The following is a 57671-nucleotide window of genomic DNA, read 5'->3' on the forward strand; positions in this document are numbered from 1 at the left end:
CCCCCCCCCCCCCCCCCCCCCCCCCCCCCCCCCCCCCCCCCCCCCCCCCCCCGCCGTGGCCGGCGTGCCGCATTCGGTGGAGAAGTCACCGCTCGGGGGTGGGAGGATGGGGGGATGCTGATCCTCGCGGCGACTCCCATCGGGCGGGCGGACGACGCGTCGCCGAGGCTCGTGGCTGCGCTCGGGTCGGCCGACGTCGTGGCGGCGGAGGACACCCGACGTCTGCGCAGGCTCGCGGCCGACCTCGGTGCGACGGTCGGGGGGCGGATCGTCTCCTACTTCGAGGGCAACGAGCGCGAGCGCACCCCCGAGCTGGTGGAGCACCTCCAGGACGGGCTCGACGTGCTGCTGGTGACCGACGCCGGCATGCCGAGCGTCTCCGACCCGGGCTACCGGCTCGTGGTCGCGGCGCTCGAGGCCGACGTCGACGTGCACGCCATCCCCGGCCCCTCGGCGGTGCTCACGGCCCTGGCGGTCAGCGGGCTGCCGGTCGACCGGTTCTGCTTCGAGGGGTTCCCGCCGCGCAAGGCGGGGGAGCGCGACCGCGCCTTCGCCGCCCTCGCCACCGAGCCCCGCACCATGGTGTTCTTCGAGTCGCCGCACCGCACCCGTGCCACGCTCGCCGGCCTCGCCGCGGCCCTCGGCGACGACCGGCCCGCCGCCGTGTGCCGCGAGCTGACCAAGACCTACGAGGAGGTCGCGCGCGGCACGCTCGCGGAGCTGGTGGCCTGGGTCGACGAGCAGGAGCACGGCGTCCGCGGCGAGGTCACGCTCGTGGTGGCCGGGCACGTCGCCGTCGCCGCCGACCTCGACGACGACGCCCTCCGGTCCCTGGTCGCCGCAGCCGAGTCCACCGGGCTCAGCCGCAAGGACGCCGTCGCCCGGGTGGTCGCCGACACCGGCGTGCGCAAGCGCGTGGTCTACGACGCCGCCCACGCGCGCTGACCGGCGACCTGCCGACCCGCGCACGAGCGACGCCCCGGACCCCCGCCTGCTCGACGCAGCGCCGACCGTCCGGGCCGTGGTCACTAGGATCGGGGCGTGTCCTACTACGTCACCACGCCGATCTACTACGTCAACGACGCGCCGCACATCGGCCACGGCTACACGACGGTCATCGGCGACATCCTCACCCGCTGGCACCGTCAGCGCGGCGAGGACGTCTGGTACCTGACGGGCACCGACGAGCACGGCCTGAAGGTGCTCCGCAAGGCCGAGCAGAACGGCGTCACCCCGCAGGAGTGGACCGACCGGCTGGTCGAGACGGAGTGGAAGCCGCTGCTCGAGACCCTCGACATCGCCAACGACGACTTCATCCGCACCAGCGAGGCGCGCCACGAGGCCGGCTCGCAGGCGTTCTGGCAGGACCTCTACGACCGCGGCGAGGTCTACAAGGGCGAGTTCACCGGCTGGTACTCCGTGGGGTCGGAGGAGTTCGTGGCCGAGGACGACGTGGTCGACGGCGAGGGTGACGACGAGGGCCACAAGGTCTCCGCGCTCGACGGTTCCCGGGTGGAGCACCTGACCGAGGAGAACTACTTCTTCCCGCTCAGCGCGTACGCCGACCGCCTGCTCGAGCTCTACGAGAGCAACCCCGACTTCATCCAGCCCGAGTCGGCGCGCAACGAGGTCGTCTCGTTCGTGCGCCGCGGTCTCAAGGACCTCTCCATCAGCCGGTCCACGTTCGACTGGGGCATCAAGGTCCCGTGGGACCACTCGCACGTCATGTACGTGTGGATCGAGGCCCTCCTCAACTACGTGACGGCGGCGGGCTACGGCGTCGACGACGAGCGCTTCGGCGAGCTCTGGCCGGCCGACGTGCACCTCGTCGGCAAGGACATCGCCCGGTTCCACGCCGTCATCTGGCCGGCCATGCTCATGGCGGCCGGCCGCCCGGTGCCGCACCGCGTGTTCGCGCACGGCTGGCTGCTGGTCGGCGGGCAGAAGATGAGCAAGAGCAAGGCCAACGGCATCCGTCCCGACGAGCTGGTCGACGTGTTCGGGTCCGACGCCTACCGCTACTACTTCGCGCGCGCGCTCACGTTCGGTGCCGACGGGTCGATCTCGTGGGAGGACATGCGGGCGCGGTACCACGCCGAGCTGGCGAACGGCTTCGGCAACCTGGCATCGCGGGTGGCCGCCATGATCGGCAAGTACTTCGACGGCGCGCTGCCCGCCGCTGGGCCGCAGGGCCCGGCCGAGGAGGCCGTCGTCGCGCTGGTCGAGGAGTCCGTGCTCGAGGCCGACCGTGCGATCGACCGGATCGCCCCGCAGGACGCCCTCGCCCAGGTGTGGCGGATCGTCGAGGCGCTCAACGGCTACCTCACCGAGCAGGCGCCGTGGCAGGTGGCCAAGACCGCGGCCGCTGGCGGGGATGCCGGGCCGGGTGCGGCAGAGGCAGCACAGGGGCGTCTGGCCACGATCCTGGTCACCGCGGCCGAGGGCCTTCGTGTCCTGGCCGTGCTCCTCAACCCCGTCATGCCGAAGGCGTCGGCATCGCTGTGGGAGTCCCTGGGTGCCGAGCCGGCGCTGGGGGCGCTGGCCGACCAGCGCATCTCCGCGGCGGCGGCCTGGGGCCGGCTGCCCGAGGGCTCGGTGATCACCAAGGTCCCGAGCCTGTTCCCGCGCATCGAGGACGCCGAGTGACCGACGCCGGCTCGGCCCACTGGCCCTGGCCGGACGCACCCGAGCCGTTGCCGTCGCCGGTGGTCGACAACCACTGCCACCTCGACCACCGGATCAAGGGTGGCCTGGTCATCGACGTCGACGACGCCCTCGACCGCGCCGCCGCGGTCAACGTGAACCGCATCGTGCAGGTCGGCTGTGACCTCGAGGGGTCCCGGTGGGCGGTCGAGACGGCCCGGGCCCACCCGGCTGTCGTCGCCGCCGTGGCCCTGCACCCCAACGAGGCGCCGCTGCTCGACGCCGACGGCACGCTCGACGCGGCCCTGGCCGAGATCGACGCGCTCGCGCAGGACCCGCAGGTGCGGGCGGTGGGGGAGACCGGGCTCGACTACTTCCGCACCGGGCCCGACGGTCGCGACGCGCAGCACCGCTCGTTCCGTGCGCACGTGGCCATGGCGAAGCGCCACGACCGCACGCTCGTCATCCACGACCGCGACGCCCACGACGACGTGCTCGCGCTCCTGGACGACGAGGGCGTGCCCGAGCGCACGGTCATGCACTGCTTCTCCGGTGACGCCGACGTCGCCCGTCGGTGCCTCGACCGCGGTGCGTACCTGTCCTTCTCCGGCACGGTCACGTTCAAGAACGCCGAGCCGCTGCGCGAGGCGCTCGCGATCACCCCGACGGATCGGATCCTCGTCGAGACCGATGCGCCGTTCCTCACACCGATGCCGTACCGCGGGCGCCCGAATGCCTCGTTCCTCGTCCCGCTGACGGTGCGTTTCATGGCTGAGTTCCTGGGCCGATCCGTCGACGACCTCTGCCGGGCCATCGACGAGAACACCGACCGCGCGTTCGGCGGATCCTGGCAGCAGCACGGCTCCACTGTTTGACGGCACGAGCCTCCTGTCGCAGGGTGGTCAGGCTGCCCATCTCCAGCCGTCCCTGTCCCCGACCAGAGGAAAGCAGTGCGTCACCCCTTCTCGAAGTCCCCCCAGAACCCCTCGACCGGCTCCTCGGCCACCCCCGCGCCGACCCCCTCCCGCAGCCGCCACCGCCAGACGAAGAAGCGTGTCGTCATCGCGCTCAACCTGGCCGTGCTGCTCGTCATCGGTGCGGGCGTCGCCGCCTACGGCACGCTCGGCAAGACCGTCACGCTCGACGTCGACGGCCGCAAGGACACCGTCCGCACGTTCGGCGCGTCCGTCGGGTCGCTGCTCAAGAGCCAGGACGTCAAGACCAGGAACGCCGCCGTCGACGCCGAGCCCACGGCGCCCGTCTCCGACGGCGACACGATCAAGGTCCGGTACGCCAAGGACGTCACCCTGGCCGTCGACGGCACGGTCGAGCGCGAGACGGTGCACGCCGCGACCGTCGGTGAGGTGCTCGACGAACTCGACGTCGAGCCCGACGCCGACGCCGAGCTGAGCGACGCTCCGGACACGCGTCTCGACGACACCGGCGACCAGGTCGTCGTGTCCAACCCCAAGAAGCTGACGGTCTCCGTGGACGGTGACGACCGCTCGGTCACCAGCGCGGCTCCGACGGCCGAGGGCGTGCTCGAGGAAGCCGGGGTCCGGCTCGACGAGGACGACGAGGTCACCGCCGGCGACGCGATCGGTCGAGCCGCCCTGGTGAAGCCGGGCGACGACGTCGAGGTCGTGCGCATCGAGATGGTCGACACCACCGAGAAGCTCGAGCGCGACCTGAAGGTCGAGTACCGCGACGACGACTCCCTCGAGAAGGGCACCGAGAAGGTCCTGGAGGAGGGGAGCCCCAGCGAGGTCGAGCAGCAGGTCCTGCTCACGAAGGCCGACGGCGAGGTCCGCCACCGCCTGGTGCTCACGTCGAGGACGCTCGAGAAGGGTGCGCCGCGCGTCGTGGCGCGCGGTACCGCCGAGGCCCCGTCCGTCGAGGACGGCAGCGTGTGGGACCGCATCGCGAAGTGCGAGTCCGGCGGCAACTGGAGCATCAACACCGGCAACGGCTACTACGGCGGCCTGCAGTTCTCGGCGGCCACCTGGCGCAGCGTCGGCGGGCCCGGCCTGCCGCACGAGCACAGCCGCGAGGTGCAGATCAAGTACGCCAAGATCCTGCAGCAGCGGTCCGGCTGGGGCCAGTGGTCCTGCGCCGCGAAGGTCGGTGTCGGCTGAGCGGCCCGGCGCTCCCGCCGCCGCGCCCGCCCTCGCTGCTGGGCGCGACCGAGGTCCGTCGCATCGCTGAGGCGATCGGCCTGCGCCCCACGAAGCAACGTGGCCAAAACTTCGTGGTCGATGCCAACACCGTCCGGCGCATCGTCCGCACCTCCGGGGTCGGCCCCGACGACGTCGTCGTCGAGGTCGGCCCCGGCCTGGGTTCGTTGACGCTCGAGCTGCTGGGCGTGGCCAGACAGGTCGTGGCCGTCGAGATCGACCCGGTCCTCGCCGGACGACTGCCGGTCACCGTGGCCGACCACGCGCCCGACCACGCCGATCGGCTCCACCTCGTGCAGGCCGACGCCATGCGCGTGGAGGACCTGCCAGGTCCGGCGCCCACGGCGCTGGTGGCCAACCTCCCGTACAACGTGTCGGTGCCGGTGCTGCTGCACCTGCTCGAGCGCTTCGACTCGATCGAGTCCGTGCTGGTGATGGTGCAGGCCGAGGTGGCGCACCGACTCGCCGCCGGCCCCGGGTCGCGCACGTACGGGGTGCCGAGCGTCAAGGCGTCCTGGTACTGCGACGTCGCCCTGGCCGGCACCATTGGACGCCAGGTGTTCTGGCCCGTCCCGAACGTCGACTCCGCGCTCGTGTCGCTGCGCCGCAGGCCCACCCCCGGCGACGAGACCCTCCGCCGCGCGACCTTCCGGGTCGTCGACGCCGCGTTCGCGCAGCGCCGCAAGACGCTCCGCGCGGCTCTCTCGGGCCTGTTCGGCTCGGGCGCTGCGGCGGAGGAGGCGCTGCGGTCGGCGGGGGTCGACCCGCAGGCGCGCGGCGAGCAGCTGGACGTCGCGGACTTCGCCCGCATCGCGACCGTCCTGGGCTGAGCCGGACCAGGCCCGGCCCAGGACGGCGCTGCCCCGTCCTCGGCCCGTCTGTAGGTTGGTGCGGTGACTACCGTCAGCGTGCGTGTGCCCGCCAAGATCAACCTGTGTCTCGGCGTCGGACCCGTGCGCGAGGACGGCTTCCACCCGCTCGCCACCGTGTACCAGGCCGTCGACCTGCACGACGAGCTGCGCGCCACCGTGGTCGACTCCGACGAGATCACCGTGACCACGACGGTCGACGTGGAGGACGCCGAGGCCGAGGCCGCGCTGGTGCCCGAGGGGTGGGACAACATCGCGGTCCGTGCGGCTGCCGCGCTGCGTGAGCACGCCGGCATCGAGGCCGGCATCGACCTGGCCATCCGCAAGGTCATCCCGGTGGCCGGCGGCATGGCGGGCGGCTCGGCCGATGCGGCGGCGGCGCTGGTGGCCTGCAACGACGCGTGGGGGCTGGGCTACTCCCGGCACGACCTCGAGCCGGTCGCAGCGTCGCTCGGCAGCGACGTCCCGTTCCTGCTGCACGGTGGCAACGCGATCGGCGGCGGTCGAGGCGAGACGGTCAGCCCTGTCCTCGCCCGAGGGTCGTACCACTGGGTCTTCGCCGTCGCGGCCGAAGGCCTGTCGACGGCGGCCGTCTACGCCGAGTTCGACCGGCTCAACGAGGGTCGCGACGTGCCGGAGCCCGAGGTGCCCGACGCCCTCCTGGCGGCGCTCCGCTCGGGCGATGCCCAGGCGCTCGGCGCGGCCCTGTCCAACGACCTGACCGAGGCGTCGCTGTCGCTGCGACCGGAGCTCGAGGCCACGCTCGACGTCGGGCGCCAGGCCGAGGCTCTCGGGGCGATCATCTCCGGGTCCGGACCCACCTGCCTGTTCCTCGCCACCGACGAGCAGCACAGCCTCGACATCGCGATCGCCCTCGCCGGTGCCGGTGGCTGCGCCGACGTCGTGCAGTCCACCGGCCCGGTCCCGGGCGTCCGCTTCATCGGATGAGCGGCAGCGCTCGCGGCGGAGGCACGACCCGCCCCCTCATCGGCGGCGAGGGTCTTCAGCTGTCGTTCCCGACGAAGGACGTGCTCGACGACGTGACCCTGGGCCTCGCCGAGGGTCAGCGCGTGGGTGTCGTCGGGCGCAACGGCGACGGGAAGTCGACCCTCATGCGGGTCCTCGCGCGACGGCTCGAGCCCGACGAGGGTCGCATCACCTGGCGCCGCGACCTGCGGGTCGGCTTCGTGGACCAGGCCGACGTGCTCGACCCAGCCGTGGTCGTGTCCGACGCGGTGGTGGGCGACACGGCCGAGCACGAGTGGGCCGGTGACGCGAAGGTCCGCGACGTCGTGAACGGCCTGCTGTCCGACGTCCCGTGGGACGCCCGGGTGGGGGACCTGAGCGGCGGTCAGCGTCGACGCGTCTCGCTCGCGGCGGTGCTGGTGGGCGACCACGACGTCCTGTTCCTCGACGAGCCCACCAACCACCTCGACGTGGAGGGCGTGACCTGGCTCGCGGCGCACCTCAACGCCCGCTTCGCCTCGGGGCAGGGTGCGTTCGTGGTGGTCACCCACGACCGGTGGTTCCTGGACGAGGCGTGCACCGACACGTGGGAGGTGCACGACGCGATCGTCGAGCCGTTCGAGGGCGGCTACGCGGCGTACGTGCTGCAACGGGTCGAGCGCGACCGGCAGGCGGCGGCCTCGGAGTCGCGACGCCAGAACCTGCTGCGCAAGGAGCTGGCGTGGCTGAGGCGCGGCGCGCCGGCGCGGACGTCGAAGCCGAAGTTCCGCATCGACGCGGCGAACGAGCTGATCGAGCGCGAGCCGCCGGTGCGTGACGAGGTGGCGCTCAAGCGCGTGGCCACCGCACGTCTGGGCAAGGACGTCGTCGACCTGCTCGACGTGTCCGTGGCCTATCCCTCGACAGGGTCGGGGCGCGCGGCGCACGAGGTCCTGCAGCGGGTCGAGTGGCGGATCGCCCCGGGCGAGCGGGTCGGCATCCTGGGGGCGAACGGTGCGGGCAAGAGCACCCTGCTCGGCCTGGTCGCCGGGACGGTGCAGCCCTCGAGCGGGCACGTGAAGCGCGGCAAGACCGTGCAGGTGGCCACGTTGTCGCAGTCGCTGTCCGAGCTCGAGACGATCGCCGACGACCGGGTCCGCGACGTCGTCGCCGGACGTCGCGCCAGCTACCAGGCCGAGGGCGGCGAGGTCTCCCCGTCGCAGATGCTGGAGCGACTCGGGTTCTCCAGCGCCCAGCTGTCGAACCGGGTCAAGGACCTCTCCGGTGGCCAGCGGCGACGGCTCCAGCTGCTGCTGGTGCTGCTCGACGAGCCGAACGTGCTGATCCTCGACGAGCCGACGAACGACATGGACACCGACATGCTGGCCGCGATCGAGGACCTCCTCGACACGTGGCCCGGGACCCTGCTCGTGGTCAGCCACGACCGCTACCTCCTGGAGCGCGTGACGGACCAGCAGTACGCCGTGCTCGACGGTCGACTGCGTCACCTTCCGGGAGGGGTCGACGAGTACCTGCGGCTGCGTCGGCGGGAGGCGGCCGAGACGTCCGGCAGTCCCGACGCCGTCGCCACGGCCACGTCCGGCGGGCCGTCAGGCACTGTCGCCGAGTCCCCGGCCGGCTCCGCCCCGAGCCGTTCGGCCGGGTCGGCGCAGGACCGCCAGGACCGCAAGGAGGTCGCCCGCCTGGAGCGCCAGATCGAGCGGCTCAGCGGACGCGAGGCCGACCTGGAGCGTCAGATGGCGGAGGCAGCGGCCGAGCCCGACCGGCTGCTCGTCCTGTCGAGCGAGCACGCCGAGGTGGTGGCCGAGCGCGACCGGCTCGAGGAGCGGTGGCTGGAGCTCGCGGACTGACGGGCCGCGACCCGAGGCCGTCGGTCTCGTGAGGGCGGCGTCGACCGGGCGAGGATGCTCAGACGTGGCGCGCGAGCGTGCGCAGCGACGCGGCGAGCGCCTCGGCGTCGCGGGGCGGGAGGCTCGACAGCAGGGACCGCTCCTGCTCCAGCAGCTCGTCGAGCGCGGCGTCGACGGCGCTGCGCCCTGCGGCCGTGAGCGTCACCTGGACGCCTCGGCGGTCGGCCGGGTCCGCCTCGCGCGAGACGAGTCCGCGCTCCGTGAGCCGATCGACCCGGTTGGTCATCGTGCCGCTGGTCACGAGGGTCTCGGTGACCAGGCGACCCGGGGAGAGCTGGTACGGCGGACCGGAGCGGCGCAGCGCCGAGAGCACGTCGAACTCCCACGGCTCGAGCGAGTGGGCCGCGAAGGCGGCGCGACGGGCGCGATCCAGGTGGCGCGCGAGCCGGGTCACGCGGCTCAGCACCTGCATCGGCGTGGTGTCGAGGTCGGGGCGTTCGCGCTGCCAGGCCGCGACGATGTCGTCGACCTCGTCACGCGCGTCGGCAGCCATGCCGCCATCGTACTGCGTCAAGAATCTTGATGTCGAGATTGTTCTGGTCGCGGACTACCTCTACCGTTTCGACCATGGACGTCGTCGACCTGGTGGGCAAGGGCCCGGCCACCCTCGTGCCGCTGCTGCGTGAGGGGTCGGTCTCCTCGCGGGAGCTGACCATCGCCACGCTCGATGCGATCGAGCGGGAGGACGCCCGGGTGAACGCCGTGGTCGAGCTGCTCGCCGACGAGGCGTTCGACGCCTCGACCGAGGCCGACGCCCGCATCGCGCGGGGCGAGCGCGGACCGCTGCTCGGCGTCCCGGTGGCGATCAAGAACGACCTCGACGTGGCCGGGCGGGTCACGGCCCTCGGCAGTCGCGCGGTGTCACGGGTGGCGACCCAGGACAGCGAGCTCGTGCAGGCCCTGCTGGCGGCCGGGGCGGTGCCGGTGGCCACCACCACGCTTCCCGAGCTCGCGATCTACGGCTTCACCGAGTCCGCAGCGCGCGGCATCACCCGCAACCCGCACCACCTCGACCGCTCCAGCGGCGGCTCGTCGGGTGGGTCGGCCGCGCTGGTCGCGTCCGGGGCGATCGGCGTGGCCACGGCGTCGGACGGCGCCGGCTCGATCCGCATCCCGGCGGCCAGCTGCGGGCTCGTGGGCTTCAAGACCACGCACGGCTACCTGCCGGGGGCCGGTGGCTGGCACGGCCTGTCCACCCAGGGGTGCGTCACGCCGACGGTGCGTGACACGGCGGTCTACCTCGACGCTGTCGGCCTCGGCCGCGCCGGTGCACTGGCGCACGCCGCGTCCACGACACCGCGCACCCTGCGCATCGGGGTGAGCACCAGCACCGCGGCGGCCACCCGGGCCGAGCCCCTGCACCGCGACGTGAAGGCGGCCCTCGACCACGTGGCCGGTCTGCTCAGCGACGCGGGGCACGAGGTCGTCCAGGTCACGGTGCCGTACGGACTCGACGCCAAGGCGCTGACCGTCCGCTACCTCGCCGGGATCGCCGACGCTGCGCGCGGTGTCGACGACCAGACCCTGCTGGAGCCGCGCACGCAGCAGATCGCTCGTCTCGGCCGACCGTTCGGTCCCGCGTCGGTGGCCTGGGCGCAGCGCGCCGGCCTGCGGTTCGGGGCGACGGTCCATGACCGGCTCGGCGTCGACCTGCTGCTCACCCCCGTGATGAGCGGCCCCGCGCTGCCGGTGGGGCGCTTCGCCGGCAAGGGTGGCCTGCGCACCGTGCTCGGCATGAACGCCTTCTACCCCTACACGGCCCAGTGGAACCACGCGGGCGTGCCGGCGGTGTCGCTGCCCGTGGGGCGATCGCGCAAGAAGGACCTGCCGCTCGCGGTGCAGCTCGTGGCCCGTCGCGACCAGGACCCGCTGCTGATGTCCGTGGCCTCGCAGGTCGAGTCGTTGCTGAGGGCCGAGTGATGCGCTGGGACCCGACGCAGTACCTGCGCTTCGCCGACGACCGCGGACGCCCGTTCGTCGACCTCGTCGCCCGGATCCGGGGCGACGCCGCGACGGTGGTCGACCTCGGCTGCGGCGCCGGCAACCTCACGTCGGTGCTGCGGGGTCGGTGGCCGGACGCGCAGGTCCTCGGCGTGGACGCGTCACCGGAGATGATCGAGCGGGCGAAGGCGGCCAACGACGATCCCGGTGCGCGGTACGAGCTGTCCGACGTCGAGACGTGGGCGCCCGCCGCGCCGGTCGACGTCATCACCTCCAACGCGATGTTCCAGTGGGTGCCGGAGCAGGAGTCGGTCCTGAGGCGACTGGCCGACGCCGTGCTCCCGGGCGGTTCCATCGCGGTGCAGGTGCCGAACAACGCCGACGCCCCGAGCCACGCGCTCATGCGTGAGGTCGCCGACCGACCTCGGTACGCCGAGCACACGGGCGGCGTGCTGGGGGTCCGTGGAACCGCGCCCGAGGTCTACCTCGAGCTCTTCGCCGACCTCGGCTGGGACTGCGACGCGTGGGAGACCACGTACCTGCACGTCCTCCCGGGCGAGGACCCGGTGTTCGAGTGGGTCAAGGGCACGGGCGCCCGCCCGGTGCTCGCGGCGCTGCCGGACGGGCTCCGCGAGGAGTTCGTGGAGGAGTACAAGGCCGAGCTGCGCACGGCTTACCCGTCCCGCCCCTTCGGCACGGTGCTCCCGTTCCGGCGCACGTTCGCCGTCGCCACCCGCCCGCTCGGGTAGCCTGGTCCCGCCGTCGCGGCCCACGTCGCGACGTTCCCCGGTTGGTCTGCCGGCAGGGCCCGCCTGACTTTGAATCAGGACAAGCGACGCAGGTTCGACTCCTGCCCGGGGAGCCGACGCCGATCGCTCGAGCGGTCCGTCCGCCGGTTGAGGCGCGGGAGGCAGTCTTGCGTCGACCGCGCGGTTCGCTTCGCGTGGGGGCTCCAAGTGACCATGGCCCCGTCAGACCTGTGGCCGTAGTGTCGACAGCAGGTCGGCACGCGCCGACGGGGGACCCCGACCAGGCGTGGGGACCTCGGGAGCTGCGAAGCGGATCGTAGGACCTGCGGTCCTGCACGTGAGGTGACTCGTGTGGGGCCGCAGTCTTGGGCCGTGACCGCCGTCAGGGCGCTGCGTAGTGCTGGTAGTCCGGCTCTGGGAAGTCGGCTCCCCGCTCCCAGCCGATCCCCGTGAAGGCACGGTCGACGACGTCGCCCTCGACGATGACGCCGGGAGCTGCCTCGGTCCCGGGGGAGCGGTTGACGCCGACGAACGCCTGGGCCGCTGGCGGTCGTGCGGTCCCGCCGACCACGTAGGGGTTCTGCACCGGGTTGATGTCGACCGCGCGCCCGTAGGCGTGGGCCGACCACGTGTCGGTGCCCGCGACGGTGCGGCAGTTGTAGCCGGAGCTGTTGTTGGCGGCCATCGACCGGTCGTCGTCACCGTCGAACTCGTCGATGAGGCGCATCGACTGCAGCGGGAACCGTTCGCGGTAGAGGGTGCCGAAGACGCGCACCACGTCGGCGGCGACATCGGCGTGCACTACGATCTCGCCCTGGTGCGCCATGCCGTCGAAGCCGACGTACGGGAGGGTGACCAGGCGCAGGTCCGTGAGCGGCACCGGGCACACGTCGGGGTTGTGGCTGGTCATCCGTTGCCGGGTGCCTGCGTCGATCCCGTCCACGGACGCCTCGAAGGCCGGGAGGTCGGGTGGCGTCGGTGCTCCCGCCTGGCCGGGTGGTGCCGCGAGCCCGGTCGTCTCCCGCAGAGCGCGCCACGACATCACCGCGGAGTCGGCGGCCTCGCCGGACAGCGGGGTCGGGCCGCCACCCTCCGGCGGGATCAGGCCGGGGCGCCACTGGTCGTCGGTGACCTGGCCGTCGGTCAGCGTGAGCTGCAGGACGCCGGACTCGGCCGTGTCGCCGTGGTACCAGTGGAAGTTGCCCAGCCCGTACGCGACGTACGTCGAGTCGAGCGTGCCCGCTCCCATGGGGATGTGCGTGTGGGCGCCCACGACCACGTCGGCCCCGGCGTCGGCGAGCGCGCCGGCCAGCTCCTGCTGCGCCGCGGTCGGCTCGGCGAGGCCCTCGGCGCCCCAGTGCAGGTAGACCACGACCACGTCGTCGCGCTCGACGGAGGTGCGGACGGAGGAGAGCAGGCGCGTGGTCCCGGCGCCCCGGGCGGTCGCGAGTCCGGGCCCGCTGCCCGGTTCCGCCGTCCAGACGGCCGCCTCGCTCTCCAGCGGGGAGGCGTCCGCGGCGTGCACGGCCACCGACGTCCCGCGGATGGTCCGGCGGTGAGGTGCGTAGGCGGCCTCGTCGTCGAGGCCGATCCCCACCAGCGCGACGGGGCCGTCCTCGGCGGCTGCCACGCTGTCGCGGACGCCGCGCACACCGAAGTCGGCGCCGTGGTTGTTGGCCATGGACGCCACGTCCACGCCCGACCGCTCGAGGACGTCGAGCGCCGACGCCGGTGCACGGAACCAGTAGCGCGCATCAGGGGACTCGAGCTCCTTGGCGGCCGGCTCGCCCCGGGTGGTCAGCGCCGACTCGAGGTTGACGATCGCGAGGTCGGCAGCCGCGAGCAGCTGCGACATCTCGCCGAGCGTCGCGTCGTCGTCACCCGGCACGTCCGAGAGGTCGCCCTCGAAGTGGACGTCACCGGCGAAGGCGAGCGTGATGGCGCGCGACGGGTCCGCGACCTCGGGGTCGAAGGACCAGGAGTGCGCCGAGCAGCCTCCGAGCAGCGCGACGACCCCCGCGAGCACGGGTCCCGTCCGCCGGCGGCGCTGGTCCATGCGTCGATGCTCCATGACCGGGCCAAGCGAGCCGGGCGGTCAGTCCTCGTCGAGCGTGCCGACGGGGTCGAAGGTGAACGAGCCGAGGTGACGCTGCACCCCGCGGAAGGTCTCGGCGATCTCCGGGTCCTGCAGGGCCTTCTCGAGCGAACGGAGGGCGTCCTGCGTCCGGGCGTCGGTGGTCTCCTCGACGGGATCGGTCATCCCTCATCGTCCCCCGGACCGACGCCGTCCGCAGACCGAGTCGATCGATCGGGCGCGTCGGCGGTGTCCTGCAGGTCTCCTGGCCGACGGCGTCGGGGGGTGCTGCCGGGTCCGCATGCTCCGTACACTGTCGGGCGTGCCTGACTCCACCACGCCGACCGTGACCGCGATCGTCCTCGCTGCCGGCGCCGGGACGCGCATGAGGTCCCGCTCCGCCAAGGTGCTGCACTCCCTGGGCGGGCGCAGCATGGTCGCCCACGCGCTCACGGCGGTCCGCGAGGTCGGCGCCTCGCAGGTCGTCGCCGTCGTGGGCCACGACCGCGAGCAGGTCTCCGCCGCCGTCACCGAGCTGGACGCCGGCGTCGTGCAGGCCGTGCAGGAGCAGCAGAACGGCACGGGGCACGCCGTCCGCGTCGCGCTCGACGCCCTTGACGAGGTGCCCGAGGGGACCGTGCTCATCACCTACGGCGACGTCCCGCTCCTCACGGCCCAGACGCTGTCGGAGCTGCTGCTCGACCACACCCACGCGGGCCGCGCTGTCACGATCCTCACCGCCGAGCTGGACGACCCGAGCGGCTACGGCCGCATCCTGCGCGACGAGCAGGGCGCCGTGGTCGCGATCCGCGAGCACAAGGACGCGACGGACGACGAGCGGGCCGTGCGCGAGGTCAACAGCGGCATCCTCGCCGTCGAGGCCGCCTTCCTGGACCACGCCACGCGCAAGCTCGACACCGACAACGCGCAGGGCGAGCTGTACCTCACCGACATCGTCGGCACGGCCGTGCGCGAGGGCCGCCCGGTCGGGGCCCACGTCCTCGAGGACGTGTGGCAGACGGAGGGCGTGAACGACCGGGCCCAGCTGGCCCGTCTCGGCAAGGAGCTCAACCGGCGCACGACCGACCACTGGATGCGTCAGGGCGTCACGATCGTCGACCCCGACACCACGTGGATCGACTCCGACGTCAGCCTCGGCATCGACGTCACCCTGCTGCCCGGTACCCAGCTGCTCGGCGCGACGAGCATCGGTGCCGGCGCAACGGTCGGACCCGACACCACGCTGCGCAACGTCGAGGTCGGCGACGACGCCACCGTCGTGCGGACGCACGGCTCCGACGCCGTCGTGGGTGCCGGCGCGAGCGTGGGCCCGTTCGCCTACCTGCGTCCCGGTGCGGTGCTGGGCGACCAGGGCAAGATCGGCACCTTCGTGGAGGTCAAGAACTCGACCCTCGGCGAGGGCGCCAAGGTGCCGCACCTCAGCTACGTCGGTGACGCCGACGTCGGCGAGGGCACCAACATCGGCGCCGGCACGATCGTCGCCAACTACGACGGGATGAACAAGCACCGCACGGTGGTGGGCAAGCACGCCCGCACCGGGTCGGACAACGTGTTCGTCGCGCCCGTGACGATCGGCGACGGTGCCTTCACCGGGGCCGGGACGATCGTGCGGGAGGACGTCCCGCCGGGGGCGCTTGCGGTGAGTGCCGGGACACAGAGGACCATGGACGGGTGGGTGCAGCGCAAGCGGCCGGGCACCCCGTCCGCTGCCGCCGCCGACGCCGCCGAGGAGCCCGCTGGTGAGTGACCTGCTCAAGAAGACGCCGACGAAGAAGATCATGCTCTTCTCGGGCCGTGCGCACCCCGTGCTCGCCGAGGAGGTCGCGAACCTGCTCGAGGTCCCGCTCGTGCCGACCACGGCGTACGACTTCGCGAACGGTGAGATCTACGTCCGCTTCGACGAGTCGGTCCGTGGCAGCGACGCGTTCGTCATCCAGAGTCACGCAGCCCCGATCAACGAGGCGATCATGGAGCAGCTCATCATGATCGACGCGCTGAAGCGTGCGTCCGCGAAGCGCATCACGGTGATCCTGCCGTTCTACGGCTACGCCCGCCAGGACAAGAAGCACCTCGGTCGCGAGCCGATCTCGGCCCGGCTCATGGCCGACCTGTTCACGGCCGCCGGCGCCGACCGGCTCATGACGGTCGACCTGCACACGGCGCAGATCCAGGGCTACTTCGACGGTCCCGTCGACCACCTGCTGGCCATGCCGATCCTCACGCGCTACGTCAAGCGCAAGTACGGCAAGCAGCCGCTCGCGGTCGTCTCGCCCGACGCCGGTCGCATCAAGGTCGCCGAGTCGTGGGCCAACGCCCTGGGCGGCGCCCCGCTCGCGTTCATCCACAAGACCCGCGACCCGCGCAAGCCGAACGAGTCGAAGGCCAACCGCGTCGTCGGCGAGGTCGAGGGACGCTGCTGCATCCTGGTCGACGACCTCATCGACACCGGCGGCACGATCGTGCAGGCCGCCGAGGCGCTCAAGGCCGACGGCGCCGCCGACGTGGTCATCGCCGCCACGCACCCGGTGTTCTCCGGCCCGGCGGTCGACCGGCTCAAGAACTCGGTGGCCACCGAGGTGGTCGTCACCAACACGCTGCCACTGAACGACGACCAGCGCTTCGACAAGCTGACGGTGCTGTCGATCGCCCCGCTGCTGGCCCAGGCCACCGCCGCCGTCTTCGAGGACGGCTCGGTCACCAGCCTGTTCAGCTGAACCGACGCGGTCAGCTGGCTCCCGCTGCGACGGTTGCCGTCGGGCTCGGGGTCGGGGTGGCCGTCGGCGTCGCGCTGGGGGTGGACGTCGCGCTCGGCGTGGGCGTAGGTGTAGGTGTGGGCGTGGGCGTGGGCGTGGGCGTGGGCGTGGGCGTCGCGCTGGGCGTGGGTGTCGCGGACGGCCACGGGAACACGGGCGAGCGCACCAGCATGAACGGTTGGCCGTCCTCGACCGCGAGCGACTGGCGGCACGTGCTGTCGGGCAGCAGGGGCTGGTTGGCCGCGATGGTCATGCCCTGCAGGACGTTCAGCCCGTTGAGCCGCACCGGCTCCCACTTCTTCTCGACCTCGTCCTCGATCACGATGGTGACGTCGCAGGTGGCGGTCGGGAGCGTCCCGCCGACCGTAAACCGACCCGCGGCGTCGGTCTCGACCTTGCCGTGCTGCACGCCGTGCCCGTCGTAGGCCGAGACCTTCACGCCCTTGGCGGGCATGCCGGTCTTGGCGTCGAGCACGAGCCCGCTCAGGCTCCCGCCCTTCTGGCTGAGCTTGACCGACGTGTTCACCACACGCTTGGAGCGCACCGATCCCCGCAGGTTCACCGTGCGACCGAGGTAGCCGTCGGTGCCGGGCACCTGGACCCGGTAGGCGCCCGGGTGGAGGCCGCGGACGCTGAAGCGTCCACGCGTCACCTTGACGACCCAGAACTGGCCGGTGGTCCGGTGCACGAGCGTCACCCACGGGCTCGTGGCGATCAGGGCGTTGTCTCCGCGATAGACGCGCCCGACCATGGCGCCGGCGCGTGTCCGAAGGGAGATGTTGACCGACTTCACGACCCCGTAGTTGGCGGCGCCGGCAGCCCGGCCCGGCCCCGTCCAGCGCAGGGCGCGGTCGTACGTGAACAGGGTGAAGCGGGCGTTCGGCAGACCGCCGATGGCGTACTGTCCACGGCTGTTGGCCTTGACCTCGTACGTCCGGCCGTTGACGCCGGCGGGCACGTTCTCGACGGCGAGGACCCGTGCCCCGCCTGCCACCTTCCCGCCGCCGCGGACGGTTCCGGTGAAGGCGCCGCCGCGACGCATCGTCACGTCGCGCTGGGTGCCCTCGCCGGCCTCGACGTGCACACGGACGTCGACGTCCACGTGCGCCTTGACGTCGTAGCGTGGCCGGGTGTCGGTGAACTGGAGGATGTAGTCGCCGGGGGGCAGGTCGAGGGAGTACGCGGTCCCCTTGGCGCGGACCTCGCGGAGGTAGCCCCAGCCCGACGTGAAGATCCGCACCTTGATGCCGGACAGGTAGCGGGTGCTCGTGCCGACGCGTTCCTTGATGTCGCCGGCGACCCACCCGGTCGGCTCAGCGGCGACCACGGGGGACGTGAGTCCCAGCAGCAGGCCGGCGACCGCCAGGACGATGGCGGCGCGCGCGCCACGACGACGTGCGTCCGTGTTCATGACTCCCTCTCCGGTGGCGCGTCACAGCGCCTGACTCCCGTTCGGGAGTCTAGGTCCGGGAAAGTGGGATCGACCCCGACCTTGCACGATCTGAAGGTAATCTTGAGCGAAGCCTGAGGGAGGAGTGCGAGTGCAGAGCCGGCGTACGCGACGCCTGGAGATCGTCGGTACGGCCGTCGCCGCCGTCGTCGCCCTCGTCGTCGCCCTGAACCTGCTGGGCGTGCCCGTCCGGCCACCCTTCTGGCCGGGGGGACCCCAGGGGTCCAACCCCTTCGAGTCCTCCGCCGTGCACGTCGACCGGCAGTCGCAGGCGGCGCGCGCGGCTGCCGCCGCCGCAGGGGACGACGCCAGGATCCTGGACCGGCTCGCCTCCACGCCGACTGCTGTCTGGCTGACCCCCGAGGCGACGCCGGTCGACACCGTCGAGGACCACGTGCGGCGCATCGCCGTCCAGGCCCGCGACGAGGACTCGGTCGCGCTCTTCGTCCTCTACGGCATCGCCGACCGCGACTGCAGCGGTCAGGAGTCGGCCGGTGGCCTCCCGCCCGACCAGTACCGCGACTGGGTGCGGGCGGCGGCCGACGGCGCCGACGGCATCGGGACCTCCGCCGTCGTGGTCGAGCCGGACGCGCTGGCCGACGCGGGGGAGTGTGCCGATCCCGACGAACGGATCGCGCTGCTGGGGGACGCCGTCGACGCCTTCGTCGACGCGGACGTCACGACCTATCTCGACGCCGGCCACTCGGGGTGGATCGCCCCGGAGGAGATGGCCGGTCGTCTCCAGCAGGCTGGAGTGGAGGACGCCCGCGGCTTCTCCACCAACGTCTCCTTCTACGCCGACGACGCGTCGGAACGTGCGTACGCCGACGCGGTGGTCGACGCGCTCGGTGGTGGGCACTACGTGATCGACACCGGACGCAACGGGAACGGGTCCGACGGGCAGTGGTGCAATCCTCCCGGCCGGGCCCTCGGGCGCGAGCCCTCGGTCGGCGACGGTCACCTGGACGCCTCGCTCTGGATCAAGCCGCCCGGTGAGAGCGACGGCGCGTGCGGCGGGGGCCCCGCGGCCGGCACGTGGTGGACCGCGCGGGCCCTCGAGCTCGCCCGCGCTGCGGGCTGGTGAAGGTGACCCGCAGCGCATTCCTGTGGTTTCAGGGGCGAAGGACGCCGTCGTTGCTACGCTCGACCCATGGGAGAGAGTTCTGCACGCCTTGCGGTCGTCATCGAGGATGACGCCGACGTCCGGCACCTCCTGCGCACGATCCTCGTCCGGAGTGGCTTCGAGGTCATCCTGACCAAGGACGGCGCCGAGGGCGTCGAGGCGGTTCGCGCCCACGACCCCGAGCTCACCACCCTCGACGTCAACATGCCCGGCATGGACGGGTTCGCGGCCGCCAAGCTGATCCGCGAGTTCAGCTCCACCTACATCATCATGCTCACCGGCCTGGACGACGAGATCGATGTCGTCCAGGGTCTCGACTCCGGCGCCGACGACTACCTCGTGAAGCCGTTCCGGCCCCGTGAGCTCCGCGCCCGGATCGAGTCCGTGATGCGTCGCCCCCGTCAGCACGCGACGACGACGGCTGCGGCCGGTGCGTCCGACCGGACCCGTCCGGAGCCGCCCGCGCCGGTGCAGCCCCAGCAGGGGGCCCAGCCCGCGGGGTCCGACGTCGAGCAGGACCTGCCCCAGCGCGAGGTCGCGCCGTCGGCGGCCGCTGCCCACCAGGCAGCCTCCCAGCACCCTGCGGCACAGCACGCTGCGGTCCAGCAGCACCCTGCGGCCCAGCACGCGGAGGCGCAGGCCCACCCTCCTCACGCGTCCGCCCACCCGGTGCACTCCGCCCCGGCATCACCGCCGTCCGACGGCGGCTGGTCCTCCGCGGGTCGCGTGGGCGTCGCCCACGCCCCCTCCGTGAGCGCGGGTGTCGCTGCGGCCTCCGCCACCGGTCCGGACGCCTGGCTCCGTTCCAACGGTCTCGCCGTGAACGTGGACACGCGCACGGTCGTGGTCGACGGTCGCAACGTCGACCTCACCCGGACCGAGTTCGACCTCGTCGCCTCGCTGCTGTCGACCGGACGCCGGGTCCGGAGCAAGGCCGACCTCGTCCTCACGCTGCGCGGCCAGAACTACGTCACGACCTACTTCGTGAACGAGGCCGACAAGCGCGCCGTCGAGGTGCACATGGCCAACATCCGTCGCAAGCTCGGCGACTCCAGCACCACCCCACGCTGGATCGAGACCGTGCGCGGCGTCGGCTACCGCATGGCCGAGGACGGCTGAGTCGCACCGAGGGCGCGAGCTCCGAAGGAGCCCGCGCCCGCACCGCTCGGGGTGCTGCCGTCAGTTGGCGTTGATCGGGATCTTCTGGGCCTCGGTCGGCTTCTTCGAGGCGAAGATCGCGATGGGGACCTCCTGAGTCACCAGCTCCGGCTCGTACTCGTCGCTGCCGCGTGACTTCTGGATCCAGACCGTCGCGCTGAAGGTGAGCGTGACGCCCTGGGTGTCGGCGGCCAGCGGGCCGATCTTCTGGTTGCGCAGCTCGAACGCACCCTTGGGCGAGGTGATGAGCATGCCGTACTTGGTGGAGACCGGCTGCGGGTCGAAGGTGATCTTCTTCGCCTCCTCGTCGAGCTCGTAGGGGTTCTCGACGGTCCCGGAGGGCGTGGTGGTCACCGACGTCACCTCGATGCGGTCGAGGTAGACCTTGCGCTTCTTGCTGAACTTGTCGCGGAGCTTGCGGGAGAGGTCGTAGGACTGGAGCGTGAAGGAGAAGTACTTGTCGCCGCCGGGGTACCACTCGTTGGTGCGCGGCGTCGACTTGGTCGGCCAGATCGTGTAGACGAAGTCCATCGAGCCGACCTTGACGTGCGACTGGAACGTCCCGTCGCGGGTGAACTGCGAGTCGAACGCCGCGGTGGCGGAGGCGGTCGGAGTCGGCGTGCTGGCCTGCGGCGCATCCTCCTTCAGGACGCCGCACGAGGAGAGCACGAGGGCGAGGACGACGGAGGTCACCACGGCGGCGAGGGGCCGGCGGGCGGTGCGGTGCTGGGCGCTGGTCACGGGAGGGTTCCTTCGGGGACGCTGGGGTGCGAGGTGGTGGTCGGTGAGGCGCTCACACCGTGTAGCCACGGTAGTTGCGCAGGATCTTGATGCCCATCCAGAAGGTCTGGGACACGGTGATGACGCCGAGGATCGGCCAGCCGACGGAGAGCACGTCGGACTTCAGCCCGATCGGCAGCTGCATCCACGCGGCGGCTGCGGCCGCGAACACGAGCAGCGCGATGGCGAAGGGGTACAGGTAGCTGTTGCCCGAGCCACGCTCGGCCTTCGCCTGGGCGGCCCAGTTGTCGGTCTGCTTGCGGCTCGCGAACTTCGTCCACGCGCGCACGAAGTGTCCGATCCGGATCCACATGTAGATCTCGGCGGGGAACAGGAGCACGGCGAACAGGATGTCCCGACGGTGCCCGTAGTGCATGGAGCGCGCGACCCGGTAGTTGAGCAGGATCGCGACGGCCGGCGGGATGAGCCACCACGGGCTGAACACGAAGGCATCGATCGACAGGCTGGCGAGGAGGAGGGAGAAGAACATGCCGCGCGTGATGATGTTGAGCACCATCGAGAGGTGCTCGAACCAGCGAAGCCGAAGGTTCGGGTGGAAGGGCTGGCCCTTGGTGTCGCCGCGCTGCCCCGGCCACATCAGCTCGATCGCGCCGAAGTTCCACTTCACCTGCTGCGCGTCGAGGGCGCGCAGGGTGTTCATGCCGCCCACGTGGGCGCGGGCGGTGGCGCTGATCTTCGTCAGGTAGCCGGCGCTCTTGATCTGCAGCGACAGCAGGGAGTCCTCGACCTCGCTGTCCTTGACCCACGGTGCGCGCTGGTGGGTCAGCGTCATGACGTCGCGCAGGGCCTGCGTGGAGAAGATGGAGAACTGGCCACCGAGGACGGCCATGTTCCGGCCGCGCAGCAGGTTCTGCATGTTGAAGGCTGCGAACTGGGCCCGCTGGCCGGCGGTGAGGAACCGGGACATCGCGGTGGGCAGGGCGCTGTCGTCGATGCTGTAGATCGCGGAGATGCCGCCGATGCGGTCGTCGCTCATGATCTCGTCGACGAGGTCCTTGATCGCGGTCGGCTCGGGCGTGGTGTCGCCGTCGACGCCGATGATGTAGTCGCAGCCCTCCGCCAGGAAGAAGCCGTAGTTGAGCGCGCCGACCTTCTTGTCGGGGTTCTCGCCGATGTCGTGCACGAAGATCTCGACCAGCTGGGTGCCCTCCGGTCGGTCCAGCACGTGCTGCCCGGCGTAGTGGCTGGCGATCTCGACGGTCTCGTCGGTCGTGTTGTTCACGACGACGTGGATCACGTCCGGCAGGCGGGTCTGCACGAGCAGGGAGTCCAGGACGGACGCGATCGTCTCGGCCTCGTTGTAGGAGGGGACGACGCAGGCCACGGTGGCACGGGGCTTGATGCTTCCGGCCACCTCCTCGACGGCGGCGCCGAGCGCGCGGTGCAGCGCCTCGGGGGAGGCGTCGAAGGCGAGCGGGTGGCGGTCCATGGGTCCGCTGGGGTCGTACGACACTGAGGGCTCCTGCAGGGATCGGTCGGTCCGACCAGCCTGGTGCCTCACGCTCAGGTTTCGCCCCGGTGCGTGATCAAGGTCTGCTCAAGATTGCCTCAAGCGCGGCGGGCGGTCTCCGCTGCCGTCATCAGCGCGCCCAGGTCGGCGCGTGACGTGAAGGTGTCGGCCGTGCCGAGCAGCACCGGGACCGGGACGTCGTGGGTCTGGCCCGGCTCCGCGGACCGGGTGTAGAGGGCGTGCTCGACGGCGGCGGCGATCTCCGCCGCGCGCTCGGGCGAGTCCGCCGGGGCGAGGACGGCGAACCGGCCGCCGCCCAGGTAGCCCAGCACCGACCAGGCGGGCACGTGACGACGCAGGGTGTCGGCGAGGGTGGAGAGGGCGAGGTCGCCGCCGCGTCGACCGAAGGCCTCGTTCAGCTGCACGAGGTCGGTGACCTCGGCCACCAGGAGCGCGGCTTGTCCGCCGCGCAGCTCCAGGCGCCCGAGTCGGTCGGCAGCGGCCTCCATGAACTGCTCCCGGGAGTGCACGCCGAACACGCGTCCCGTGCCGTGGTCCTCGGACCACCATGCTCCGTCCCGCTCGGCGCGCATGGACACCAGCAGCTGCAGGCCGACGGTGGTCGCGACGACCAGGAACGTCGCGGGGACCACGGTGGAGCCGCTGTCGCTGCGGTGGACGAGGGAGTGGATCGTCGCGGCGGCGGCGAAGAGGCCGAGGACGACCTGCAGGAGGCTGACGTTGACGTTCAGGCGCATGGGACCGCGGTGCAGCTCCACGATCGTGGCGATCGCGAAGCCCGACGCGGCGAGGTAGCCCGACGGGATGACGGCCGACCCGACGGCGGAGAGGGTGAACCAAGCGACAAGCACGGCGGCGGCGACCAGGAGGGGGGCCGCCGGCAGAGGCGTGGCGCCGCGGAACCAGCGCACTCCCGACCACATCAGACCCAGGGTCATCACGGAACACGCGGCGCCCGCGGCCTCGACGTCCACCGTCTGCACGAACGTCTGCTCGATGAGCGGCGCGAGACCTGCACCGAGGGCCGCCATGAGGCTTCCGCACCAGAGTCGGTTGGCCGGGTCGTTGTGCCGCAGGGCGGTCGTCAGGGCGAACGGCACCGCGACCGCGAGGAAGACGGTGAGGGTCCCGGCGAGGAACAGCTCCGACGAGGTCATCAGGCCACGTCCTGCTCCGCCGACGAGGCGTCGGCGGAGGTGGGCAGCCACACCGAGACCGTGGTGCCCTGCTCTGGTCGGCTCCGGATGTCGATGACGCCACCGTGCGCCTCGACGATCTGCTGAGCGATGCTCAGCCCGAGGCCGGTGCCCTGCACCCCGGAGTCACGTGCGCCGCGCGTGCGGTAGAAGCGGGTGAAGAGAGCCTGCAGCTCCTCCTCGGTCATGCCGTGGCCGGTGTCCGCGACGACGATCTCCACCCCGGGGACCGAGGCGGACCCGCGAGGCGAGCCGGCGCCGTCGTCGCCCTCAGTCGGTCGTGCGCGCGTCGCCTCGCGGACCGACACGTCGATGGTGCCGTCGTACCGGTTGTACTTGACGGCGTTGGTGAGCAGGTTGTCAACGACCTGGCGCAGACGCAGCGGATCGGCAGCGATCTCGACCTCGGTCGCGGCGTCGATGCGGACCGTGACCAGACGTTCGGTGGCCACGGGACGGACGCCCTCGACCGCTTGGCGGACCACCGCGCTGGGGATGCAGGACTCGCGCACGATCCTGAGGGGGACGCCCGGGGTGCGGCTGCGGGCGGTCAGGAAGTCTCGCGAGAGCGCCAGCATGCGCTCGGTGTTCTCGAGCGCGACCTCCATCAGCTCACGTGCCTCGTCGCCGAGGTCCGGCTCGGCGAGTGCGAGCTCCAGGTAGCCGAGGGCTGACGTGAGGGGCGTCCTGATCTCGTGGGACACGGCCGCGACAGCGTCGTCGCGTGCCTGCTCGTCCGCCAGCTCGCGGCTCACGTCGCGGGCTACCACGACGTACCGCTCCGACCGATGGCTGGCCACGCGGCGCACGCTCACGTGGAGCGGGACCTGCGTCGGGCCGGGATGACCGAGGCGCACCAGGGCCCGCTCGACCTCCTCGCCCGCCCGGGACAGCGTGAGCGGGTGGGACCGCGAGGGCAGGGGGGTGGTTCCGTCCGGGAGGTAGAACGGCCCGTCGCGCACGACCGACGCGGCGTCGATCGCCCCGATGCGACGGGCCAGGTCCTCGGCGGCCCGATTGGCCGACGTGGTGCCGTCGGCGTTGAACGTCACCACCACGAAGTCGACGACGTCGAGCACCTCCGCGAGCACCCGCTCCTGGGTGCGTGCTGAGTCCAGCGCCGACCCCACGAGACGGGTCTGGGCCTCCAGGAGGCGTCGTTGCGCGGCGTTCCGCCGGGTCCAGCGGCTTCCCGCCCACGACGACATGCACAGGAGCAGGCCGAGGTTGAGCACCGTCGCCACGCCGGCCCGCCAGGGCTGGTCGCCGTTCAGGTCCTTGACGGCCTGGGCCGTGAGCAGGCCGACGAGGCTCGCCGTGAGCACGATGACGCGCGGGGGCGTCGGGAGCTGGACCGCGACCCAGGCCACCGGCAGGACCGCGAGGACGAAGAAGCCCGACCCCGGTGCGGCGAAGAAGAGCAGGCTGCAGACCACGACGTCCAGCAGGCAGATGAGGGTCGCCGCGACGACCGTGGCGCCGCGGCGCTCGATCCCGAGCGAGCCGAGCAGGGCCGACAGGATGGCCGTGAGCCCGGCCAGGACGACGCCGACGGTGAACACGGCGGGATGGGCCGGCAACGAGGTGGCGATCGCGGCGACGACCGGGAAGGCGAGCGCCGTGAGGAACAGGAACTGCGCGGCGAAGACCTCGCTGGGCGCGACCTGGGGCTGTGCGTCGTGCAGCGGGGACTCGTGGAGTGGGGCGTCGTCGGCCGACGCGACCCGTCCCGGACGTCCCGGGATGATCGGCATCGGCATGGGGAAACCCTAGCAATTCCAGGCCGGGCACGAGGGCGCTTCGGGTGAGGTCGACCTGGTGCGGACGGTGGCCGATTTCACCGGCAAGGAACGGCTGCGGTAGGCTGCGGCAGTTGCCTCGGCGAGGGTCGGCCCGTCCGACCGTGATCGACAGGGCGCTCCACGGAGTGTCGTGTTCGAGCGCCTGTCGCGACGTCCCGACCGTTCACACGGTCGCCCCAACACGTCTTCCCGCACCACCACCCCCAGGAGCTTCCCGTGGCCGAGATCAAGATCCCCGCAGAGACCCGTACCGAGTTCGGCAAGGGCGCTGCCCGTCGCATCCGTCGTGCCGACCAGGTGCCCGCCGTGCTGTACGGGCACGGCAGCGACCCGGTGCACGTCACCCTGCCGGGCCACGCGCTCATGCTCGCGCTGAAGAACAGCAACGCGCTGCTCTCCATCGCGCTCGGCTCGACCACCCACCTCGCGATCCCCAAGCAGGTCCAGCGCGACCCGCTCAAGGGCTTCATCGAGCACGCCGACCTGCTCATCGTCAAGAAGGGCGAGAAGGTCACCGTCGACGTGCCCGTGCACCTCGAGGGCGAGGCAGCGCCCGGCACCCTCGTGGTGCTCGAGAACTCCAGCGTCTCCCTCGAGGCGGAGGCCACGGCCATCCCGGAGTCGCTCGAGGTGTCCGTCGAGGGCCTCGAGGTCGGCGCCCAGGTGCTCGCCTCCGACCTCACGCTGCCCGAGGGCTCGACCCTCGTCGTCGACGACGACCTGCTCATCGTCAACGTGACCGCTGCGCCCACCGCCGAGGAGGTCGAGGCCGAGCTGGAGGAGGCCGAGGCCGAGGCCGGCATCGAGCGTGACGAGTCCGACGACGAGGCCGCCGAGGCCGCCGAGGGTGACGACGCCGAGGCGCCTGCCGAGGACGCCGACTCCGAGTCGTGACCTGGCTGGTCGTGGGGCTCGGGAACCCGGGCCCCACGTACGCCGCCACCCGGCACAACGTGGGCTACCTCGTGGCCGACGTGCTCGCCGACCGCATGGGCGGTCGGTTCAAGGCCCACACCTCGGGCCGCGCCGAGGTCGTCGAGGGGCGCATCGCCGGTGAGCGCGCCGTGCTCGGCCGCGCGCGCTCGTACATGAACGAGAGCGGCGGACCGGTCAAGACCCTGGCGTCGTACTTCGACGTCGAGCCCGAGCACCTCGTGGTGGTCCACGACGAGCTCGACATCGACTTCGGTGCACTGCGTCTGAAGCTCGGCGGCGGCGACAACGGCCACAACGGGCTGAAGTCGATCCGCCAGTCGATCGGCACCGGTGACTTCCACCGGGTCCGCGTGGGCATCGGTCGTCCGCCCGGTCGCCAGAGCGTGCACGACTTCGTGCTGAAGCCGTACTCGTCCACCGAGCGCAAGGAGCTGCCCGTGCTGCTGGAGGAGGCGGCCGACGCCGTCGAGAGCCTCCTCACGCGAGGACTATCCGAGACCCAGAGCGCGTTCAACCGGTAGATGGACCTCCACGCTCTTCTCTCGCCCCACCTGGCCGGGTCGCTCGCCGACGTCGTGTCGCAGCGCCCGCGCACCGTCACGCTGCAGGGGCCGGCCGCGTTGCGGCCCTTCGTGGCCCGTGCCGCGGCCGACGCCTCCACCGTCCTCGCCGTCACCCCCACGGCCCGCGAGGCCGACGAGCTCGCCGCCGACCTCTCGGTGCTGCTCGGCGACGACGCCGTGGTGGTGTACCCGGCGTGGGAGACGCTCCCGCACGAACGGCTGTCGCCGCGCTCCGACACCGTGGGCCGGCGCCTCGCCGTCCTGCGGCGGCTGGCCCACCCCGGCGCCGGCGCGCCGCCCGTACGGGTGGTGGTGGCCCCGGTGCGGTCGATCCTCCAGCCGCAGGTGGCCGGCCTGGCCGACCTCACCCCGGTCGAGCTCGTGGTCGGTCAGCAGGCCCCGCTCGACGACGTGGTGCGTGACCTGGCCGCTGCCGCCTACGTGCGGGTCGACCTCGTGGAGCGTCGCGGCGAGTTCGCGGTGCGCGGCGGCATCGTCGACGTCTTCCCGCCCACGGAGAACCACCCGCTGCGCATCGACTTCTGGGGCGACGAGGTCGAGGAGATCCGGTGGTTCTCCGTCGCCGACCAGCGCACCACCGACGCGGTGGAGCGCCTCTGGGCGCCGCCGTGCCGTGAGCTGCTGCTGACCGACCAGGTCCGTGCCCGCGCCGCGGCGCTCGCCACCGAGCACCCCGCGCTGGCCGAGCTGTTCGGCAAGGTGGCCGAGGGGCACGCGGTCGAGGGCATGGAGTCGCTCTCTCCCGTCCTCGTCGACGAGCTCGAGCTGCTCGTGGAGGTCCTGCCCGCCGATGCCGTGGTCGTCGTCAACGACCCCGAGAAGGTGCGGGCCCGCGCCGCCGACCTGAACGCCACGAACGAGGAGTTCCTGCAGGCGTCGTGGGCGGCTGCGGCCACCGGTGCCGAGGCGCCCATCGACCTCGGCGCAGCAGCGTTCAAGGGGCTCGAGGAGGTCCGTGCGGTCGCGTTGGCCAGGGGCCAGGCGTGGTGGAACCTGTCGCCGTTCGGCCTCGACGACGACGAGACCGTCGTGGTGCCCGCCGAGGCCGCGCCGCTGTACCGCGGCGACACCGAGCAAGCCGTCGCCGACGTCCGCGGCTGGTTGGCCGACGGCCGGTTCGTCGTGGTGGCCGCCCCGGCCGCCGGGCAGGCCCAGCGCACGGTCGAGTGGCTGGCCGAGCACGACGTGCCTGCCACTCTCGTCGACGGGGACGCCCCGGCGCCGGAGACGGGGAGCGGTGTCGTGGCGGTGCTCGTGGCCGACGTGGACCACGGCCTCGTCGCCGAGAAGGCCGTGCTGCTCACGCACGACGACCTCGTGGCCCAGCGGGCCGCCGAGCGTCCCGACCGCTCGAGCATGCCCGTGCGCCGCCGCAAGCAGGTCGACCCGCTCGAGCTCAAGGCGGGCGACCACGTCGTGCACGAGCAGCACGGCGTTGGTCGGTACGTCGAGCTCGTCAACCGCACCATCCAGGGCGCGGCCCGCGAGTACCTCGTGATCGAGTACGCCCCCAGCAAGCGCGGCCAGCCCGGTGACCGGTTGTTCGTGCCCATGGACCAGCTGGACCTGGTCAGCCGCTACGTCGGCGGCGAGAGCCCCAGCCTGGACAAGCTGGGCGGCGCGGACTGGACGGCGCGCAAGAACAAGGCGCGCAAGGCCGTCCGACAGATCGCCGGCGAGCTGATCAAGCTCTACGCCGCACGGCAGTCCACGAAGGGGCACGCCTTCGGCCCCGACACGCCGTGGCAGGCCGAGCTCGAGGACGCGTTCGCGTTCGTCGAGACGCCCGACCAGCTCATCACGATCGACGAGGTCAAGCGCGACATGGAGCGACAGGTCCCGATGGACCGGCTCGTCTGCGGCGACGTCGGCTACGGCAAGACCGAGATCGCAGTGCGCGCGGCGTTCAAGGCCATCCAGGACGGCAAGCAGGTGATCCTGCTGGTGCCGACCACCCTGCTCGTGCAGCAGCACTACGCCACCTTCGCCGAGCGCTTCGGACAGTTCCCGGTCACGATCAAGCCCCTGTCGCGGTTCCAGACCGAGAAGGAGTCGCAGGCCACGCTCGACGGCCTGGCCGACGGCAGCGTCGACCTCGTGGTCGGCACCCACCGTCTGCTTCAGCCCGGTGTCCGCATCAAGGACCTCGGACTCGTCATCGTCGACGAGGAGCAGCGCTTCGGCGTCGAGCACAAGGAGGCCCTCAAGCACCTGCGGGCGGCCGTCGACGTGCTGGCCATGTCGGCCACCCCGATCCCGCGCACCCTCGAGATGGCCGTCACGGGGATCCGCGAGATGTCGACCATCGCCACGCCTCCGGAGGAGCGCCACCCGGTGCTGTCCTTCGTCGGCGCCTACGACGACAAGCAGGTCGCCGCGGCGATCAGGCGCGAGCTCCTGCGCGAGGGCCAGGCGTTCTTCATCCACAACCGGGTGCAGTCGATCGACACGGTCGTCCGGCGGCTCGGTGAGCTCGTGCCGGAGGCACGCATCGCGGCCGCGCACGGCCAGATGGGCGAGCACCAGCTCGAGAAGGTGATGGTCGACTTCTGGGAGAAGCGCTACGACGTGCTCGTCTGCACGACCATCGTGGAGTCGGGACTCGACGTCTCCAACGCCAACACCATGATCATCGAGCGGTCCGACACCCTCGGCCTGTCGCAGCTGCACCAGCTCCGTGGCCGCGTGGGCCGAGGTCGCGAGCGCGCCTACGCCTACTTCCTGTACCCGCCCGACAAGCCGCTCACCGAGACCGCGCACGACCGACTGGCCACCATCGCCCAGCACTCCGAGCTCGGCGGCGGCATGCAGGTGGCCATGAAGGACCTCGAGATCCGCGGTGCCGGCAACCTGCTCGGCGGGGAGCAGTCCGGGCACATCGCCGACGTCGGGTTCGACCTGTACGTCCGGCTCGTCGGCGAGGCGGTCGCGGAGATCCGCGGCGAGGGCGAGTCCGGGCCGCAGGGTGCGCGCGAGGTCAAGCTCGAGCTCCCGGTCGAGGCGCACCTGCCGCACGACTACGTGCCGAGCGAGCGGCTGCGCCTGGAGATGTACAAGCGTCTGGCCGACGTCCGTTCCCTCGACGACGTCGCCGAGCTGCGTGCCGAGCTGGTGGACCGCTACGGCGAGCCGCCGGAGGTCGCCGAGGTGCTGCTCGACGTCGCGCGGCTGCGGGTCGCGGTGCGCGCCGCCGGCCTCACCGAGGTCACCTCCGCCGGGTCGCAGATCCGCTTCGGTGGGCTCTCGCTCCCGGAGTCGGCGCAGATGCGGCTGCGACGGGTGTACCCGAAGAGCATCTACAAGCCGGCCACCGACGTGGCACTCGTCCCGGCGCCACGCACGGCCGCCGTGGGCGGTCGTCCGCTGCGGGGGCGCGAGCTCCTCGAGTGGGTCGACACCGTGGTGCAGACCCTCGTCGCCTGAGCAGCGCCGCCCCCGGCGGGGCAGGGCGCCGCACGGTGCGAGAATGGCGCCGTGACTCATGTGGTGATCATCGGCGGGGGACCAGGCGGCTACGAGGCCGCGCTCGTGGCGGCGCGTCTGGGGGCCCAGGTCACCGTCGTCGAACGCGACGGCCTGGGTGGCTCGACCGTCCTCACGGACTGCGTGCCCAGCAAGACGCTCATCGCGACGTCGGACCTGCTGACCGAGGTCGAGTCCTCGGCCGAGCTGGGGGTCGAGGTCCCGCGTGACGTCCGCGCCGACCTCGCCGCGGTGAACGACCGGGTCATGAGGCTGGCGCTCGCCCAGTCCGCCGACATCGCCGGACGCCTCGAGCGCGAGGGCATCGAGTTCGTCAAGGGATCCGCCCGGCTGGTCTCCGCCGGTTCCGTCGAGGTCGACGGTCGCACCATCCAGGCCGACGCCGTGCTGGTCGCCACCGGAGCGCACCCTCGGGTCAGCCCCGACGCGCTCCCCGACGGCGAGCGGATCCTCACGTGGGAGCAGGTCTACGCGCTGCGCGAGATCCCGGACCACATGATCGTCGTGGGGTCGGGCGTCACCGGTGCGGAGTTCGCGAGTGCCTACAACGGTCTCGACGCCCGCGTCACCCTCGTCTCGAGCCGCGACCGGGTGCTGCCCGGTGAGGACGAGGACGCCGCCGAGCTCATCGAGGACGTCTTCACCGAGCGCGGCATGACGGTCATGGGCCAGTCCCGCATGGCCTCCGTGCGGCGCGACGGCGACCAGGTCGTGGTCACGCTCACCGACGGGCGCGAGGTGGTCGGGTCGCACTGCCTGCTCGCCCTCGGCTCCATCCCGAACACCGCGGACCTCGGGCTGGAGGAGGCCGGCGTCGCGCTCGACGAGAACGGCTTCGTGCGCGTGGACCGTGTCTCGCGCACGAGCGTGCCCGGCATCTACGCGGCCGGCGACTGCACCGGGGTGCTCATGCTCGCCTCCGTCGCGGCCCAGCAGGGCCGCATCGCCATGGCGCACCTGCTCGGTGACGCCGTGCACCCGCTCGACCTGCAGAAGGTCTCGAGCAACATCTTCACGTCGCCGGAGATCGCGACCGTCGGCCTGTCGCAGCGCAAGATCGACGAGGCCGGCCTGCACGTCGACGTCGTGATGCTGCCCCTGGCGACGAACGCGCGCGCCAAGATGCAGGGCGTCCGTCACGGCTTCGTCAAGCTCTTCTCGCGCCGCGGCATGGGCGTCGTGGTGGGGGGAGTGGTGGTGGGACCGCGAGCGAGCGAGCTGATTCATGCCGTCTCGCTCGCCGTGTCCGCCTCCCTGACGGTCGACCAAGTGGCCGACGCCTTCACGGTGTACCCGTCGCTGTCGGGTTCGGTGGCGGAGGCGGCTCGCAGCCTGCACCCCCGCTGACCTGCGGAAATGACAGGCGTGTAGTTCACTCACACGGGTGGAAGTCGCCGCCGATGTGTGGTTCCGTTGGCCTCGCTAGCTCGTCACATCCGTCACATCTGTCACAGGATCGGTCTTCCCCATGCGCCCCTGGACCTTGGTCCGGCGAACTGTCCCGTTCGCCGTCGTCGCCGCCGTCGCGGCGGCCTCTCTCGTCTCCACCTCCGATGCCGCGACCCCGGCCCCGGCCGTCGTCACCGCCGAGGCGAAGCCCGCCGAGGTGACCGAGACCGTGGTGCCCCCGGTCGATGGGACCGACGACGAGGCACGCCCCGACCAGGAGGCGTCGCCGAGCACCCCCGAGCCCGAGGCGGACGAGCCCGAGGTCGACGAGCCCGAGGCGGCCGCGGAGCTGACCCGATCGACCAAGACCTTCTCGCTCCTGGGAGTGACGTGGGACGCCGGATCGACCGACGAGGAGCCGACGGTCGAGGTGCGCTGGCGCTCGCTGGCCGACGGCTGGAGCGACTGGACCACCCTGGAGACCTCACCGACCGATCCCGCGTCCACCGACGTGCGGCCCGGAACCGACCCGCTCTGGGTCGGGGAGTCCGACGGCGTGGACGTCCGCGTCAGCACCCCGTCCGGGCGGTCGCCGAGCGGTGTGCGGGTGTCCACGGTCACCGACGGCGAGAACGGCAGCGCGGTCGTGCCGACGGCGGCCGCTGTCGGCCAGCCGAAGATCATCAGCCGCGCCTCGTGGGGTGCCAAGAGCGGGTCGTCCTGCAGTGCGCCGGTGTACGGGGCCTCCATGCTCGGCACGACGCTGCACCACACCGCCGGCTCGAACAGCTACACCAAGGCTCAGTCCGCCGGCATCGTGCGTTCCACGCAGGCCTACCACACGGGCAGCCAGGGCTGGTGCGACATCGGCTACAACTTCCTCGTCGACAAGTACGGCCAGATCTTCGAGGGCCGCAAGGGCGGCATCACGAAGATGGTGCGCGGCGCTCACTCCGGAGTGAATGCCGCCAACGAGCGCACGGTCGGCGTCTCGATGATGGGCAACTACGACGTCGCGCAGGTCCCCACGGCCATGAAGACCGCGGTCGCCGACCTCATCGCGTGGCGACACTCGCTCGCCGGCCTGAAGGCGACCGGCACGTACTCCCTCGGGGGCAAGAAGGTCAATCGGATCATGGGGCACCGCGACGTGAAGAGCACGGCGTGCCCCGGACGCTATGGATACGCGTGGCTGACGCAGTCGGGTGGTTTGCGGAGCCTGGTGGCGAAGCGACTCGACGGTGCGGCCGCGACGCCCACCCCAACCGCGACGCCCACCCCGACTTCGACGCCCTCGGCTACGGCGTCGACCGGCGACGTCTCACGCCTCTCGAGCGGCAAGATCGCCCTCGAGGGCCGCGGCTTCGGCCACGGGATCGGCATGAGCCAGTACGGAGCCCAGGGCGCCGCGCGTGAAGGTGTTGGTTACGCCACGATCCTCTCGACCTACTACCCCGGGACGAAGCGCATCGAAAAGGGCGGCTCGGTGCGGGTGCTGTTGAGTGCGGCGACGGACCCCACGGTCACCGTCCTCCCGGCCAGCTCCATGCGAGCCCGCCAGATCGGCAAGCCCAGCACGTCGCTTCCGACGAAGACGACCCGTGGCACCACCATCGAGCGCTGGCGGATGGTGCGGGTCGCGTCGGACCAGAAGCGCACCGTTCTGCAGTACCGCGAGAAGGGCACATGGAAGTCGTTCCGCGCGTCCTGGACGGGCTGGGGGCAGTTCGAGGTCTCCGGCGGCGTGATCCGTCTCGTGATGCCGAACGGCAAGAGCCTCGGGTACCGCAGCATCGTGCGGTCGGCTCCCCCCTCGTCGGGCTCGACAAAGCGGACGACCCTCAACGTCCTGACGCTCGAGAACTACTTGCGCGGCGTTGTGGCGGCCGAGATGCCTTCGAGCTGGAAGAAGGAGGCCCTGAAGGCCCAGGCCGTCGCTGCTCGCACATACGCTGCGCGGGCGCTCGCTCCGACCCGCGCCTACGACATCTGCGACACCACGTCCTGCCAAGTTTACAAGGGGGTCGCCGGTGAGACCGGGTCGACCGACGTGGCCGTGCGTGAGACCGCTGGCGACATCCTGACCTTTGACGGTGCACCGGCACTGACCCAGTACTCGTCATCCTCGGGTGGCGTCAGTGCCTCCGGTGGCCAGCCGTATCTCAAGGTGAAGACCGATCCGTACGACTCCTGGAGCGGGAACCCGAACTCGAGCTGGACCGCCTCCGTCGCGGCGAGCGCGGTGCAGAAGGCGTTCCCCTCGATCGGCACGTTCAGGTCGATCAAGATCACCAAGCGCTCCGGGGTCGGAGCGTGGGGCGGTCGAGTGGATGCGGCGCAGGTCGTGGGCTCGAAGAAGACTATCACCGTGACGGGACCCGAGCTGCGCTTCGGTCTGGGCTTGAAGTCGGCATATCTGCGATTCCGCTGACAGGGCCGGCAGGCTTCGTAGCAACGGGCCCGCGCATACTGGGACGCATGTCCTTGCTCCGGTCGTTCGCTCTCGCAGCACTGGCGAACGCCGCCTCATTCGCCGCGGCCGCACTTCTCCTGCCCTACTTCGATATCCGCCTCGGTGGGTTCGTCGCTGCCGTGGCTCTCTTCACGGCGCTGGCGGTCGCGCTCAGGCGTGTCTCGGCGACGCTGGACGATCGTCTGGCGAGACCGTCGGCGGTCCTGGGAGGCTTGGCCGTCACCGCAGCGGCCCTCGTGCTGACGGACGCCGTGGTGCCTCGCCGCGGGTTCGAGATCGAGGGACCGTGGACCTGGGCGATCGTGATCCTGGTCGTCTGGGCCGCAGGGGTGGCCTACGGCGAGGTCGACACCCAGGCCCCGGCGGACGTGCCGCCCGTCGAGGCCTGAGCGGGGCTACTCCGCGGCGGGAGCGTCGGCGATCGTCGCGACGACCTCGCCGGCGCCGATCGTGGCGCCGATCTCGGCCGAGAGCCCGGTGACGGTCCCCGCCTTGTGCGCGGTGATGGGCTGCTCCATCTTCATGGCCTCGATGACGAGCACGGTGTCGCCGGCGGCGACCTCCTGGCCCTCCTCGACGGAGACCTTGACGACGGTGCCCTGCATCGGCGAGGTGAGCGAGTCGCCCGACGCCGCGGCGCCGGCGGCCTTGCCGCCCTTGCGCTTCTGCTTCTTGGCGCCACCGCCCGAGGACGAGGCGACCGCGCCGAGACCGCCGGGGAGGACGACCTCCACGCGCTTGCCGGCCACCTCGACGACGACCCGCTCGCGCTCGGCGGGCTCGTCGGTCTCGGAGGCGCCCGCGTACGGCTCGAGCTGGTTGTCGTAGTCGGTCTCGATCCACGTCGTGTAGACGTCGAACGATCCGTTGGACGCGTTGTAGGCCGGGTCGTCCAGCACGTCGCGGTGGAAGGGGATGACCGTCGGCATGCCGTCGACGACGAACTCGTCGAGGGCGCGGCGGGAGCGCTCGATGGCCTGCTCGCGGGTGCGCCCGGTGACGATGAGCTTCGCGATGAGCGAGTCGAACGCGCCCGGCACGGTCTCGCCCTCCTCGTAGCCGCCGTCGAGGCGCACGCCCGGGCCGCTCGGGGGTGCCCACTTGGTGAGCGTGCCCGGAGCCGGCAGGAAGCCGCGGCCACCGTCCTCGGCGTTGATGCGGAACTCGATCGAGTGGCCGATGATCTCCGGGTCGCCGTAGCCGAGCTCCTCGCCGGCGGCGATGCGGAACATCTCGCGCACGAGGTCGATGCCCGTGACCTCCTCGGAGACGCAGTGCTCGACCTGCAGGCGCGTGTTGACCTCGAGGAAGCTGATGGTGCCGTCGGCCGCGACGAGGAACTCGCACGTGCCGGCGCCGACGTAGCCGGCCTCCTTGAGGATGGCCTTCGACGACTCGTAGAGGCGCGCCATCTGGTCGTCGGACAGGAACGGCGCGGGCGCCTCCTCCACCAGCTTCTGGTGGCGGCGCTGCAGCGAGCAGTCGCGCGTGGAGACCACGACGACGTTGCCGTGGCTGTCGGCCAGGCACTGCGTCTCGACGTGGCGGGGCTTGTCGAGGAACTTCTCCACGAGGCACTCGCCGCGACCGAAGGCGCTGACGGCCTCGCGGACGGCGGACTCGTAGGCGTCGGGGATCTCCTCGAGGGTCTTGGCGACCTTGAGGCCACGACCGCCACCACCGAAGACGGCCTTGATGGCGACCGGCAGGCCGTTCTCCTGGGCGAAGGCCACGACCTCGTCGGCGTCCTTAACGGGGTCCTTGGTGCCGGGGGCGAGCGGGGCGTTCGCCGTCTGCGCGATCTGCTTGGCCTTGGCCTTGTCGCCCAGGGCCTCGATGGCCGCGGGCGGGGGGCCGATCCAGACGAGTCCGGCGTCGATGACGGCCTGGGCGAACTCGGCGTTCTCGGCGAGGAAGCCGTAGCCCGGGTGCACGCTGTCGGCTCCCGAGCGCTGGGCGACGGCCACGATCTTCTCGATCGAGAGGTAGGAGTCGCCCGGGGTCGAGCCCTCCAGGGAGTAGGCCTCGTCGGCGAGCCGGACGAACACGGCGTCACGGTCGGGCTCGGCGTAGACGGCGACGCTGCCGATGCCGGCGTCCTTGCAGGCGCGGACCACGCGGACCGCGATCTCTCCACGGTTGGCGATCAGGACCTTCTGCAGGGGCTTGCTCACGGACGGCTCTCCTCGGGATGGACAGGCTGGGCGGGGGCGGGCACTGCCTGCCGAGTGTAGGGGGCGGGACGGCCCGAGGGTGGATGAGGTACGTCACGCGGACGTCCGACCGTCGGGTTAACGAGTGTTAACCTGAGGGCATGGTCGACGTCGCACAGCTGTCCGGTCTCTCCCGCGAGCACGAGGACTTCCGCCGCACGGTGCGGGAGTTCGCCGAGTCGAGGATCGCGCCTCACGTCGCGCAGTGGGACCGCGAGCACCACTTCCCGGTCGACGTCGTGCGCGAGATGGGTGACCTCGGACTGTTCGGCCTCACGGCGCCGGAGGAGTACGGCGGCGCGGGCGCGGACTTCACCAGCCTGTGCGTCGCGATCGAGGAGCTCGGGCGCGTCGACCAGTCCATGGGCATCACCCTCCAGGCCGGGGTCGGTCTCGGGATCAACCCGATCGTCGCCTTCGGCACCGCGGAGCAGAAGGAGCGCTGGCTGCCCGACCTGGTCGCCGGTCGCGCGCTGGCGGGCTTCGGACTCACCGAGCCCGGAGCCGGCTCCGACGCGGGCGCCACCCGCACCCGCGCCGTGCTCGACGGGGACACGTGGGTCGTCGACGGGGCCAAGCAGTTCATCACGAACTCCGGCACCGAGCTGACGTCGGTCGTCACCGTCACCGCGCGTACCGGGGAGCGCGCGGACGGGCGTCCCGAGATCTCGGCGATCATGGTCCCCGCGGGAACGCCCGGGTTCGTGGCCGAGCCCGCCTACGACAAGCTCGGGTGGCACATCTCCGACACCCACCCGCTGGCCTTCACCGGGGCGCGCGTCCCCGCCGACCACCTGCTCGGTGAACGGGGCCGTGGCTACGCCCAGTTCCTCGCCACGCTCGACGACGGACGCATCGCGATCTCGGCGCTCTCGGTCGGCTGTCTGCAGGCCTGCCTCGACCTGTGCGTGCAGTACGCGGGGGAGCGCCAGACGTTCGGGGTGCCGATCGGTGCGAAGCAGGGTGTCGCCTTCCAGATCGCCGACCTCGCCGTGCTGCTGGAGGGCGCACGTGCCCTGACCTACCGGGCCGCGGCCCTGAAGGACGCTGGAGCGCCCTACGCCGTGGTCAAGCAGGCCGCGTCGGTGGCCAAGCTGCACGCGACGGAGTCGGCCGTGACCGGCACCCGCATCGCGACGCAGGTCTTCGGTGGGTACGGCTTCATGGAGGAGTACCCCGTGGCCCGGTTCTACCGCGACGCCAAGATCCTGGAGATCGGCGAGGGGACCAGCGAGGTGCAGCGCATGCTGATCGCCCGCGGTCTCGGTCTGCCCGTCGAGTGACGCACGTTCCGGTCAGGACCGGTGCTCGTCGGTCGCGTTCCCGCACGTGACCGTCGCCCGGGCACGCCGCTGCGGGCCGTTCCTCTTGCGACGAGCAGGCCCAGGCTCCGTCAGAGGCTGACGAGCGCGCGGCAGGGAAGCGGCACGTGGCGCACCTGGTCGCCGAAGTCGACCTGGGCCGAGCGGGTGCCCTGCAGGCTGACGATCCGGCCGAGGCCGTAGGTGTCGTGGCTGACGCGTGCGGCTACCTCGTAGACCGCGTCCGGCTCCACCGCCTGGGGCTGGAAGGGGCTGGACGCGTGGAACTTGCGACGAGGAGCCATTCGGCCATTCTCTCATCTTCCGAGGAGATCCGGTACCGAGTTCGCGTCACAGTCCGCCCGCGGACCAGGATCAGACCGCCCCGGGCCGGTTCCAGAGGTCGGTCCAGACGACGTCCAGATCGGCCACGAGATCGCGCAGCAGTGGCAGGCTGATCCCGACGACGGTGTGCGGATCGCCCTCGATCCCGCGGACGAACGCACCGCCCAGACCGTCGATCGTGAAGGCGCCGGCCACGTGCAGCGGCTCGCCGGTGGCCACGTAGGCGTCGATCTCCGCATCGCTCACGTCGGCGAAGTGCACCACGGTGGAGGCGCTGTCCACGACCTCGCGGCCGGCGCGGCGGACGCAGTGCCCCGTGTGCAGCACGCCGGAGCGGCCACGCATCCGACGCCACCGGGCGCGTGCGGTCGCGGCGTCGCCCGGCTTGCCCAGGATCTCGCCCTCGAACGCGAGCACCGAGTCGCAGCCGACGACGACCACGTCGGGGTCCTCGACCGTCGACGCCACCGCGCGGCACTTCAGCTGGGCCAGTGCCGCGGCCAGGTTCGCCGCGTCACGTGACTGCACCTGCGACTCGTCGACCCCGGAGACGACGACCTCCGGCTCGATGCCGGCCGCTCGCAGCGTCGCGAGCCGGGCGGGGGACTGTGAGGCCAGGACCATGCGCACCATGCCCCCATCGTGGCAGGACCGCCCGCCACCTCCCCCATCGGTGGATCCTCAACATCAGGCATCCAGGGGGCCAGTCATCGGTGGATCGTCAACATCTGCGCGCCGGCTGCGGTTGAGGATCCACCGATGACGAGGACGGCGCGGTGTCAGTCGGGCAGGGGAGGTGGGGACCCGTACGTCGCGCGCTCGGCTCGGAGGTCGGGGTGGACCAGGACGGCGTCGACCAGCGCCTGCGGGCCGCCGACGGTGAACCAGTCCGGATCCACGTCGGACGTGATGCACCAGGCGTGGTCCTGCGGCCAGGTGTGAGACGCCTGGGGAAGGTCGGCCGGCCACCCGGGCCGCGGCGGGCGGGCTCCCCAGTCGCCCGCATCGGCGGCGGGCCCCGTGAACAGCAGGTACGAGCGCCACCCGCGCAGCTCCGCCCGAGACGCCTCGAGCACGTGGCGGGGGAACGCGGGCGCCACCTCGACCGGTCGAGGTGCTCGGAACATCCGTCCGAAGAGTCGGTGAGGATCCATCTGCGCGTAGACGCGCCCACCGCCCTCGAGCTCGCCCCAGCCCTCCCAGAGCGCGAACCAGCATCGGTCCGGAGTCGTGGTGTGGTTGCCGGCCAGGCGTGTCACGAGGGCGACGAGCTCGGGATCAGGGCGGTAGGGGCTGGCCTCCTCGCCGTCGAACCAGACGGTCGCGTAGGCCTCGAGACCCGGGGGGCCCTGGACCACGCGGGACCACCCCGCCTCGTCGTCGGTGACGCCGTCGCGCACGATCCAGTCCGCCACCGACACGTCGGACTCGTGGCGCAGGGTCATGCAGGACTCAGGCCCAGGCGGAGCGACGCCAGGCGTCGGGGCCCACACGGTGCGGCGTGCGGTGCGCGCGCACCGGGTGACCCCACTCGCTGCGCGGCTTCGGCTTCGCGCCCGCTGCGGCGTGGGCGGCTGCTGCGTTGCGTGCGGCCACCACGGCCACGAGCGCCGCCAGCTCCTCGGGCGTCAGGTCGCCGCGGACCACCCGCAGCACCGGCGTGACCGGTGCTGCGGGCGTCTGCTCGGCGGCGTCGGCCGCAGGCGTCGTGTCGTCGCCCATCAGAGCGGGATGTTCCCGTGCTTCTTGGGCGGGAGCGTCTCGCGCTTCGTACGCAGCAGGCGCAGCGCCTTGGTGACCTCGGCGCGGGTCTGCGACGGCTCGATCACGCCGTCGATGTAACCGCGCTCGGCCGCCACGTACGGGTTGCAGAGCGTGTCCTCGTACTCGGTCATCAGCTCGGCGCGCTTGGCCTCGGGATCGTCGGCCGCAGCCACCTCGCGGCGGTACAGGATGTTGACGGCACCGGACGCGCCGACGACGGCGATCTGGCCGGTGGGCCACGACAGGTTCACGTCGGCGCCGAGGTGCTTGGAGCCCATGACGTCGTAGGCGCCGCCGTAGGCCTTGCGGGTGATGATCGTGACGAGCGGGACCGTGGCCTCGGCGTAGGCGTAGATGAGCTTGGCGCCGCGGCGGATGATGCCGTTCCACTCCTGCTCGGTGCCCGGCAGGAAGCCCGGCACGTCGACGAACGTGAGCACCGGGATGTTGAAGGCGTCGCAGGTCCGCACGAAGCGTGCGGCCTTCTCGGAGGCGTCGATGTCGAGGCAGCCGGCCAGCTGCATGGGCTGGTTGCCCACCACGCCGACGCTGCGACCCTCGACCCGGCCGAAGCCGATCACCAGGTTCGGTGCGAACAGCGGCTGGACCTCGAGGAAGTCGCCGTCGTCGAGCACGGACTCCATCACGGTGCGGATGTCGTAGGGCTGGTTGGCCGAGTCCGGGATCAGCGTGTCGAGCGCCAGGTCGGTCTCGTTGCGCTCCAGGTCGACGCCCTCGTCGTAGACCGGCGCCTCCTCCATGTTGTTCTGCGGCAGGAAGGAGATGAGCGCCTTCACGTACTCGAGGGCGTCCTCCTCGTCGGAGGCCAGGTAGTGGGCGTTGCCGCTGCGCGTGTTGTGCGTGCGGGCACCGCCCAGCTCCTCCATGGTCACGTCCTCGCCGGTGACCGTCTTGATGATGTCGGGCCCGGTGATGAACATGTTCGACTTCTCGTCGACCATGACCGTGAAGTCGGTGACCGCGGGGGAGTACACGTGGCCACCGGCGCACGAGCCCATGATGAGCGAGATCTGGGGGATGACGCCCGACGCGTGCACGTTGCGGCGGAAGATCTCGCCGTACAGGCCGAGCGAGACCACACCCTCCTGGATGCGGGCGCCGGCACCCTCGTTGATGCCGATGATGGGGCAGCCCGACTTGATGGCGAGGTCCATGACCTTGGTGATCTTCTCGCCGTAGACCTCGCCGAGGCTGCCGCCGAAGACGCTGAAGTCCTGGCTGAAGACGCACACCTGGCGGCCGTCGATGGTGCCGTAGCCGGTGATGACGCCGTCGCCGAGGGGCCGGTTCTTCTCGAGCCCGAACTTGGTGGAGCGGTGCCGGGCCAGTGCGTCGAGCTCGACGAAGGAGCCCTCGTCGAACAGCTGGTCGATGCGCTCGCGCGCGCTCTGGCGGCCCTTGGCGTGCTGCTTCTCGGCCGCACGCTCGGCGACCTCGACGGTCGCCTCGTGGTGCCGGCGCCGGAAGTCGTCCAGCTTCCCGGCGGTCGTGTGCAGCTCCGGACGCTCTTCGATCTCTGCCTCTGCTTCGCTCACGTGGGTCAGAGTAACGATCCTGGGCGCGCCATGGTGTGTGAGGCTTGACGCATGAGCAGCGACCGTCGCGACACGCCGAAGCCCGAGGGGCGCGATCCCCTCGACGTCGACGAGCTGCGCCGCGTGCTGCTGGTCGAGGGAAGCGTGTGGACGGACCTCGAGGTCTCCGCGTCCACCACGAGCACCAATGCCGACGTCGTCGCCGCGGTGGGTGCCGGTGCTCCCGAGGGCCTCGTGGTCGCGACCGAGCACCAGACCGCCGGCCGGGGGCGGCTCGACCGACGGTGGGAGACGCCGCCGGGGGCGGGGCTCATGGTCTCGGTGCTCCTGCGTCCCGACGGTGTCGCCCTCCCGCAGTGGACCTGGCTGCCGCTGCTGACGGGCCTCGCGGTCGACCTGACGGCGCGGGACTGCGGTGTGACGTCCGGGCTGAAGTGGCCCAACGACGTGCTCGTCGAGGGCCGCAAGATCAGCGGCATCCTGCTCGAACGCGCTGACGGACCCGCCGGTCCTGCCGCCGTGGTGGGGATCGGCCTCAACGTGTCGTCGACGCCGGCGGAGCTGCCGGTCCCCACGGCGACCTCCCTCGCGATCGAGGGAGCCACCACGGTCGACCGGGGCGTCGTGCTGCAGCTGCTGCTGGGCCACCTCGAGCGGCTCTACCGGCCGTGGGTGGCGAGCGCCGGTGACCCGGCGCTCCTGCGGCGTGACTACCTCGAGCAGAGCGTGACCCTCGGGTCGCGCGTTCGGGTCGAGCTGCCCGACGGGTCCACGCTGACCGGCGTCGCCGACGACATCGACCCGCTCGGCCGGCTCGTCGTGGACGGGCGGGCGATCAGCGCGGGCGACGTGACCCACGTCCGTGCCGTCGGCTGAGCCTGCTGCCGCCCGGTCGACCGCCGGGTACCAGGTCGCCCAGGTCGTCCGCAGCCTCGACGACGGAGGCCTTTGCGCCGACGTCTCCCGCGGCCCGTGCGCCACGTGGGAGGATCAGCCCATGGCCCTCTCACGCAAGCTGATGATGGACGGTGAACAGACCGTCGCGACGACCCGGACGCACGTCAAGGTGCTGTTCGTGCCGCTGGTCATCCTGTTGGCCGTCGCCTTCGCCGGAGGCTTCCTCGCCGCCCAGGTCGGCAACAGCGGCGACGGGTACGTGCGCTGGGTGATCATCGGCATCGCCGTCGTGCTCGTCCTGTGGGGCAGCGTGCTGCCGTTCGTGCGCTGGTTCCTCTGGACCTACACGCTCACCAACAAGCGCATCGTCGAGCAGAAGGGCATCCTGACGCGCGAGGGGCGGGTCATCCCGCTCAGCCGCATCAACGACGTCTCGTTCGAGAAGAACCTCAACGACCGCATCCTCGGCTGCGGCACCCTCATCATCCACAACGCGAGCGACGAGGCCGGTCTGGAGCTGCGCGACATCCCGCGCATCGAGGGCTTCCACCGCACCGTCAGCAACCTCGTGTTCGACTCGCACCGCCAGAGCGATGAATCGGTCTGAGCTGCGCGACGAGCTCGCCCGCCTGATCCTGCAGGAGGGCATGGAGCTCACGGGCGAGCAGGTCGCCGAGAAGGCCGGGCTCGACCTCGACCGCGCCGAGCGGCTCTGGCGCTCGCTGGGCTTCGCCGACAGCGGTGACGATCCGGCCTACGGCGAGCACGACGTGGCGGCCGCGCGACTCGCTGCGCTGGCGCTCGAGGAGGGCGTCCTCGAGGAACGCACCATCTTCCGGATGACCCGCGCGCTCGGCCAGACGTTGGCGCGGCTGGCCGACTGGGAGGTCCAGACGATCGTCGACCAGGTGGAGTCCGACGTCGAGTCGGGCCGGGCCGCCAGCCGTCTCGAGAGCGCGGTCGCGATCGCCGAGCACGTGGGCCCGGGCTTCGAACGTCTCCTGCTGTACGCCTGGAGGCGTCACCTGGCCGCTGCAGCCGGCCGCCTGGAAGCGCTCGGTGCCGTCGACGCCGAGCTGTTGTCGACCACCATGAGCATCGGCTTCGCCGACCTGTCGCGGTTCACCGCCATGACCAACACGCTCGACGACGCCCGCCTCGGCGAGCTCGTGGAGAACTTCGAGACCCGGTGCACCGACGTCGTCACGTCGCGCGACGGGCGGGTCATCAAGGCCCTCGGCGACGCCGTGCTGTTCGTGAACCCCGACCCGCGCGAGGCCACGCTCACCGCGCTCGAGCTCGTGGCCAACATCGGCTCGCGCGACGACCTGCCCGACGTGCGGGTCGGCCTGGCCACCGGCTCGGTCATCAGCAGGCTGGGCGACGTCTTCGGCCCGCCCGTGAACCTGGCCGCGCGCCTCTCCCACGTGGCCCGCAGCAACCGGGTGCTCGTCGACGACGAGACGGCCGGACACCTCGCCGACGACGAGTTCGAGATGCGCGCGCTGCCCCCGCGCCCGCTGCGCGGCTTCGGCAACGTCTCACCCATCACCATCAGCCGTCGGCGGGCGTTCCGTCCGCGCACGGTCCGGCGCTGGTAGCGGGGCACGTCGGAGAGCGGCCGACGGGTCAGTAGGCTCCTGCCATGCCGCTGACCCCGCACCTGGCCGTCGTCGGTGGCGGCCAGCTCGCCCGCATGATGCAGGTCCCCGCCGTGGCCCTCGGGCTCCGCATCCGTCTGCTGGCCGAGGGCCCCGACGTCTCGGCCGCGCAGGTGGTGCCCGACCAGCTCGTGGGTGACCACACCGACCTCACCGACCTGCGTGCCGTGTGCGACGGCGTGCCCGTGGTGACGTTCGACCACGAGCACGTGCCGCCGACCCACCTGCGCACGCTCGAGGCGGAGGGACACGTGCCTCGGCCCGGGCCCGACGCCCTGCTGTACGCGCAGGACAAGGGCGAGATGCGGGTACGCCTCAGCGTGCTCGGCCTGCCGTGCCCGCTCTTCCTGCTGCTGCCGAGCGAGGCGGAGGAGGCACTCGCCGAGCTCGAGGACTTCGGCTACCCCGCCGTGCTCAAGACGACCCGTGGCGGCTATGACGGCAAGGGTGTCTGGGTGGTCCGGTCCGAGGACGAGGCGGCCGAGGTGCTCGCCGCCGCCGACGGCCAGGAGCTCGTCGCGGAGGAGCTGGTGGACTTCCGTCGCGAGCTCAGTGCCCAGGTGGCCCGCAACCCCTCCGGCGAGGTCGTCGCCTACCCGGTGGTGCAGTCGACGCAGGTCGACGGCATCTGCAAGGAGGTCGTGGCGCCGGCCCCCGACCTCGACCCGGCCCTCGCGCAGCAGGCCACCGACGTCGCGGTGCGCGTGGCCACGGCGCTGGGGGTCACCGGCATGCTCGCCGTGGAGCTGTTCGAGACCAGCGACGGACGTGTGCTCGTCAACGAGCTGGCGATGCGCCCCCACAACACCGGTCACTGGAGCATCGACGGCGCCGCCACGAGCCAGTTCGAGAACCACCTGCGCGCCGTCCTCGACCTGCCCCTCGGCCCGTCGACGCCGCACGCCCCCTGGTCGGTCATGGTCAACGTGCTCGGTGGCGCGGTGCAGGACCTCGAGGCACAGGAGGCCGTCGTGCTGGCCGCCGTCCCGCACGCCAAGGTGCACCTGTACGGCAAGGCCGTGAAGCCCGGCCGCAAGGTCGGCCACGTCACCGTCGTCGGCCACGACCTCGACGCGGTCCTGGCCGACGCCCGCCGCGCGGCCGCCCTCCTCCAGGACGGCTGACGACGTCGTCCACACCGCTCGGGGGCGGGGCGGCGCCGGACCTCGCTAGGATCGCGGCCATGAGCGCAACGCCCCGCGTGGGCATCGTCATGGGGTCGGACTCGGACTGGCCGGTCATGGAGGCAGCCGCGCAGGCGTGTGCCGAGCTGGGCGTGGGCTACGAGGCCGACGTCGTCTCGGCCCACCGGATGCCCGACGAGATGCTCGCCTACGGGCGTGACGCGCACACGCGCGGTATCGAGGTGATCATCGCCGGAGCCGGCGGCGCGGCGCACCTGCCCGGGATGCTCGCCGCGGTCACACCCCTGCCCGTCATCGGGGTGCCGGTGCCGCTGAAGTACCTCGACGGCATGGACTCGCTGCTCTCGATCGTGCAGATGCCCGCGGGCGTTCCGGTGGCCACGGTCTCGATCGGCAACGCCCGCAACGCCGGGCTCCTCGCGGTGCGCATCCTCGCGGTCGGCGACCCGGAGCTCACCCAGCGCATGCTGGACTTCCAGGCGGAGCTGGCCGACGCCGCGCGCGCGAAGGGCGAGGCGATCCGCGACCGCTGACCTGCCCCTCGACGGGCTCGGGGAGAGGTCGGGGCCAGACGCGGGAAGTGGTGGGTCAGACCGTCGAGCCGGCCAGGCCGAGCGTGCGGTCCGTCCAGTCCTTGAGGTCGGAGTACAGCGACGGGTTCTCGCCGAGCGACAGGCCGTACGACGGCACGATCTCCTTGAGCTGGGGCCGCCACCCCTCGATCTGACCGGGGAAGCAGCGCTCCAGCACGTCGAGCATCGCGGAGACCGCGGTGGAGGCGCCCGGCGAGGCGCCCAGCAGACCGGCGATGGACCCGTCGGCGGCGTTCACGACGGTGGTGCCGAACTCGAGGGACCCGCCGAAGCGGCCCTTCTTGCGCACGACCTGCACGCGCTGACCGGCCGTGATGATCTCCCAGTCCTCCTCCTCCGCGAGCGGGGCGAAGGCGCGCAGGTCCTCGACCTTGCGACCACGGGTCTTGGCGAGCTCCAGGACCAGGTACTTGATGAGACCCCACGAGGTGACGCCGACGGCGGCCATGGGCATGAGGTTGTGCGGGCGGATCGAGAGGGGCAGGTCGGTGAACGAGCCCTCCTTGAGGAACTTGGGCGTCCAGCCGGCGTAGGGGCCGAACAGCAGCGACCGCTTGCCCCCGATCACGCGGGTGTCGAGGTGCGGCACGGACATCGGCGGGGCGCCGACGGCGGCCATGCCGTAGACCTTCGCCTCGTGCTTCTCGGTCACCGTGTCGTCGAGGCAGCGGATGAACTGCCCGCTCACGGGGAACCCGGCGAAGCCCTTGATCTCCTCGATGCCGGACTTCTGGAGCAGCTGGATCGCGCCGCCGCCGGCGCCCACGAACACGAACTTGGCGGAGATGGTGACGGTGCGGTCCTCGGTCCGGTCCTTGACCTTGACGCGCCAGGTGCCGTCGGTGTCGCGGCCGAGGTTCTTGACCTCGTGGCCGTAGCGCACGTCGGCGCCCTGGGCCGTGAGGTTGCCGAGCATCTGGGCGGTCAGGGAGCCGAAGTCCACGTCGGTGCCGTGGTCGGTCCAGCTGATGGCCACGTCCTCGCGCTCGTCGCGCCCCTCAGCCATGAGGGGAAGGCGCCGGGCGAACTCGTCACGGTCGTGGATGAAGTCGAGCCCGGCGAAGAGCGGGTGGCCGGCGAGGGCCTCGTGGCGCTTGCGCAGGTACTCCACGTTCTCCGCACCGCGCACGAAGCTCACGTGCGGCACGGCGTTGATGAACGACGACGGGTCCTTGAGCAGGCCGTTGTCCACACCGTGTGCCCAGAACTGGCGCGACAGCTGGAACTGCTCGTTGACGGTGATCGCCTTGGACACGTCGACGCTGCCGTCGGGTCGCTGCGGCGTGTAGTTGAGCTCGCAGAGCGCGGAGTGGCCGGTGCCGGCGTTGTTCCAGGGGTCGCTGCTCTCCTGCGCGGGCGCGTCGAGGCGCTCCAGCACCGTGACCGACCAGTCGGGCTGCAGGGTCTTCAGCAGCGAGCCGAGCGTGGCGCTCATGACGCCGGCGCCGACGAGCAGCACGTCGGTCGTGATGCGCGTGGGGGTGGCGGACTGACGTGCGGGGGATGCGGGCGTGTTCAACGCGGACTCTCCTGGATCTCACCGGGGCAACGACGTGGTCGACGTCTGCAGCACCGTCAAATCTCCCTCGTGGAGGGCGGTGAGCGCGACCCGAAACGATGTGATCTTGCCCAGGGGGCGTGTGATGTTCCTCGCGTCCGCCTCGCGCGACGCGAAGGACGCGTCAGTACAGCTGGCTGCGGTACGCGTCGCCGTAGTAGGCGGCGATCTCCTCGAGCGTCTGGTCGGACCGCTCGAGGGCGTGGGCGATCTCGGGCCGTGACGGCACGGCATCGGGCCGCCACGTGCTCGGCTCCCACAGCTCGGACCTCAGGAATGCCTTGGCGCAGTGGAAGAAGACCTGCTCGACCTCGACCTCGCAGACCAGCACGGGTCGGTGTCCCTTGACCTCGAGGTGCTCGAGGTAGGGCGGTGGCGAGTCGTCGGTGCGCAGGAGCCGGGCCCGTCCGTTGACGCGCAGCGTGTCGCCGCGTCCGGGCACGAGGAACAGCAGGCCGACGTGCGGGTTGGTGAGCACGTTGAGGTAGCCGTCGGCGCGCCGGTTCCCCGGCCGCTCGGCCAGGGCGATGGTGTGCTCGTCGACCACGTGCACGAGCGATCCGGCCGGGTCGCCCTTGGGTGACACGTCGCACGAGCCGTCGGCTGCCGACGTCGACAGCAGGCAGAGCGGGGAGGCGTCGAGCCACGCGACGTGCAGCGGGTGCAGGTGGTCCCGGTCCTTGGCGACGGTGCGGGGCAAGGGGGTGCCGAGCACCTCGCGGAGCTCGTCGACGTCGTGGATCTCGGCCATGGCGACACGCTAGCCCCCGACCGGTGCCCAGCCGAGGTGCCCAGCCGAGACGCTCCGCGGAAGGTCGACGGTCGTGGCTCGGGTCAGTGGTCGCGGATGAACGACGTCACGCGCGTGAGGGTCGGGGTCCGAGGCGCGGAGCCGAAGCCGAACCGGACGGGAGGGTCCACCGGCGCCAGAGGGCCGAGGTCCTCGCCGTCCCAGGCGACGGTCGCGGACTCCACGCTCCACGCGTCGGAGGCGGCGTACCACTCCGTGCGTCCCCGGCCGGCGCTGCCGTGGGTGCGCACGCCCGGCATGACGCGGCGCGCGATCGGGTCGCAGAAGCGCGCCCAGGCCTCGCGGTGGGCGAGGGGAGTCGGGACGGCCTGCAGCAGCCAGCCGATCGGCGCGCGCGTCCCGGGAGTCCAGCGGGCGCTCAGTGGTCCGGCGTCGATGCCCCACCCGACGAGCGACACGGCGACGATCTGCACGTCGTCGAAGGTGTAGGTGGTGGAGACCAGGTCGGCGACGCGCTCGTCGGGGGCGAGCAGCACCCGGTGTCCGTCGGGGCGCTCGACCATCGCGTCGGCGAAGCGACCGTACGGGCTGCGGTCCCACAGGCCCACGACCACCCGGGTGCCGCTGGCGGTGCCGAGGCCGACGATGTGGCCGTCGAATCGTTGGATCACGTCGTCCAGTGTGGGCGATCCCACGCGTCCCGGCCGTGTGAGTGGCGAGCGGGCGACGTACTATTGCTAGGTCGTCCTAGTAATTCGATCTCGTCAAGCATCTGGAGCCGCACCGTGTCCGACATGTTCGTGTTGTCCGAGGAGCACCAGGCCATCCGCGAGGCGGTCCGGGCCGTGGCCGAGGCCAAGGTCGCGCCTTTCGCCGCCGAGGTCGACGAGGAGGCTCGCTATCCCCGCGAGGCCCACGAGGCGCTCGTGGCGGCCGACTTCCACGCCCCCCACGTGCCGGAGGAGTACGGCGGAGCCGGTGCCGACGCGCTGGCCACGGTGCTGGTCATCGAGGAGATCGCCCGCGTCGACGTCTCGGCGTCGCTCATCCCGGCCGTGAACAAGCTCGGGTCGCTCCCGGTGATCCTCGGTGGCGACGAGCGGATCAAGAAGGACTACCTCTCGCGCCTGGCGGCCGGTGAGGGCTTCAGCTACTGCCTCTCCGAGCCCGACGCCGGCTCCGACGCCGCGAACCAGAAGACCCGTGCGGTGCGCGACGGTGACCACTGGGTGCTCAACGGCACCAAGCGGTGGATCAGCAACGCGGGGGAGTCAGAGTTCTACACCGTCCTCGCGCAGGTCGATCCCGAGAAGCGCAGCAAGGGCATCACGGCCTTCGTGGTGGAGAAGTCCGACGAGGGTGTCTCGTTCGGAGCCCCCGAGAAGAAGCTGGGCATCAAGGGCTCGCCCACGCGCGAGGTCTACCTCGACGACGTCCGCATCCCCGAGGACCGGGTGATCGGCGACGTCGGCCAGGGCTTCGCCCTCGCCATGCAGACGCTCGACCACACCCGTGTGACGATCGCCGCGCAGGCGGTCGGCGTCGCGCAGGGCGCCCTCGACTACGCCCTGGGCTACGTCCAGGAGCGCCAGCAGTTCGGCAAGCCGATCAGTGACTTCCAGGGACTGCAGTTCATGATCGCCGACATGGGCATGAAGATCGAGGCCGCGCGCCAGCTCACCTATGCCGCAGCGGGTCGGTCCGAGCGGGGCGACAAGGACCTCACGTTCTTCGGCGCCGCAGCGAAGGCCTTCGCCTCCGACACCGCCATGCAGGTCACCCTCGATGCGGTGCAGCTGCTCGGCGGGTACGGGTACACCCGCGACTACCCGGTGGAGCGGATGATGCGCGACGCCAAGATCACCCAGATCTACGAGGGCACGAACCAGGTCCAGCGGATCGTCATGGCCCGACAGCTGCTCTCCGGGATCCAGTCGGACCTCTGACCAGCGCGCTTGACCTCAAGTTGACTTGAGGTTCTAGGCTCGTGGGGACGACGAAGGGAGACGGGATGAGCACGCGCACGGACGTCGGGACCGGAGCCGACGCGATCTCGACGCACGGCTCCGCGGGTGTCGCCGAGCTCCTGAAGGCGGCGTTCCGACGTCATGCCAGCGGGGTCGCGATCATCACGGCGGTGGGCCCGGACGGTCCGGTCGGGCTGACCGCCTCCAGCGTGGCCTCGGTGTCCACCCACCCACCGGCGCTCTCGTTCTCGGTCCTGACGTCCAGCGCGTCCGGCCGTGCGATCGCCGAGGCGGCGGAGCTCGACGTCCACCTGCTCCCCACAGGGCTCGCCGCCCTGGCCGACGCCTACGGCCGGTCGGCTGGCGCGCGCTTCGTCCCGGAGCAGGGCTGGGCGTCCGACGACGCCGGCACCACGCTTCCCGACGCCGTCGCGTCGCTCCGCTGCACCCCGCTCGCGCGGGTTCCGGTGGGGGAGTCCGTCGTCGTGGTCGCCGAGGTCCGCGACGTGCAGCTGGGTCCTGTGGGTGAGCCCTTGGTCTACCACGACCGGACGTACCGGACGGTGGGCGCGATCCGCGAGCGCTGACGAGCGGCTGCGTCGCTCGGGTGGGGCTCGACCTGCGGCTGCGTCGCTGTGGCTGCGAGTCGACCTGCGCTCCGAAAGGGCCTCGACCGGCGGATGGGTCCGGGCTCGGGTGGGCTCTCGGAGCGTGGCTCGGGGTGACGCAAGGTTCTGCGTTCGTGCGTAAGCGGGGTGAAGGATGCTGCGTTCGTGTTCGGATCCGGTCGTGAACGCAGCATCGTTGCGGTTCCTACGCGCGAAGGCAGAATCCTGCGTCCGCGGGGGCGTCTCGTGTGGCGGTGGGTCAGGGATTCTCCCTTCTCGCGGACCGTTTCACGACGATGGAGAATCCCTGCCCCTCCAGGGCGCCTCGTCGTCGCCACGATGCTTCGTTCCTGAGGCATGGTCCACCAGAAGGAAGAATCGTGCGTGGATCACGCGCAGAGGGAGCATCGTGGCCGCGCCCCGCAGACCCACCCGAGCCCAGACCTCCTGCTCCGGTCGAGGCCCTTTTCGGAGACCACGCCCACGCGCAGCCACAGCGACGCAGCAGCACGGGAGAGCCCAGCCGAGCGGCGCAGCAGCGAGCGCGAACCGAGCCTCGCCCCGCAGACCAACTCACACCACCCGGACCGGCCGCGGTCCTTCCGTGACGTGACAGGATCCTGTCGTGCGGCACAGGTGCGGCGCACGACCGAGAGGATGTCCCATGGCAGAGCTGACCGTCGAGGACCAGCCCGGCAGGAACCGGTTCGAGGCCCGCCTCGGCGACGAGCTCCTCGGCTTCGTGGAGTACCAGCGCACCGACGAGCTGGTCGTCATCACCCACACCGAGGTGCCGCGCGAGAACGAGGGGCGGGGCATCGGCTCCCTCCTGGCACGCGGCATCCTCGACGACACCAGGGCCCGCGGGGCGAAGGCGCTCGTCACGTGCCCCTTCGTGCTCGCCTGGATCGGGCGCCACCCGGACTACCAGGACCTGCAGTTCAACGCCCCGCGCTGACCCGCCTGCGCTGACCCGCCCGCGCGCGGAGCCCCGCTCAGTCCTTTGGCAGGCCGTCGGCCGTGCAGAGGTCGCCGATGCTCCCGGTGCGGTCGGCCTTGATCAGGTCGAACATCTGCTGACTGCGCTCGGCGTCCCAGCGGACCGAGAAGTCGGCCAGGGGGACGGTGCAGCTCAGACCGTCCGACCCCATGGCCGAGCGCAGACCGAGGGCGAACTTGACCAGGTCGTAGGGGTTGGTGCCCTCGCCGATCTGCACCGCGCTGGCCGCGCCGGTGTTGACGCCCCAGTAGCGGAGGGGGTTCACGATCGTCCACGGCGACGCCGCCTTCTTCGCGATGCCGCTGATCACCTCGCGCTGGCTCTGCACGCGCTGGATGTCCTGCGTGGCGTAGCTGTGGCGGTTGCGCGAGTAGGCCAGCGCCGTCGCACCGTCGGCCTCCTGGCACCCGGCCTTCACGTCGAGCCCGGAGTCCTTGTCCTTGATGTCCTCCTTCGGGCAGATCTCGATGCCTCCCAGGGCGTCGACCACCTTCACGAGACCACCGAAGCCGATCTCCACGTAGTCGTCGACCGTGATGCCGGTGTTCTGCTCGACGGTCTGGGTCAGCAGCTGCGCGCCCCCGTAGGCGTAGGCCGCGTTGATCTTGGTCGAGCCGTAGCCGGGGACGTCGACGATCGAGTCACGCGGGATCGACATGAGCATCGACGGACCGGCGCCGGTGTGCAGCAGCATGATCGTGTCGGTGCGTCCTCGGCCTCCGCCGTCTCCGCCCGTGCTCAGCTCGGACTGCTCCTCCTTGCTGAGCCCGGCCCGACTGTCCGAGCCGACGATGAGGAAGGTGGTCCCGGGCTGGTCGCCCGGCCCCTCGGCCTCGGGCTGGAAGGGGATCTTCGAGGCGGTCGAGTAGGCGTACAGGGGGGTGCCGACCAGGAAGGCGAGCCAGGCCAGCAGCAGGAGCGCCACGACGCGTCCGGGCCCACGTCGGCCGCGCTTCCTGCGCGGCGGCTCCGCCGCGGGTCGGCGGCTCGACCCGGGCGGGGGCAGGTTCGGAGGCGGCAGCTCGTCTCGGCGCACGGTCTGCTGCGGCTGCTGCCGGGTCCGGTCGCGATCGGCGTCGCGGTCGTCGCCCGAGCCGTACAACCATCCGTAGCTGTCCTCGGGGCGTTGCTCTGGCATGGGACCGAACCTATCCGAGCGCTACCCGTCGTCGGTGCTTCTGCGCGGTGGCGCCCGCAGAAACCTGTTCGTCTCGGCGCGCCCTCGACCTCGGGTAGAGAGTTTGTGTGACGATCGACGCGACCTGCTCGCCCTGCTCTTCCCCCGGCAGCGACCTCTGAGGACGACATGCACGAGAACACCCGTACCTCGCCCCACCCGCCCTCGACGGGCCCGTCGGCGGCGCACGCCGCCTCCGAGCGCATCCAGCTGCGCCGTGCGCTCACGCTGACCCTCATGACGCTGGTCATGCCCGGCTCGGCCCAGATCGTCACCGGCAACAAGCGCATCGGTCGCATCGCCCTGCGCATCTGGCTCGGCTGCCTCGCGGTCGGCGCCCTCATGCTCGTGCTCGCCCTGACCTCACGGTCCGGCCTGTTCATGCTCTTCACCGACGGCCGGATCCTCACCCCCGTGCGGTACGCCCTCATCGGCGGCGCCGTGTTCTGGATGGTGCTCATCGTCGACGCCTGGCGCCTCGGCCAGCCGCTGCGGCTCGCCCGTCGGCACCGGTTCTGGGTCGCCGGCCTGAACGGAGCGCTGTGCTTCGTCACCGCCGGCGCCATGTTCTTCGCGGCGCACCTGGTCGACGTCCAGACCGGCGTGCTCGACACCGTGTTCGCGGCCTCCACGACGTCGAAGCCGGTCGACGGTCGCTACAACGTCCTGCTCATGGGCACCGACTCCGGCAAGGACCGCTCGGGCATGCGACCGGACTCGATCAACGTCGCCAGCATCGACGCCGAGACGGGGCGCACCGTGATCGTCGGCCTGCCGCGCAACCTCGAGGACGTGCCGTTCCCCTCCGACTCGTTCATGAAGAAGGAGTTCCCGTCCACCTTCGACTGCGACGGGTGCTACCTCAACGCGGTCAACACGTGGGCCAACGACAACGCGGCCCAGATGGGCGTCAAGAAGGTCGGGCACCGAACTCCCGGCATCCAGGCGACGATCGACGCCGTCGAGGCCATCACCGGCCTCGACCTCAACTACTACGCCCTCGTGAACATGGCGGGCTTCTCGGACCTGATCGACGCCGTGGGCGGTGTCAGCGTCGACGTCCAGGAGCGGACGGCGATCGGCGGCATCGGCTCGCCGATCCGGGGGTACATCGAGCCCGGGCGCCAGAAGCTCACGGGCGACCAGGCGCTCTGGTACTCCCGCAGCCGCGTGCTCAACAACGACTTCTCCCGCATGGGACGCCAGAAGTGCGTCATGACGGCCATGCTGCGTGAGCTCAGCCCCAAGAAGGTCCTCCTGAACGTGGAGAAGATCGCCGACTCGAGCAAGACGCTGCTCGACACCGACATCCCGGCCCGTGACCTCAACGTGTTCATGGACCTCGCGCTGAAGGCCAAGGCGCAGCCCATCTCGTCGGTGTCGCTCGTGCCGCCGGTGATCTTCACCGGCAACCCCGACTACGACAAGGTCCGCTCGCTCATCACGAAGGCGATCGACAAGGCCGAGGGCAAGAAGCAGGCGAAGGACGGCATCCTCGCCGCGTCGCTGTCGGTGCCCTCGTCCGCGGGCGACGCGAAGGATCCCACCAAGGCGAACCAGAGCGACGACCTCGACTCGTCCTGCTGATCGCGCCGTGCTCACGGGTCGCGGACCACGGGGCTTGGCGCGGTGGGCGATAATGGTGCGTCGCCAGCACTTCGAGACCGAGGAACCATGACACGTCGTCGCGCGAAGGTGCTCAGCCGTGGACCCGACGTCGACGAGCTGACACCCCGGTTGCGGTTCCGTCGTGCCCTCCGCCTGTGCCTCATGTCGGCCGTCGCACCAGGGTCGGCGCAGCTGGCCGTCGGCAACCGGTGGGTCGGTCGCATCGCTCTCACCGTGTACGTGCTGCTGCTCGTCGGCCTGGGCTACCTCGTGTGGACCTACCGAGGTGATCGCGCCGGCATCATCGGGCTCGTCACCGATCCCGACGTGCTCCAGGTCTTCCGCATCGGGGTCGGGGTGCTCGCGGTGGCCTGGGCTGCCCTCTTCATCGATGCCTGGCGTCTTGCTCGCCCTCTGCGCCTGACACCCGCGCGGGCGGGCATCGTCCTGGTGCTCAACACCGCCCTGGTCGTCGGCGTGCTCGGCTCGGCGGTCTACGCCTCGCGCGTGAGCACGGCGAGCCGCGACGCGGTGCAGGAGGTGTTCTCGGCCGAGACGACGAGTCCGCCGCTGGCCGGTCGGTACAACATCCTGCTCATCGGCTCGGACTCCGGCAAGGACCGCACCGGCATCCGTCCCGACTCCATGACGGTGGCCAGCATCGACGCCTCGAGCGGCAGGACGGTCCTGGTCTCGCTGCCGCGCAACCTGCAGAACGTCCCGTTCCGCGAGTCGTCGCCGATGCACCAGCTCTACCCGTACGGCTACAACTGCGGATCCGAGTGCCTGCTCAACGCCGTGCACACGGCGGCCGAGAACCGCAGCGACCTCTATCCCGGCGCCGCCGACCCCGGGCTCGAGGCGACCATCGACGCCGTCGAGGGCGTCACCGACCTCACCATCAACTACTACGTGATGATCAACCTCAAGGGCTTCCGCTCCCTGGTCGACGCGGTCGGCGGGGTCGAGATGGACGTCAAGACGCGGCTCGCGATGTTCGGCAAGGAGGACGCCTACAAGCAGACGTACATCGAGCCCGGTCGCCAGAACCTCGACGGCAACCAGGCGCTCTGGTACGCCCGCAGCCGGATCCAGTCCGACGACTACACGCGCATGGGACGCCAGAAGTGCCTCATGGTCGCGATGCTCGACCAGATGAGTCCGCAGAAGGTGCTGCTCAACGCCACCGACATCGCCAAGTCGGGGGCGGAGCTCCTGTCGACGAACATGCCCTCCGAGGCGCTCGGCGAGTTCGCCGACATGGCCCTGAAGGCCCGCAGCACGAAGATCCGCACGGTCTCGCTCGTCCCGCCGGTCGTCTCCACGGTGACCCCGGACTACCCGCTCATCCAGGACATGATCAAGCAGGCCATCATCGAGACGCACGGTGGCGACGCCAACAAGGGCGAGACGTCGGCCGAGCCCGAGTCGTCGGCGACGCCGGACGCGAGCGACCCGACGCAGACCCCCTCCACCGATCCCTCGGAGGACTCGAGCCAGGCCGCGGCGAACAACGTCGAGGACCTGGACGCCGCGTGCTGAGTGCCGCCGACCTGGAGCGCGCGAAGGGCTTCGTCGACGCGATCGACGTGGACGCCGACTCAGGAACGGTCACGCTGCACGCCCACCTGCGGGTCCCGGACACGCGCGTCGACGAGCGGCCCGGCCTGGAGGCAGAGCTGCGGCTCGGCGACGTCCGGGTCGCGGCGCGGTGGGTGGAACGACCGGACCGCCGCGTCCGGTACGGCCCCTGGTCAGCCCTGGTCGCCGAGGTGCCCCTCGCTGCGTGGCCGCGGGGGGTCGTCCGCCCCGAGCTGGCCGTCGAGGGCCGGGTGCTGCGGCTCCGTCCGACGCGGGCACTGTTCCGGAACGCCACGCCCGGGGCGCACGGCGACGTCGCCCTCGACGTGCGCGCCGACGGCGACGCGGTCGTGGTCGAGCTGGTCGACGGCGGCGAGCGGGCGGCGATGCGGTTGAGGCGCCGTTCCGACCTGCGTGCGGTGCGCCGGCGCGAGCCGCTCTGGGGCTGGCGGGTCGTCCGTGCCCTGACCGGGTGGATGCACCGCCGCCCGCTCTGGCTGGTGGGAGAGCGACGTGACACCGCGCAGGACAACGGCGCGGCGCTCTTCACCTACCTGCGCAGGCACCGGCGTGACCTGCGGGCGTACTACGTGGTCGAGCGGGGCACCCCGGCCTGGGACCGGATGCGTCCGCTCGGTCGCGTGGTGGCCCACGGGTCGTGGCGGCACCGGTTGCTGCTGTGGCACGCGAGCCACCTCGTCAACGCCTTCGACCCCGACGTCTACGGCATCCCGGAGACCTGGGGTCGTGACGACTACGTGCGCCACGTCCGGCCCCGGGTCGGCACCCGCCGGGTGTTCCTCCAGCACGGCGTCGTCTATCGCGACCTGGCACCGGTCATCGGGCGGCTGGTCGCCGGGTACGACCTCGTGCTCACGTCCGCGGCGGCCGAGCGTGACTGGATCGCCGGACGACTCGGGTACGGCGACCGTGCGGTGCTCACCGGACTGCCTCGCCACGACCTGCTCGTCCGCGAGCCTGCTGCCGGGGGCCCTCGGGTCCTCTTCGCGCCGACGTGGCGGGCCGACCTGGTCGTGCCCTCCTACCGGGAGGGCGGCGGTGGCCCCGTCGAGGGCGTCGAGGAGTCCGGGTACGCCCGGCTCGTCCGCGGAGTCGTCGAGCATCCCGCGCTGGCCGCTGCGCTCGCGCGCCACGGCGCCGTGCTGGAGGTGCTGCCGCACTACGAGGCGCGGGGGCTGCTCGCCGACCTGGTGGACGACCGGGCGGACGTGCACCTGGTCGACCAGGATCGCGAGGAGTTCGGCGCGGTGCTGCGACGCGCCTCGGTCCTCCTCACCGACTACTCCTCGACGTTGTTCGACGCCGCCCTGCTCGGGCTGCCGGTGGTGGCGGCCCACGTCGACCCCGACTTCGAGCAGTCCGGTCGCCCGCACGCGTTCGAGGTCGACGAGATCGGCATCGCCGTCGTCGTGCGCGACGTCGACGCCGCCGTCGCAGCGGTGGTGGAGCTGCTGGAGGCCGATCGTCGCGACACCGCCGTCGACGCCGCGGTGGACCGCTTCTTCGCCCACGCCGGCGACCAGGGCAGTGCGGCGCGGGCGGTCGCCGCCATCGAGGCGATGCCCTGAGCGCCGCCTACTTGGACTGCTCGTAGGCCGGGATGACCTCGTCGGGCGTGCCGTCCATCATGAGGACGCCCTTGTTGATCCAGATCACCCGGTTGCAGGTGTCGCGGATCGAGCGCATCGAGTGGCTGACCAGGAACACCGTTCCGGCGTTGTCGCGGATCTCGCGGATCCGGGCCTCGCTGCGGTCACGGAAGCCCTTGTCGCCGACCGCGAGCGCCTCGTCGACGATGAGGATCTCGTGGTCGCGCGCCGTGGCGATCGCGAACTTCAGGCGTGCGGTCATGCCGGAGGAGTAGGTGCGCATCGGCAGGTCGATGAAGTCGCGGATGCCGGAGAACTCGACGATCTCGTCGTACTTGGCCTCGATCTCGTCGCGGGAGAGGCCCAGGGC

Annotated in this window: 50 protein-coding genes and 1 tRNA gene (1 of these 51 running past the window's edge); 32 read left to right on the plus strand and 19 right to left on the minus strand. The window is 71.5% G+C overall.

What is annotated here, in order from left to right:
- Window positions 1-114: 114 nt before the first annotated feature.
- The 7 genes from rsmI (at window position 115) to NUV38_RS03935 (ending at window position 8502) form a co-directional block, all read left to right on the plus strand.
- Window positions 115-945 (plus strand): 16S rRNA (cytidine(1402)-2'-O)-methyltransferase, encoded by an 831-nt coding sequence (rsmI, locus tag NUV38_RS03900; protein ID WP_257727855.1) that lies wholly within the window; start codon window positions 115-117, stop codon window positions 943-945.
- A gap of 96 nt (window positions 946-1041) precedes the next feature.
- Window positions 1042-2646 (plus strand): methionine--tRNA ligase, encoded by a 1605-nt coding sequence (metG, locus tag NUV38_RS03905; RefSeq protein WP_257727856.1) that lies wholly within the window; start codon window positions 1042-1044, stop codon window positions 2644-2646.
- The gene (locus tag NUV38_RS03910; RefSeq protein ID WP_257727857.1) at window positions 2643-3518 is read left to right on the plus strand and encodes a TatD family hydrolase; all 876 of its coding nucleotides are present in this window, start codon (window positions 2643-2645) and stop codon (window positions 3516-3518) included. Before metG ends, NUV38_RS03910 begins: the two co-directional genes overlap by 4 nt.
- 75 nt (window positions 3519-3593) lie before the next feature.
- Entirely contained in the window at window positions 3594-4778 is a 1185-nt protein-coding gene (locus tag NUV38_RS03915) for a transglycosylase family protein (protein ID WP_308219649.1), read from the plus strand.
- Window positions 4751-5647 (plus strand): 16S rRNA (adenine(1518)-N(6)/adenine(1519)-N(6))-dimethyltransferase RsmA, encoded by an 897-nt coding sequence (gene rsmA, locus NUV38_RS03925; RefSeq protein WP_374626073.1) that lies wholly within the window; start codon window positions 4751-4753, stop codon window positions 5645-5647. Before NUV38_RS03915 ends, rsmA begins: the two co-directional genes overlap by 28 nt.
- Before the next feature lie 63 nt (window positions 5648-5710).
- Window positions 5711-6634 (plus strand): 4-(cytidine 5'-diphospho)-2-C-methyl-D-erythritol kinase, encoded by a 924-nt coding sequence (locus NUV38_RS03930; protein ID WP_257727858.1) that lies wholly within the window; start codon window positions 5711-5713, stop codon window positions 6632-6634.
- A complete protein-coding gene (locus NUV38_RS03935) occupies window positions 6631-8502 on the plus strand; it encodes an ABC-F family ATP-binding cassette domain-containing protein (RefSeq protein WP_257727859.1) in 1872 nt (623 codons plus the stop codon). Before NUV38_RS03930 ends, NUV38_RS03935 begins: the two co-directional genes overlap by 4 nt.
- Window positions 8503-8560: 58 nt before the next feature.
- On the opposite strand, the gene NUV38_RS03940 is transcribed toward NUV38_RS03935, so the two are convergent.
- Complete coding sequence (locus tag NUV38_RS03940; protein WP_257727860.1) at window positions 8561-9055, minus strand: MarR family winged helix-turn-helix transcriptional regulator; 495 nt, start codon at window positions 9053-9055, stop codon at window positions 8561-8563.
- 74 nt (window positions 9056-9129) lie between these two features.
- On the opposite strand from NUV38_RS03940, the gene NUV38_RS03945 reads away from it, so the two are divergent.
- The 3 genes from NUV38_RS03945 (at window position 9130) to NUV38_RS03955 (ending at window position 11365) form a co-directional block, all read left to right on the plus strand.
- Entirely contained in the window at window positions 9130-10482 is a 1353-nt protein-coding gene (locus tag NUV38_RS03945) for an amidase family protein (RefSeq protein WP_257727861.1), read from the plus strand.
- Entirely contained in the window at window positions 10482-11252 is a 771-nt protein-coding gene (locus NUV38_RS03950; RefSeq protein ID WP_257727862.1) for a methyltransferase domain-containing protein, read from the plus strand. The genes NUV38_RS03945 and NUV38_RS03950 overlap by 1 nt, the downstream gene beginning before the upstream one ends.
- 34 nt (window positions 11253-11286) lie before the next feature.
- Window positions 11287-11365, plus strand: a tRNA-Gln gene (locus tag NUV38_RS03955).
- Between the two features lie 269 nt (window positions 11366-11634).
- Here the strand turns inward: NUV38_RS03955 and NUV38_RS03960 are convergent.
- Window positions 11635-13308 carry a CapA family protein gene (locus tag NUV38_RS03960; protein WP_257727863.1) on the minus strand — a complete coding sequence of 558 codons (1674 nt, stop codon included), beginning with the start codon at window positions 13306-13308 and terminating at the stop codon, window positions 11635-11637.
- Between the two features lie 39 nt (window positions 13309-13347).
- Window positions 13348-13512: a hypothetical protein gene (locus NUV38_RS03965; RefSeq protein ID WP_257727864.1), complete on the minus strand. Its 165-nt coding sequence runs from the start codon at window positions 13510-13512 to the stop codon at window positions 13348-13350.
- 136 nt (window positions 13513-13648) lie between these two features.
- Here NUV38_RS03965 and glmU point away from each other — a divergent pair, with 136 nt between their 5' ends.
- Complete coding sequence (glmU, locus tag NUV38_RS03970; RefSeq protein WP_257727865.1) at window positions 13649-15094, plus strand: bifunctional UDP-N-acetylglucosamine diphosphorylase/glucosamine-1-phosphate N-acetyltransferase GlmU; 1446 nt, start codon at window positions 13649-13651, stop codon at window positions 15092-15094.
- A 1-nt stretch (window position 15095) separates the two neighbouring features.
- Window positions 15096-16061, plus strand: coding sequence for a ribose-phosphate diphosphokinase (locus tag NUV38_RS03975; protein WP_257727969.1), 966 nt, complete (start codon window positions 15096-15098; stop codon window positions 16059-16061).
- Between the two features lie 10 nt (window positions 16062-16071).
- Here NUV38_RS03975 and NUV38_RS03980 read toward each other — a convergent pair whose 3' ends face one another.
- The gene (locus NUV38_RS03980; protein WP_257727866.1) at window positions 16072-17511 is read right to left on the minus strand and encodes a carboxypeptidase-like regulatory domain-containing protein; all 1440 of its coding nucleotides are present in this window, start codon (window positions 17509-17511) and stop codon (window positions 16072-16074) included.
- Between the two features lie 130 nt (window positions 17512-17641).
- On the opposite strand from NUV38_RS03980, the gene NUV38_RS03985 reads away from it, so the two are divergent.
- Both NUV38_RS03985 and NUV38_RS03990 read left to right on the plus strand, forming a co-directional pair.
- Window positions 17642-18634, plus strand: a complete 993-nt coding sequence (locus NUV38_RS03985) for a glycoside hydrolase family 6 protein (protein WP_257727867.1) — start codon at window positions 17642-17644, stop codon at window positions 18632-18634.
- A 66-nt stretch (window positions 18635-18700) separates the two neighbouring features.
- Window positions 18701-19792, plus strand: a complete 1092-nt coding sequence (locus NUV38_RS03990; RefSeq protein WP_257727868.1) for a response regulator transcription factor — start codon at window positions 18701-18703, stop codon at window positions 19790-19792.
- Between the two features lie 60 nt (window positions 19793-19852).
- Here NUV38_RS03990 and NUV38_RS03995 read toward each other — a convergent pair whose 3' ends face one another.
- The 4 genes from NUV38_RS03995 to NUV38_RS04010 form a co-directional block, all read right to left on the minus strand.
- Window positions 19853-20572, minus strand: a complete 720-nt coding sequence (locus NUV38_RS03995; RefSeq protein ID WP_257727869.1) for a hypothetical protein — start codon at window positions 20570-20572, stop codon at window positions 19853-19855.
- Between the two features lie 52 nt (window positions 20573-20624).
- Window positions 20625-22085: a glycosyltransferase gene (locus tag NUV38_RS04000; protein WP_257727870.1), complete on the minus strand. Its 1461-nt coding sequence runs from the start codon at window positions 22083-22085 to the stop codon at window positions 20625-20627.
- Between the two features lie 95 nt (window positions 22086-22180).
- Window positions 22181-23260, minus strand: a complete 1080-nt coding sequence (locus tag NUV38_RS04005; protein ID WP_257727871.1) for a diguanylate cyclase domain-containing protein — start codon at window positions 23258-23260, stop codon at window positions 22181-22183.
- Entirely contained in the window at window positions 23260-25059 is a 1800-nt protein-coding gene (locus NUV38_RS04010) for a cell wall metabolism sensor histidine kinase WalK (RefSeq protein WP_257727872.1), read from the minus strand. Before NUV38_RS04010 ends, NUV38_RS04005 begins: the two co-directional genes overlap by 1 nt.
- 258 nt (window positions 25060-25317) lie before the next feature.
- On the opposite strand from NUV38_RS04010, the gene NUV38_RS04015 reads away from it, so the two are divergent.
- The 6 genes from NUV38_RS04015 (at window position 25318) to NUV38_RS04040 (ending at window position 34355) form a co-directional block, all read left to right on the plus strand.
- Window positions 25318-25995, plus strand: coding sequence for a 50S ribosomal protein L25/general stress protein Ctc (locus NUV38_RS04015; protein WP_257727873.1), 678 nt, complete (start codon window positions 25318-25320; stop codon window positions 25993-25995).
- Window positions 25992-26558, plus strand: a complete 567-nt coding sequence (gene pth, locus NUV38_RS04020) for an aminoacyl-tRNA hydrolase (RefSeq protein ID WP_257727874.1) — start codon at window positions 25992-25994, stop codon at window positions 26556-26558. Before NUV38_RS04015 ends, pth begins: the two co-directional genes overlap by 4 nt.
- The gene (mfd, locus tag NUV38_RS04025) at window positions 26559-30044 is read left to right on the plus strand and encodes a transcription-repair coupling factor (protein ID WP_257727875.1); all 3486 of its coding nucleotides are present in this window, start codon (window positions 26559-26561) and stop codon (window positions 30042-30044) included. It abuts the gene before it with no gap.
- A 51-nt stretch (window positions 30045-30095) separates the two neighbouring features.
- On the plus strand, window positions 30096-31451 hold the full coding sequence (locus NUV38_RS04030; RefSeq protein WP_257727876.1) for an NAD(P)H-quinone dehydrogenase: 1356 nt from the start codon (window positions 30096-30098) through the stop codon (window positions 31449-31451).
- A 121-nt stretch (window positions 31452-31572) separates the two neighbouring features.
- The gene (locus NUV38_RS04035) at window positions 31573-33924 is read left to right on the plus strand and encodes a SpoIID/LytB domain-containing protein (RefSeq protein ID WP_257727877.1); all 2352 of its coding nucleotides are present in this window, start codon (window positions 31573-31575) and stop codon (window positions 33922-33924) included.
- Between the two features lie 47 nt (window positions 33925-33971).
- Window positions 33972-34355, plus strand: a complete 384-nt coding sequence (locus NUV38_RS04040; RefSeq protein WP_257727878.1) for a phage holin family protein — start codon at window positions 33972-33974, stop codon at window positions 34353-34355.
- A gap of 6 nt (window positions 34356-34361) precedes the next feature.
- On the opposite strand, the gene NUV38_RS04045 is transcribed toward NUV38_RS04040, so the two are convergent.
- A complete protein-coding gene (locus NUV38_RS04045) occupies window positions 34362-36140 on the minus strand; it encodes a biotin carboxylase N-terminal domain-containing protein (protein WP_257727879.1) in 1779 nt (592 codons plus the stop codon).
- A 140-nt stretch (window positions 36141-36280) separates the two neighbouring features.
- Between NUV38_RS04045 and NUV38_RS04050 the strand changes: the two genes are divergently transcribed.
- Complete coding sequence (locus NUV38_RS04050) at window positions 36281-37462, plus strand: acyl-CoA dehydrogenase family protein (RefSeq protein ID WP_257727880.1); 1182 nt, start codon at window positions 36281-36283, stop codon at window positions 37460-37462.
- A 110-nt stretch (window positions 37463-37572) separates the two neighbouring features.
- Here NUV38_RS04050 and NUV38_RS04055 read toward each other — a convergent pair whose 3' ends face one another.
- The 5 genes from NUV38_RS04055 to NUV38_RS04075 form a co-directional block, all read right to left on the minus strand.
- Complete coding sequence (locus NUV38_RS04055; RefSeq protein WP_257727881.1) at window positions 37573-37785, minus strand: hypothetical protein; 213 nt, start codon at window positions 37783-37785, stop codon at window positions 37573-37575.
- A gap of 70 nt (window positions 37786-37855) precedes the next feature.
- On the minus strand, window positions 37856-38458 hold the full coding sequence (locus tag NUV38_RS04060) for a nucleoside triphosphate pyrophosphatase (protein WP_257727882.1): 603 nt from the start codon (window positions 38456-38458) through the stop codon (window positions 37856-37858).
- 146 nt (window positions 38459-38604) lie between these two features.
- Entirely contained in the window at window positions 38605-39270 is a 666-nt protein-coding gene (locus NUV38_RS04065; RefSeq protein WP_257727883.1) for a hypothetical protein, read from the minus strand.
- Window positions 39271-39277: 7 nt separating this feature from the next.
- Complete coding sequence (locus tag NUV38_RS04070; protein WP_257727884.1) at window positions 39278-39547, minus strand: acyl-CoA carboxylase subunit epsilon; 270 nt, start codon at window positions 39545-39547, stop codon at window positions 39278-39280.
- Window positions 39547-41145: an acyl-CoA carboxylase subunit beta gene (locus NUV38_RS04075; protein ID WP_257727885.1), complete on the minus strand. Its 1599-nt coding sequence runs from the start codon at window positions 41143-41145 to the stop codon at window positions 39547-39549. Before NUV38_RS04075 ends, NUV38_RS04070 begins: the two co-directional genes overlap by 1 nt.
- 51 nt (window positions 41146-41196) lie before the next feature.
- On the opposite strand from NUV38_RS04075, the gene NUV38_RS04080 reads away from it, so the two are divergent.
- From NUV38_RS04080 to purE, 5 genes are all read left to right on the plus strand, one after another.
- A complete protein-coding gene (locus tag NUV38_RS04080; RefSeq protein WP_257727886.1) occupies window positions 41197-42021 on the plus strand; it encodes a biotin--[acetyl-CoA-carboxylase] ligase in 825 nt (274 codons plus the stop codon).
- A gap of 121 nt (window positions 42022-42142) precedes the next feature.
- Complete coding sequence (locus NUV38_RS04085) at window positions 42143-42649, plus strand: PH domain-containing protein (RefSeq protein ID WP_055968933.1); 507 nt, start codon at window positions 42143-42145, stop codon at window positions 42647-42649.
- A complete protein-coding gene (locus tag NUV38_RS04090) occupies window positions 42636-43643 on the plus strand; it encodes an adenylate/guanylate cyclase domain-containing protein (RefSeq protein WP_257727887.1) in 1008 nt (335 codons plus the stop codon). The genes NUV38_RS04085 and NUV38_RS04090 overlap by 14 nt, the downstream gene beginning before the upstream one ends.
- Before the next feature lie 44 nt (window positions 43644-43687).
- Window positions 43688-44827 carry a 5-(carboxyamino)imidazole ribonucleotide synthase gene (locus tag NUV38_RS04095; RefSeq protein ID WP_257727888.1) on the plus strand — a complete coding sequence of 380 codons (1140 nt, stop codon included), beginning with the start codon at window positions 43688-43690 and terminating at the stop codon, window positions 44825-44827.
- 59 nt (window positions 44828-44886) lie between these two features.
- Window positions 44887-45381, plus strand: coding sequence for a 5-(carboxyamino)imidazole ribonucleotide mutase (purE, locus tag NUV38_RS04100; protein WP_257727889.1), 495 nt, complete (start codon window positions 44887-44889; stop codon window positions 45379-45381).
- 55 nt (window positions 45382-45436) lie between these two features.
- On the opposite strand, the gene mqo is transcribed toward purE, so the two are convergent.
- The 3 genes from mqo to NUV38_RS04115 all read right to left on the minus strand — a co-directional run bounded on the left by mqo (window position 45437) and on the right by NUV38_RS04115 (window position 48421).
- Entirely contained in the window at window positions 45437-46960 is a 1524-nt protein-coding gene (gene mqo, locus NUV38_RS04105) for a malate dehydrogenase (quinone) (protein ID WP_257727890.1), read from the minus strand.
- Window positions 46961-47123: 163 nt separating this feature from the next.
- On the minus strand, window positions 47124-47750 hold the full coding sequence (locus NUV38_RS04110; protein ID WP_257727891.1) for an MSMEG_1061 family FMN-dependent PPOX-type flavoprotein: 627 nt from the start codon (window positions 47748-47750) through the stop codon (window positions 47124-47126).
- Between the two features lie 83 nt (window positions 47751-47833).
- A complete protein-coding gene (locus NUV38_RS04115) occupies window positions 47834-48421 on the minus strand; it encodes a hypothetical protein (protein WP_257727892.1) in 588 nt (195 codons plus the stop codon).
- Between the two features lie 123 nt (window positions 48422-48544).
- Here NUV38_RS04115 and NUV38_RS04120 point away from each other — a divergent pair, with 123 nt between their 5' ends.
- The 3 genes from NUV38_RS04120 (at window position 48545) to NUV38_RS04130 (ending at window position 51283) form a co-directional block, all read left to right on the plus strand.
- Complete coding sequence (locus NUV38_RS04120; RefSeq protein ID WP_257727893.1) at window positions 48545-49696, plus strand: acyl-CoA dehydrogenase family protein; 1152 nt, start codon at window positions 48545-48547, stop codon at window positions 49694-49696.
- A gap of 65 nt (window positions 49697-49761) precedes the next feature.
- Window positions 49762-50304 (plus strand): flavin reductase family protein, encoded by a 543-nt coding sequence (locus NUV38_RS04125; protein WP_257727894.1) that lies wholly within the window; start codon window positions 49762-49764, stop codon window positions 50302-50304.
- Window positions 50305-50989: 685 nt separating this feature from the next.
- The gene (locus NUV38_RS04130; protein ID WP_257727895.1) at window positions 50990-51283 is read left to right on the plus strand and encodes a GNAT family N-acetyltransferase; all 294 of its coding nucleotides are present in this window, start codon (window positions 50990-50992) and stop codon (window positions 51281-51283) included.
- Between the two features lie 37 nt (window positions 51284-51320).
- Here the strand turns inward: NUV38_RS04130 and NUV38_RS04135 are convergent, their stop codons facing one another.
- Window positions 51321-52463 carry an LCP family protein gene (locus NUV38_RS04135; RefSeq protein WP_257727896.1) on the minus strand — a complete coding sequence of 381 codons (1143 nt, stop codon included), beginning with the start codon at window positions 52461-52463 and terminating at the stop codon, window positions 51321-51323.
- 168 nt (window positions 52464-52631) lie between these two features.
- Between NUV38_RS04135 and NUV38_RS04140 the strand changes: the two genes are divergently transcribed.
- The 3 genes from NUV38_RS04140 to NUV38_RS04150 all read left to right on the plus strand — a co-directional run bounded on the left by NUV38_RS04140 (window position 52632) and on the right by NUV38_RS04150 (window position 57280).
- Window positions 52632-54089, plus strand: coding sequence for an LCP family protein (locus NUV38_RS04140; protein WP_257727897.1), 1458 nt, complete (start codon window positions 52632-52634; stop codon window positions 54087-54089).
- Between the two features lie 87 nt (window positions 54090-54176).
- Entirely contained in the window at window positions 54177-55652 is a 1476-nt protein-coding gene (locus NUV38_RS04145; protein WP_257727898.1) for an LCP family protein, read from the plus strand.
- Window positions 55646-57280 (plus strand): CDP-glycerol glycerophosphotransferase family protein, encoded by a 1635-nt coding sequence (locus NUV38_RS04150; protein WP_257727899.1) that lies wholly within the window; start codon window positions 55646-55648, stop codon window positions 57278-57280. Before NUV38_RS04145 ends, NUV38_RS04150 begins: the two co-directional genes overlap by 7 nt.
- 7 nt (window positions 57281-57287) lie before the next feature.
- Here NUV38_RS04150 and NUV38_RS04155 read toward each other — a convergent pair whose 3' ends face one another.
- Window positions 57288-57671: the 3' end of an ABC transporter ATP-binding protein gene (locus NUV38_RS04155; RefSeq protein ID WP_257727900.1), read on the minus strand. 414 nt of this gene lie beyond the right edge of the window; 384 of the gene's 798 nt are visible here — the last part of the coding sequence; the start codon falls outside the window, past its right edge; it ends in the stop codon at window positions 57288-57290.

The sequence above is a fragment of the Aeromicrobium sp. 50.2.37 genome, assembly GCF_024655735.1.
Classification (GTDB): domain Bacteria; phylum Actinomycetota; class Actinomycetes; order Propionibacteriales; family Nocardioidaceae; genus Aeromicrobium.

Excerpts from the sequence above, each read along its gene's own strand:
- rsmI (WP_257727855.1), top strand. The coding sequence starts at position 115 with ATGCTGATCCTCGCGGCGACTCCCATCGGGCGGGCGGACGACGCGTCG.
- NUV38_RS03935 (WP_257727859.1), top strand. The coding sequence starts at position 6,631 with ATGAGCGGCAGCGCTCGCGGCGGAGGCACGACCCGCCCCCTCATCGGC.
- NUV38_RS03940 (WP_257727860.1), bottom strand. The coding sequence starts at position 9,055 with ATGGCTGCCGACGCGCGTGACGAGGTCGACGACATCGTCGCGGCCTGG.
- NUV38_RS03945 (WP_257727861.1), top strand. The coding sequence starts at position 9,130 with ATGGACGTCGTCGACCTGGTGGGCAAGGGCCCGGCCACCCTCGTGCCG.
- NUV38_RS03950 (WP_257727862.1), top strand. The coding sequence starts at position 10,482 with ATGCGCTGGGACCCGACGCAGTACCTGCGCTTCGCCGACGACCGCGGA.
- NUV38_RS03960 (WP_257727863.1), bottom strand. The coding sequence starts at position 13,308 with ATGGACCAGCGCCGCCGGCGGACGGGACCCGTGCTCGCGGGGGTCGTC.
- NUV38_RS03965 (WP_257727864.1), bottom strand. The coding sequence starts at position 13,512 with ATGACCGATCCCGTCGAGGAGACCACCGACGCCCGGACGCAGGACGCC.
- NUV38_RS03980 (WP_257727866.1), bottom strand. The coding sequence starts at position 17,511 with ATGAACACGGACGCACGTCGTCGTGGCGCGCGCGCCGCCATCGTCCTG.
- NUV38_RS03990 (WP_257727868.1), top strand. The coding sequence starts at position 18,701 with ATGGGAGAGAGTTCTGCACGCCTTGCGGTCGTCATCGAGGATGACGCC.
- NUV38_RS04005 (WP_257727871.1), bottom strand. The coding sequence starts at position 23,260 with ATGACCTCGTCGGAGCTGTTCCTCGCCGGGACCCTCACCGTCTTCCTC.
- NUV38_RS04010 (WP_257727872.1), bottom strand. The coding sequence starts at position 25,059 with ATGCCGATGCCGATCATCCCGGGACGTCCGGGACGGGTCGCGTCGGCC.
- mfd (WP_257727875.1), top strand. The coding sequence starts at position 26,559 with ATGGACCTCCACGCTCTTCTCTCGCCCCACCTGGCCGGGTCGCTCGCC.
- NUV38_RS04035 (WP_257727877.1), top strand. The coding sequence starts at position 31,573 with ATGCGCCCCTGGACCTTGGTCCGGCGAACTGTCCCGTTCGCCGTCGTC.
- NUV38_RS04040 (WP_257727878.1), top strand. The coding sequence starts at position 33,972 with ATGTCCTTGCTCCGGTCGTTCGCTCTCGCAGCACTGGCGAACGCCGCC.
- NUV38_RS04050 (WP_257727880.1), top strand. The coding sequence starts at position 36,281 with ATGGTCGACGTCGCACAGCTGTCCGGTCTCTCCCGCGAGCACGAGGAC.
- NUV38_RS04055 (WP_257727881.1), bottom strand. The coding sequence starts at position 37,785 with ATGGCTCCTCGTCGCAAGTTCCACGCGTCCAGCCCCTTCCAGCCCCAG.
- NUV38_RS04060 (WP_257727882.1), bottom strand. The coding sequence starts at position 38,458 with ATGGTGCGCATGGTCCTGGCCTCACAGTCCCCCGCCCGGCTCGCGACG.
- NUV38_RS04065 (WP_257727883.1), bottom strand. The coding sequence starts at position 39,270 with ATGACCCTGCGCCACGAGTCCGACGTGTCGGTGGCGGACTGGATCGTG.
- NUV38_RS04070 (WP_257727884.1), bottom strand. The coding sequence starts at position 39,547 with ATGGGCGACGACACGACGCCTGCGGCCGACGCCGCCGAGCAGACGCCC.
- NUV38_RS04080 (WP_257727886.1), top strand. The coding sequence starts at position 41,197 with ATGAGCAGCGACCGTCGCGACACGCCGAAGCCCGAGGGGCGCGATCCC.
- NUV38_RS04085 (WP_055968933.1), top strand. The coding sequence starts at position 42,143 with ATGGCCCTCTCACGCAAGCTGATGATGGACGGTGAACAGACCGTCGCG.
- NUV38_RS04090 (WP_257727887.1), top strand. The coding sequence starts at position 42,636 with ATGAATCGGTCTGAGCTGCGCGACGAGCTCGCCCGCCTGATCCTGCAG.
- NUV38_RS04095 (WP_257727888.1), top strand. The coding sequence starts at position 43,688 with ATGCCGCTGACCCCGCACCTGGCCGTCGTCGGTGGCGGCCAGCTCGCC.
- purE (WP_257727889.1), top strand. The coding sequence starts at position 44,887 with ATGAGCGCAACGCCCCGCGTGGGCATCGTCATGGGGTCGGACTCGGAC.
- NUV38_RS04110 (WP_257727891.1), bottom strand. The coding sequence starts at position 47,750 with ATGGCCGAGATCCACGACGTCGACGAGCTCCGCGAGGTGCTCGGCACC.
- NUV38_RS04120 (WP_257727893.1), top strand. The coding sequence starts at position 48,545 with ATGTTCGTGTTGTCCGAGGAGCACCAGGCCATCCGCGAGGCGGTCCGG.
- NUV38_RS04125 (WP_257727894.1), top strand. The coding sequence starts at position 49,762 with ATGAGCACGCGCACGGACGTCGGGACCGGAGCCGACGCGATCTCGACG.
- NUV38_RS04130 (WP_257727895.1), top strand. The coding sequence starts at position 50,990 with ATGGCAGAGCTGACCGTCGAGGACCAGCCCGGCAGGAACCGGTTCGAG.
- NUV38_RS04135 (WP_257727896.1), bottom strand. The coding sequence starts at position 52,463 with ATGCCAGAGCAACGCCCCGAGGACAGCTACGGATGGTTGTACGGCTCG.
- NUV38_RS04140 (WP_257727897.1), top strand. The coding sequence starts at position 52,632 with ATGCACGAGAACACCCGTACCTCGCCCCACCCGCCCTCGACGGGCCCG.
- NUV38_RS04145 (WP_257727898.1), top strand. The coding sequence starts at position 54,177 with ATGACACGTCGTCGCGCGAAGGTGCTCAGCCGTGGACCCGACGTCGAC.